The organism is Ensifer sp. D2-11 (assembly GCF_054161295.1).
Map to the genome: position 1 here is coordinate 3,420,686 of NZ_CP096433.1, position 55,243 is coordinate 3,475,928.

55 protein-coding genes, 1 tRNA gene and 1 riboswitch (2 of these 57 cut by a window edge) are annotated in these 55,243 nt (G+C 63.0%); of the genes, 32 read left to right on the top strand and 24 right to left on the bottom strand.

Translation table 11 applies throughout. From position 1 onward, the window contains the following. From rlmN to M1D34_RS16295, 4 genes are all read left to right on the top strand, one after another. Positions 1-314, top strand: the final stretch of a protein-coding gene (gene rlmN, locus M1D34_RS16280; RefSeq protein ID WP_003529689.1) for a dual-specificity RNA methyltransferase RlmN. 922 nt of this gene lie to the left of the window's left edge; the window shows 314 of its 1,236 coding nt (coding positions 923-1,236); the start codon falls outside the window, past its left edge; it ends in the stop codon at positions 312-314. Between the two features lie 205 nt (positions 315-519). Continuing rightward, entirely contained in the window at positions 520-1,473 is a 954-nt protein-coding gene (locus M1D34_RS16285) for an ABC transporter substrate-binding protein (RefSeq protein WP_088201917.1), read from the top strand. 170 nt (positions 1,474-1,643) lie between these two features. Then, positions 1,644-2,522 carry an ABC transporter permease gene (locus M1D34_RS16290; protein ID WP_498779917.1) on the top strand — a complete coding sequence of 293 codons (879 nt, stop codon included), beginning with the start codon at positions 1,644-1,646 and terminating at the stop codon, positions 2,520-2,522. Then, positions 2,519-3,313 carry an ABC transporter ATP-binding protein gene (locus M1D34_RS16295; protein ID WP_003529683.1) on the top strand — a complete coding sequence of 265 codons (795 nt, stop codon included), beginning with the start codon at positions 2,519-2,521 and terminating at the stop codon, positions 3,311-3,313. Before M1D34_RS16290 ends, M1D34_RS16295 begins: the two co-directional genes overlap by 4 nt. Before the next feature lie 133 nt (positions 3,314-3,446). Here M1D34_RS16295 and M1D34_RS16300 read toward each other — a convergent pair whose 3' ends face one another. Continuing rightward, the gene (locus M1D34_RS16300) at positions 3,447-4,088 is read right to left on the bottom strand and encodes a LysE family translocator (protein WP_003529682.1); all 642 of its coding nucleotides are present in this window, start codon (positions 4,086-4,088) and stop codon (positions 3,447-3,449) included. Between the two features lie 211 nt (positions 4,089-4,299). On the opposite strand from M1D34_RS16300, the gene M1D34_RS16305 reads away from it, so the two are divergent. Further along, a complete protein-coding gene (locus M1D34_RS16305) occupies positions 4,300-5,517 on the top strand; it encodes an argininosuccinate synthase (protein WP_003529681.1) in 1,218 nt (405 codons plus the stop codon). Positions 5,518-5,581: 64 nt separating this feature from the next. Here M1D34_RS16305 and M1D34_RS16310 read toward each other — a convergent pair whose 3' ends face one another. Together M1D34_RS16310 and M1D34_RS16315 are read right to left on the bottom strand one after the other, a co-directional pair. Continuing rightward, on the bottom strand, positions 5,582-6,820 hold the full coding sequence (locus M1D34_RS16310; RefSeq protein WP_003529680.1) for a multidrug effflux MFS transporter: 1,239 nt from the start codon (positions 6,818-6,820) through the stop codon (positions 5,582-5,584). Continuing rightward, a complete protein-coding gene (locus M1D34_RS16315; RefSeq protein WP_010970495.1) occupies positions 6,817-7,296 on the bottom strand; it encodes a MarR family winged helix-turn-helix transcriptional regulator in 480 nt (159 codons plus the stop codon). Before M1D34_RS16315 ends, M1D34_RS16310 begins: the two co-directional genes overlap by 4 nt. A gap of 334 nt (positions 7,297-7,630) precedes the next feature. On the opposite strand from M1D34_RS16315, the gene leuC reads away from it, so the two are divergent. Continuing rightward, positions 7,631-9,040, top strand: coding sequence for a 3-isopropylmalate dehydratase large subunit (gene leuC / locus M1D34_RS16320; RefSeq protein ID WP_498779921.1), 1,410 nt, complete (start codon positions 7,631-7,633; stop codon positions 9,038-9,040). Positions 9,041-9,152: 112 nt separating this feature from the next. Beyond that, on the top strand, positions 9,153-9,704 hold the full coding sequence (locus tag M1D34_RS16325; protein WP_498779923.1) for a SixA phosphatase family protein: 552 nt from the start codon (positions 9,153-9,155) through the stop codon (positions 9,702-9,704). A 37-nt stretch (positions 9,705-9,741) separates the two neighbouring features. Here the strand turns inward: M1D34_RS16325 and M1D34_RS16330 are convergent, their stop codons facing one another. Next, the gene (locus M1D34_RS16330; RefSeq protein WP_498781738.1) at positions 9,742-10,290 is read right to left on the bottom strand and encodes a L,D-transpeptidase family protein; all 549 of its coding nucleotides are present in this window, start codon (positions 10,288-10,290) and stop codon (positions 9,742-9,744) included. Positions 10,291-10,536: 246 nt separating this feature from the next. On the opposite strand from M1D34_RS16330, the gene M1D34_RS16335 reads away from it, so the two are divergent. Both M1D34_RS16335 and M1D34_RS16340 read left to right on the top strand, forming a co-directional pair. Then, positions 10,537-11,220: a response regulator transcription factor gene (locus tag M1D34_RS16335; protein ID WP_003529672.1), complete on the top strand. Its 684-nt coding sequence runs from the start codon at positions 10,537-10,539 to the stop codon at positions 11,218-11,220. Between the two features lie 32 nt (positions 11,221-11,252). Further along, positions 11,253-11,708 carry a cyclic nucleotide-binding domain-containing protein gene (locus M1D34_RS16340; RefSeq protein ID WP_003529671.1) on the top strand — a complete coding sequence of 152 codons (456 nt, stop codon included), beginning with the start codon at positions 11,253-11,255 and terminating at the stop codon, positions 11,706-11,708. Positions 11,709-11,721: 13 nt separating this feature from the next. Here M1D34_RS16340 and M1D34_RS16345 read toward each other — a convergent pair whose 3' ends face one another. The 3 genes from M1D34_RS16345 to M1D34_RS16355 form a co-directional block, all read right to left on the bottom strand. After that, complete coding sequence (locus tag M1D34_RS16345) at positions 11,722-12,528, bottom strand: exodeoxyribonuclease III (protein WP_498779925.1); 807 nt, start codon at positions 12,526-12,528, stop codon at positions 11,722-11,724. Positions 12,529-12,717: 189 nt separating this feature from the next. Beyond that, positions 12,718-13,620 (bottom strand): ROK family protein, encoded by a 903-nt coding sequence (locus tag M1D34_RS16350; protein WP_498779927.1) that lies wholly within the window; start codon positions 13,618-13,620, stop codon positions 12,718-12,720. A 15-nt stretch (positions 13,621-13,635) separates the two neighbouring features. After that, positions 13,636-14,922, bottom strand: a complete 1,287-nt coding sequence (locus M1D34_RS16355) for an ROK family transcriptional regulator (RefSeq protein WP_498779929.1) — start codon at positions 14,920-14,922, stop codon at positions 13,636-13,638. A gap of 80 nt (positions 14,923-15,002) precedes the next feature. Between M1D34_RS16355 and M1D34_RS16360 the strand changes: the two genes are divergently transcribed. The 6 genes from M1D34_RS16360 to M1D34_RS16385 all read left to right on the top strand — a co-directional run bounded on the left by M1D34_RS16360 (position 15,003) and on the right by M1D34_RS16385 (position 21,028). After that, positions 15,003-15,746 (top strand): ATP-binding cassette domain-containing protein, encoded by a 744-nt coding sequence (locus M1D34_RS16360; RefSeq protein ID WP_015007989.1) that lies wholly within the window; start codon positions 15,003-15,005, stop codon positions 15,744-15,746. A gap of 44 nt (positions 15,747-15,790) precedes the next feature. Beyond that, the gene (locus M1D34_RS16365) at positions 15,791-16,771 is read left to right on the top strand and encodes an ABC transporter permease (RefSeq protein WP_003529664.1); all 981 of its coding nucleotides are present in this window, start codon (positions 15,791-15,793) and stop codon (positions 16,769-16,771) included. Between the two features lie 38 nt (positions 16,772-16,809). Further along, positions 16,810-17,823 (top strand): sugar-binding protein, encoded by a 1,014-nt coding sequence (locus M1D34_RS16370; protein WP_010970486.1) that lies wholly within the window; start codon positions 16,810-16,812, stop codon positions 17,821-17,823. A 492-nt stretch (positions 17,824-18,315) separates the two neighbouring features. Then, a complete protein-coding gene (locus M1D34_RS16375; protein ID WP_003529657.1) occupies positions 18,316-19,392 on the top strand; it encodes a Gfo/Idh/MocA family protein in 1,077 nt (358 codons plus the stop codon). Then, positions 19,392-20,222 (top strand): sugar phosphate isomerase/epimerase family protein, encoded by an 831-nt coding sequence (locus M1D34_RS16380; RefSeq protein WP_498779932.1) that lies wholly within the window; start codon positions 19,392-19,394, stop codon positions 20,220-20,222. The genes M1D34_RS16375 and M1D34_RS16380 overlap by 1 nt, the downstream gene beginning before the upstream one ends. Further along, entirely contained in the window at positions 20,219-21,028 is an 810-nt protein-coding gene (locus M1D34_RS16385) for an alpha/beta fold hydrolase (protein ID WP_498779934.1), read from the top strand. Before M1D34_RS16380 ends, M1D34_RS16385 begins: the two co-directional genes overlap by 4 nt. Positions 21,029-21,239: 211 nt before the next feature. On the opposite strand, the gene M1D34_RS16390 is transcribed toward M1D34_RS16385, so the two are convergent. From M1D34_RS16390 to tesB, 5 genes are all read right to left on the bottom strand, one after another. Further along, positions 21,240-21,902 (bottom strand): outer membrane lipoprotein carrier protein LolA, encoded by a 663-nt coding sequence (locus M1D34_RS16390; protein ID WP_003529654.1) that lies wholly within the window; start codon positions 21,900-21,902, stop codon positions 21,240-21,242. A gap of 135 nt (positions 21,903-22,037) precedes the next feature. After that, entirely contained in the window at positions 22,038-24,689 is a 2,652-nt protein-coding gene (locus M1D34_RS16395) for an FtsK/SpoIIIE family DNA translocase (protein WP_498779936.1), read from the bottom strand. 328 nt (positions 24,690-25,017) lie between these two features. After that, positions 25,018-26,373, bottom strand: coding sequence for an ammonium transporter (locus tag M1D34_RS16400; protein WP_010970483.1), 1,356 nt, complete (start codon positions 26,371-26,373; stop codon positions 25,018-25,020). Positions 26,374-26,400: 27 nt separating this feature from the next. Then, positions 26,401-26,739 carry a P-II family nitrogen regulator gene (locus M1D34_RS16405; protein WP_003529649.1) on the bottom strand — a complete coding sequence of 113 codons (339 nt, stop codon included), beginning with the start codon at positions 26,737-26,739 and terminating at the stop codon, positions 26,401-26,403. 236 nt (positions 26,740-26,975) lie between these two features. After that, positions 26,976-27,860, bottom strand: a complete 885-nt coding sequence (tesB, locus tag M1D34_RS16410) for an acyl-CoA thioesterase II (RefSeq protein WP_003529647.1) — start codon at positions 27,858-27,860, stop codon at positions 26,976-26,978. Positions 27,861-27,948: 88 nt separating this feature from the next. Here tesB and M1D34_RS16415 point away from each other — a divergent pair, with 88 nt between their 5' ends. Next, entirely contained in the window at positions 27,949-29,175 is a 1,227-nt protein-coding gene (locus M1D34_RS16415) for a ubiquinone biosynthesis hydroxylase (RefSeq protein WP_248448765.1), read from the top strand. Between the two features lie 414 nt (positions 29,176-29,589). On the opposite strand, the gene M1D34_RS16420 is transcribed toward M1D34_RS16415, so the two are convergent. From M1D34_RS16420 to M1D34_RS16435, 4 genes are all read right to left on the bottom strand, one after another. Beyond that, positions 29,590-29,778 (bottom strand): Trm112 family protein, encoded by a 189-nt coding sequence (locus tag M1D34_RS16420; RefSeq protein WP_003537577.1) that lies wholly within the window; start codon positions 29,776-29,778, stop codon positions 29,590-29,592. An 8-nt stretch (positions 29,779-29,786) separates the two neighbouring features. Then, on the bottom strand, positions 29,787-30,467 hold the full coding sequence (locus M1D34_RS16425; protein ID WP_003537574.1) for an LON peptidase substrate-binding domain-containing protein: 681 nt from the start codon (positions 30,465-30,467) through the stop codon (positions 29,787-29,789). Positions 30,468-30,611: 144 nt separating this feature from the next. Continuing rightward, positions 30,612-31,604, bottom strand: coding sequence for a thioredoxin (trxA, locus tag M1D34_RS16430; RefSeq protein WP_153313652.1), 993 nt, complete (start codon positions 31,602-31,604; stop codon positions 30,612-30,614). A gap of 59 nt (positions 31,605-31,663) precedes the next feature. After that, positions 31,664-32,173 carry a prolyl-tRNA synthetase associated domain-containing protein gene (locus M1D34_RS16435; RefSeq protein ID WP_498779941.1) on the bottom strand — a complete coding sequence of 170 codons (510 nt, stop codon included), beginning with the start codon at positions 32,171-32,173 and terminating at the stop codon, positions 31,664-31,666. Between the two features lie 256 nt (positions 32,174-32,429). Here M1D34_RS16435 and M1D34_RS16440 point away from each other — a divergent pair. Then, positions 32,430-32,504, top strand: a tRNA-Gly gene (locus M1D34_RS16440). A 124-nt stretch (positions 32,505-32,628) separates the two neighbouring features. On the opposite strand, the gene M1D34_RS16445 is transcribed toward M1D34_RS16440, so the two are convergent. Further along, entirely contained in the window at positions 32,629-33,606 is a 978-nt protein-coding gene (locus M1D34_RS16445; protein ID WP_107608539.1) for a sugar-binding transcriptional regulator, read from the bottom strand. A 128-nt stretch (positions 33,607-33,734) separates the two neighbouring features. Between M1D34_RS16445 and M1D34_RS16450 the strand changes: the two genes are divergently transcribed. From M1D34_RS16450 to M1D34_RS16495, 10 genes are all read left to right on the top strand, one after another. Further along, a complete protein-coding gene (locus M1D34_RS16450; protein WP_027993230.1) occupies positions 33,735-34,682 on the top strand; it encodes a sugar ABC transporter substrate-binding protein in 948 nt (315 codons plus the stop codon). A 120-nt stretch (positions 34,683-34,802) separates the two neighbouring features. Next, positions 34,803-36,317 carry a sugar ABC transporter ATP-binding protein gene (locus M1D34_RS16455; RefSeq protein WP_498779944.1) on the top strand — a complete coding sequence of 505 codons (1,515 nt, stop codon included), beginning with the start codon at positions 34,803-34,805 and terminating at the stop codon, positions 36,315-36,317. Beyond that, entirely contained in the window at positions 36,314-37,306 is a 993-nt protein-coding gene (locus M1D34_RS16460; protein WP_498779946.1) for an ABC transporter permease, read from the top strand. Before M1D34_RS16455 ends, M1D34_RS16460 begins: the two co-directional genes overlap by 4 nt. A 40-nt stretch (positions 37,307-37,346) precedes the next feature. Further along, positions 37,347-38,375 carry a thiamine pyrophosphate-dependent dehydrogenase E1 component subunit alpha gene (locus tag M1D34_RS16465; protein WP_027993233.1) on the top strand — a complete coding sequence of 343 codons (1,029 nt, stop codon included), beginning with the start codon at positions 37,347-37,349 and terminating at the stop codon, positions 38,373-38,375. An 8-nt stretch (positions 38,376-38,383) separates the two neighbouring features. Then, a complete protein-coding gene (locus tag M1D34_RS16470) occupies positions 38,384-39,349 on the top strand; it encodes an alpha-ketoacid dehydrogenase subunit beta (RefSeq protein WP_234705320.1) in 966 nt (321 codons plus the stop codon). Further along, positions 39,346-40,665, top strand: a complete 1,320-nt coding sequence (locus M1D34_RS16475) for an acetoin dehydrogenase dihydrolipoyllysine-residue acetyltransferase subunit (RefSeq protein ID WP_107608535.1) — start codon at positions 39,346-39,348, stop codon at positions 40,663-40,665. The genes M1D34_RS16470 and M1D34_RS16475 overlap by 4 nt, the downstream gene beginning before the upstream one ends. After that, complete coding sequence (locus M1D34_RS16480; protein ID WP_107608534.1) at positions 40,662-40,997, top strand: carboxymuconolactone decarboxylase family protein; 336 nt, start codon at positions 40,662-40,664, stop codon at positions 40,995-40,997. The genes M1D34_RS16475 and M1D34_RS16480 overlap by 4 nt, the downstream gene beginning before the upstream one ends. 42 nt (positions 40,998-41,039) lie before the next feature. After that, a complete protein-coding gene (locus M1D34_RS16485) occupies positions 41,040-42,548 on the top strand; it encodes an FGGY-family carbohydrate kinase (protein WP_498779949.1) in 1,509 nt (502 codons plus the stop codon). Continuing rightward, positions 42,545-43,315: an SDR family NAD(P)-dependent oxidoreductase gene (locus M1D34_RS16490; protein WP_027993238.1), complete on the top strand. Its 771-nt coding sequence runs from the start codon at positions 42,545-42,547 to the stop codon at positions 43,313-43,315. Before M1D34_RS16485 ends, M1D34_RS16490 begins: the two co-directional genes overlap by 4 nt. Positions 43,316-43,329: 14 nt before the next feature. After that, entirely contained in the window at positions 43,330-44,085 is a 756-nt protein-coding gene (locus tag M1D34_RS16495; RefSeq protein WP_498779951.1) for an SDR family NAD(P)-dependent oxidoreductase, read from the top strand. Between the two features lie 3 nt (positions 44,086-44,088). On the opposite strand, the gene M1D34_RS16500 is transcribed toward M1D34_RS16495, so the two are convergent. From M1D34_RS16500 to M1D34_RS16525, 6 genes are all read right to left on the bottom strand, one after another. After that, the gene (locus tag M1D34_RS16500; RefSeq protein ID WP_498779953.1) at positions 44,089-45,078 is read right to left on the bottom strand and encodes a CobW family GTP-binding protein; all 990 of its coding nucleotides are present in this window, start codon (positions 45,076-45,078) and stop codon (positions 44,089-44,091) included. A 287-nt stretch (positions 45,079-45,365) separates the two neighbouring features. Further along, positions 45,366-46,382, bottom strand: a complete 1,017-nt coding sequence (locus M1D34_RS16505; protein ID WP_498779955.1) for an aldose epimerase family protein — start codon at positions 46,380-46,382, stop codon at positions 45,366-45,368. 80 nt (positions 46,383-46,462) lie between these two features. Beyond that, positions 46,463-47,458: a homoserine O-acetyltransferase MetA gene (gene metA / locus M1D34_RS16510; RefSeq protein WP_027993241.1), complete on the bottom strand. Its 996-nt coding sequence runs from the start codon at positions 47,456-47,458 to the stop codon at positions 46,463-46,465. Further along, positions 47,454-47,531: riboswitch (SAM riboswitch) on the bottom strand. Its footprint overlaps the gene before it by 5 nt. A 189-nt stretch (positions 47,532-47,720) precedes the next feature. Beyond that, a complete protein-coding gene (locus M1D34_RS16515) occupies positions 47,721-48,101 on the bottom strand; it encodes a RidA family protein (RefSeq protein ID WP_003531294.1) in 381 nt (126 codons plus the stop codon). Between the two features lie 8 nt (positions 48,102-48,109). Continuing rightward, entirely contained in the window at positions 48,110-48,715 is a 606-nt protein-coding gene (gene leuD, locus M1D34_RS16520) for a 3-isopropylmalate dehydratase small subunit (protein ID WP_003531292.1), read from the bottom strand. Between the two features lie 147 nt (positions 48,716-48,862). Continuing rightward, the gene (locus M1D34_RS16525) at positions 48,863-49,114 is read right to left on the bottom strand and encodes a hypothetical protein (RefSeq protein ID WP_027992471.1); all 252 of its coding nucleotides are present in this window, start codon (positions 49,112-49,114) and stop codon (positions 48,863-48,865) included. 121 nt (positions 49,115-49,235) lie between these two features. Here M1D34_RS16525 and M1D34_RS16530 point away from each other — a divergent pair, with 121 nt between their 5' ends. After that, complete coding sequence (locus M1D34_RS16530) at positions 49,236-50,138, top strand: HpcH/HpaI aldolase/citrate lyase family protein (protein ID WP_003531287.1); 903 nt, start codon at positions 49,236-49,238, stop codon at positions 50,136-50,138. Continuing rightward, complete coding sequence (locus tag M1D34_RS16535) at positions 50,135-50,341, top strand: DUF1737 domain-containing protein (protein WP_003531285.1); 207 nt, start codon at positions 50,135-50,137, stop codon at positions 50,339-50,341. Before M1D34_RS16530 ends, M1D34_RS16535 begins: the two co-directional genes overlap by 4 nt. 84 nt (positions 50,342-50,425) lie before the next feature. On the opposite strand, the gene M1D34_RS16540 is transcribed toward M1D34_RS16535, so the two are convergent. Then, positions 50,426-50,860 carry a metallopeptidase family protein gene (locus M1D34_RS16540; RefSeq protein ID WP_003531284.1) on the bottom strand — a complete coding sequence of 145 codons (435 nt, stop codon included), beginning with the start codon at positions 50,858-50,860 and terminating at the stop codon, positions 50,426-50,428. A 142-nt stretch (positions 50,861-51,002) separates the two neighbouring features. On the opposite strand from M1D34_RS16540, the gene M1D34_RS16545 reads away from it, so the two are divergent. The 3 genes in view from M1D34_RS16545 to M1D34_RS16555 are tightly spaced (each overlapping or abutting the next) and all read left to right on the top strand, a layout consistent with a single transcriptional unit that may run on beyond the window. Continuing rightward, positions 51,003-51,983: an ImuA family protein gene (locus M1D34_RS16545; protein WP_017266097.1), complete on the top strand. Its 981-nt coding sequence runs from the start codon at positions 51,003-51,005 to the stop codon at positions 51,981-51,983. Next, positions 51,883-53,439, top strand: a complete 1,557-nt coding sequence (locus M1D34_RS16550) for a DUF6504 family protein (protein ID WP_164819173.1) — start codon at positions 51,883-51,885, stop codon at positions 53,437-53,439. The genes M1D34_RS16545 and M1D34_RS16550 overlap by 101 nt, the downstream gene beginning before the upstream one ends. Next, positions 53,436-55,243, top strand: partial view of an error-prone DNA polymerase gene (locus tag M1D34_RS16555; protein ID WP_498779960.1) — the 5' portion only. Its footprint extends 1,546 nt past the window's final position; 1,808 of the gene's 3,354 nt are visible here — the first part of the coding sequence; the start codon lies at positions 53,436-53,438; its stop codon lies off the right edge, out of view. The genes M1D34_RS16550 and M1D34_RS16555 overlap by 4 nt, the downstream gene beginning before the upstream one ends.

Sequence of the window (55,243 nt, forward strand, 5' to 3'; positions counted from 1 at the left end):
TGCTGAAGGACGTCAACGACAGCCTGGAAGACGCCAAGGAGCTGGTGAAGCTTCTGAAGGGCATTCCGGCCAAGATCAACCTGATCCCCTTCAATCCCTGGCCGGGCACCAATTATCAGTGCTCGGACTGGGAACAGATCGAGAAGTTCGCCGACTTCATCAACCAGGCCGGCTACGCCTCGCCGATCCGCACCCCGCGCGGCCGCGACATTCTTGCCGCCTGCGGCCAGCTCAAGTCGGAATCGGAACGCATGCGCAAGGTCGACCGCCTCGCCTTCGAGGCGATGATGATCGCCAATCACGGCGAGGACTGAGGCGGCTCATCGCCCTTCCAGCCGTTCCTGGGGGGCGCACGATCACCGCGATCGATGAAGAAGTTTGATGGATGAAGCTGTTTGCGCCGATTGATTTCGGCCCCTCGCTTTCCTAAGAAAGCGGCGGAATTATTCTGAAGCGGGATGCGGGAGGGACGTTAGCCGGTCTTCCCGAAAATCGCTGACCAAAAACCGGAGGACACCCATGCGTTCGCTTCTCATCGCGCTTGCCGCCACGGTCGCGCTTTCTCTGCCGGCACGCGCCGACGAGGTCACGGTTGCCGTCACGGCAATCGTCGAACATCCCGCGCTCGATGCCGCGCGCGACGGCGTCAAGGATGCGCTGGCCGCCGCCGGCTACAAGGAAGGCGAGAACCTCAAGTTCATCTACGAGTCGGCGCAGGGCAACCCGGCGACCGCAGCTCAGATCGCCCGTCAGTTCGCGGGCGAAGCCCCGAGCGTGATCGTGCCGATCTCCACCCCGTCGGCCCAGGCCGTGGTTTCCTCTACCCGCGATATTCCCGTTGTCTTCACCGCCGTTTCCGATCCGCTGGGCGCGCAGCTCGTCAAGGACATGGAGAAGCCCGGCGGCAACGTCACCGGTCTTTCCGACCTTTCCCCGGTTGCCGAGCACGTGGCGCTGATCAAGGAGATCCTGCCGAACGTCAAGACCATAGGCTATCTCTACAATTCGGGCGAAGCGAACTCCGTCTCGCTGCTGGCGGTCCTCAAGGAAGAGGCTGAAAAGGCCGGCCTGAGCGTGATCGAATCCGCCGCGACGAAATCGGCCGAGGTCCAGGGTGCGGCTCGTGCGCTCGTCGGCCGCGCCGACGCGATCTATATCCCGACGGACAACACCATCATCTCCGCCCTCGAAGGCGCTGTCGCCGTCGCCGAGGAAAGCAAGCTGCCGCTCTTCACGGCCGATACCGATTCCGTCTCCCGCGGCGCGGTTGCGGCGCTCGGCTTCAATTACTATGACGTCGGCAAGCAGACGGGCGAGGTCGTCGTTCGCGTCCTCAAGGGCGAAAACCCCGGGGATATCGCCGTCAAGGTCGCCGCCGGAACCGATCTCGTGATCAACAAGGGCGCCGCCACCCGGATGGGCGTCACGCTGCCGGAGAGCGTCGTCGGCCGGGCGACCCGCGCGATCGAGTAGCGATCCGCCCTATCCGGACGATCATTGTCTTTTTGCCGCCCCCGTTTCATACGGGGGCGGTTCGCTTATCGAGCGGGATGCGGAAATGGTGTGCATCCTGCTTCAACTTCAGAATACGTGTTCCGCATGCACCTCAGCCTGCGGAACATCCGAGAAGAGGACTACCGGCGTTGAGTCAAATCGCTTTCTGGGGAGCCGTGGAACTGGGGCTTGTCTATGCCTTCGTCGCCGTCGGCGTCTTTCTCGCCTTCCGGGTGCTCGACTTTCCGGATCTGACCGTTGACGGCTCCTTTCCGCTTGGCGCCGCAGTCACCGCGGTCCTGATCATTGCCGGCGTCAATCCCTGGCTTGCCGCAGCGGTGGCGATGGTCGCCGGTGCCGCCGCAGGCATGGTGACGGCCCTTTTGAACGTGCGGTTCAAGATCCTGAACCTGCTCGCCTCGATCCTGACGATGATTGCGCTTTTCTCGGTCAATCTCCGCGTCATGGGCAAGCCGAACGTCGCATTGATCAATGCCGACACGATGCTTTCGCCCTTCTACGGTCTCGGTCTGCGGGACTTCTATGTGCGCCCGCTTTTCGTCGGCACCCTCGTCGCCTTTGCCGTCGTTCTCGTCTGGCGCTTTCTTGAAAGCGATGCGGGCCTCGCGATGCGGGCGACCGGCGCCAATGCCCGCATGGCGCGGGCACAAGGGGTCGACACCAGCAGGCAGATCTATCTCGGCATGGCGATCTCCAACGCGCTCGTCGCCCTCGGCGGTGCGCTCTTTGCCCAGACCAACGGTTTTGCCGACGTGACCTCGGGTGTCGGGACGATCGTCGTCGGGCTTGCCGCCGTGATCATCGGCGAGACGCTGCTCGGCGCCCGCGGCATTCTGATCGCGCTCATCGGCTGCGTGCTCGGGTCGATCCTCTACCGCATCGCCATCCAGGTGGCGCTTTCGACCGATACGCTCGGCCTGCAGGCTTCCGATCTCAATTTCGTGACCGCGCTGCTGGTGACTATAGCGCTCATCCTGCCCCGTCTGCGCCGCGGAGGTGCCGCATGATCAACGTCGAAAACATCCAGGTCGTCTTCGGCAAGGGCACGCCGCTCCAGAAGCAGGCGTTGAACGGCGTCAGCCTGACCATCGAGGAAGGCTCCTTCGTCACGGTCATCGGCTCGAACGGCGCCGGCAAGTCGACGCTTCTCGGGGTTCTTGCCGGCGACGTGCTGCCGAGCGGCGGCCGCGTCACGATCGGCACGACCGACGTGACGCGCAAGGGCACGGCGGCCCGCGCCGGGCTGGTGGCGCGCGTCTTCCAGGATCCGCTTGCCGGCAGTTGCGGCGCTCTCTCGATCGAGGAAAACCTGGCGCTGGCCGCAAGGCGCGGCGAAAGCCGCGGCCTGACGCCGGCGCTCGGCTCGAAGCGGCGCGAGCATTTCCGCGAGCGCATCGCCGAACTCAATCTGGGTCTCGAAAACCGCATGCGCGACCGCATGGACCTGCTTTCGGGCGGCCAGCGCCAGGCGGTCTCGCTGGTGATGGCGACGCTTGCCGGCTCCGAGGTGCTGCTGCTCGACGAGCACACGGCGGCACTCGACCCGGGCATGGCCGAGTTCATCATGAACCTCACCCAGAAGATCGTCTCGGAGCGCAAGCTGACGACGCTGATGGTGACGCATTCGATGCGCCAGGCGCTCGATTTCGGCCACCGCACCATCATGCTCCATGGCGGCGAGATCGTGCTCGACGTCGCGGGCGATAGCCGCAAGACGCTTCAGGTCGAGGACCTCATCGCCATGTTCCGCCGCATCCGCGGGCAGACGCTGGACGACGATGCGCTGCTGATCGGGTAGCGTTCCTTCCCGGACTTTGCCCCTCATCTGCCTGCCGGCATCTTCTCCCCGTTCGCGGGGAGAAGAGCGTATGCGGCAAGGCCGGAACAAGGCGGCAGCCGGATGAGGGGCCACGCTCCGGGAGCGACGAAACTCAGCGCGTCTGCGTGAAGAAGATCTTGACCGCGAATATGGAAAAGACGCCGGCGAAACCGTAGTCGATCGCCCGCATCACGCGCCTGTTGCGCTGCAGCCAGGCTGCGAGCCAGTCGGCAGCAAGAACGACCAATGCGTTCACCGGCATGCCTATCGCGATGAAGAAGAAACCGAGGAAGAGCAGCTTGCCCGTCACGGCGGGATCGTTCGCAGTGACGAACTGCGGCAGGAAGGTCATGAAGAAGATCACCACCTTCGGGTTCAGAATGTTGACCGAGAAGCCGGTCGCGATGTTCGAAAGGATTGTACCCTTCGCCTCCGTCACCTTCGTCACCGACAGGCTGGACCCGTAGCGGATCGCCTGGATCGCGAGCCATAGGAGATAGGCGGCGCCCCCGGTCTTCAGCACCAGGAAGGCGGTCGGGGATGCGGTGATCAGCGCCGAGATGCCGAAGGCGACGAGCAGCGTATGGACGACGATGCCGAGCCCGGTGCCGACCACGACGAAAAGGGCGGCCTTCTTTCCCTGCGCCAACGCCCGGCTGATCGAAAGCGTCATGTCGGGACCCGGCGTCGCGGCGAGCAGGAGGCTTGCAGCGGCGAATGCGATGAGCGTCGGCAGGCTGGGAACGAAGTCCATGGCGCATTCCTCGAGAGGCGGTTCTTTCTGATACCGCCGGCCCGGCGCTTTTGCCAGCGGATTCGCGGGAGCTGGCCTACAGATCGGCTACGATCAGAGGAAACTTGCAGTTCCGCTTGTATCCCCGCAAGTTCTGGCTAAAGTGCCGCAGATTTTCGATGCGGCAGCGCCGCACCCGAGAGCCTGACAAACGAGCAGACGGACAAAAACCATGGCATCGCATAAAGACGTGAAGAAGGTCGTTCTCGCCTATTCCGGCGGTCTCGACACCTCGATCATCCTCAAATGGCTGCAGACGGAACTGGGTGCCGAAGTGGTGACCTTCACCGCGGACCTCGGCCAGGGCGAAGAACTGGAGCCGGCGCGCAAGAAGGCGGAGATGCTCGGCATCAAGGAGATCTATATCGAGGACGTCCGCGAGGAATTCGTGAGGGACTTCGTGTTCCCGATGTTCCGCGCCAATGCCGTCTATGAAGGCGTCTACCTGCTCGGCACCTCCATCGCCCGTCCGCTGATCTCCAAACACCTCATCGATATCGCCAGGAAGACCGGCGCCGACGCGATCGCCCATGGCGCGACCGGCAAGGGCAACGACCAGGTCCGCTTCGAACTTTCGGCTTACGCGCTCAATCCGGACATCAAGATCATCGCCCCCTGGCGCGACTGGTCGTTCAAGAGCCGCACCGATCTGCTCGAATTCGCCGAGAAGCACCAGATTCCGGTCGCCAAGGACAAGAAGGGCGAGGCGCCTTTCTCCGTCGACGCCAACCTCCTGCACTCCTCCTCGGAAGGAAAAGTGCTGGAGGACCCGGCCCGGGAAGCTCCCGAATACGTGCACATGCGCACCATTTCGCCGGAAGCGGCACCCGACAAGGCAACCGTCATCAAGGTCGGCTTCGAACGTGGCGATGCCGTGTCGATCGACGGCGTACGCATGTCGCCGGCAACGCTTCTTGCGAAGCTCAACGAATACGGCCGCGACAACGGCATCGGCCGCCTCGACCTTGTCGAGAACCGTTTCGTCGGCATGAAGTCGCGCGGCGTCTACGAAACCCCCGGCGGCACGATCCTGCTTGCGGCCCATCGTGCGATCGAGAGCATCACGCTCGACCGCGGCGCGGCGCATCTGAAGGACGAGCTGATGCCGCGCTATGCCGAGCTCATCTATTACGGCTTCTGGTTCTCTCCGGAGCGCGAAATGCTGCAGGCGGCGATCGACAGGAGCCAGGAGCATGTGGAAGGCGAAGTGACGCTGAAGCTCTACAAGGGCAATGTCATGGTCATCGGCCGCGAAAGCGGCAAGTCGCTCTATTCCGACAAGCTCGTCACCTTCGAGGACGATCAGGGCGCCTACGACCAGAAGGATGCCGCCGGCTTCATCAAGCTCAACGCGCTGCGCCTGCGCACGCTGGCAGCGCGCAACCGGTAAGCTCCGAGGGCGTTACAAGTCGGGAGCCGCGGTGGATCACTCCGCCGCGGTTTTTTTATCTTGCTCACTCCGCCGCTTCGCTCAGCGGCGTCTCCGCAGCCGCCGGCGCGACCAGCGGTCTCAGGCGAACCGTCCTGCGGTACCAGAAATAGCTTGCAAGCGAGAGAAGGCCGAAGCTCGGAATGATCGTTCCGAGCGCCATGGCCGGTACGCCGACGAGAGCGGCAAGCGCGCCGCCGAGAAGCCCGGCGCTCATCTGGATGAAGCCCATCATCGCCGAAGCCGTGCCGGCGATATGCGGGAAGGGGGCCATCGCCGCCGTCATCATGTAGGGCATGACGAAGGCGATGCCGAAGGCATAGATCCCGATCGGCGTCATCACCGAGAGGAAGGTCGGTTCCAGCGCATGCATGGTGAAGGCGAGGGCGAGGCTCGCCGCGCCGATGAAGAAGAGACCGGCCGGCACGAGCGCCTGCGGCGTGAAGCGACGCATCATGAGGCGCATCGTGACCGTGCCCGAAAAGAACAGGCCCGATTGCATGAGCATGCCGATGCCGAACTCGGTCGGGGTGAGCCCGACCTGGCTGATCAGCACGAAGGGCAGCATGGTCGCCCATGCGTAGAGCGCGCCGACCGCGCCGGCGATCACCAATGTCGAGGACACGAAGCGGCCGTCCCTCATAAGCTCGCCATAGGCTGCGAGAATGGGCCTGAAATGCCCCTTGCTGCGGTCCGGCGTCGTCGTTTCCGCCATGAAGAGCTGCACGATGAAGCACGCCATCAGCGCGAAGCCGACCATCAGCAGGAAGATCGACTGCCAGCCGAAGAGGCCGAGCGCGATACCGCCGAGGGTGGGCGACACCGCCGGCCCGAGCGCCAGCATCATGCCGATCATGTTCATGATGCGCGCCGCCGTCGTGCCGGTGAACTGGTCGCGAACGATGGCGCGCGCCACGGTCATTCCGACGGAGGCGCCGATTCCCTGCACGAGGCGGCCCGCGAGCAGCACCGGGATGGAGGGCGCGAAGGCCGCCATCAGGCTGCCCGCGAGATAGATCGCCATGAAGATCAGCGTTGTCCGCCGCCGGCCGATGACGTCGGAAAGCGTTCCCGAGACGAGCTGGGCAAAGGCGAAGCCGCCGAAATAGAGCGACAGCGTCATCTTGATCGCTGCTTCGCTGGAGGCGAAGGCACGCACGAGCTCCGGCATCGCCGGCGTGTAGAGCGCCATCGAGATGGGGCCGAGCGCCACCAGGAAGGCGCCGATGATGCTCGTGCGCCGCTCGCTCATCCGGAGCGTCATTCGGCCGCCCCCTTCTCCCTGCCGGCGAGGCACGGGTCGAGGCGGCGGAGACTGTCCCGGAGGATTCTCAGGTTTGCGCGCAGGACCTCCCGTCCGTCGTCGCCCAGGTCCTCGGTGTAAGCATTCATCATTTCACGCAGGCCCGACATCAGCTCGGTGATGAGCGGGTCGGCCTTGTCGGTCACGATGACGTTCTTGGCGCGCCGGTCCGCCGGATCCGGCACGCGCGCCACGAGGCCCATCGCTTCCAGGCGGTCGAGATAGGCGGAGAGGGTCATGGGCTCGATCCCCATGCGGGTCGCGATCTCCGCCTGCTTGATGCCCTCGGTGACGGCCACCTGGACCAATGTGCGCGCCTCGCCGGGCGTGATCCCGAGGTCCATCGCATTGACCTTGCGATCGAAGGCACCGCGCAACAGGCGGGAGACATCGGTGAGAAGCATCCCGATCGTATCGGATTCGAGTTTCCTGGGCATTTGATCGATCGCGTTGGAAATAATAAGCTTTGCTTATCATATCCGTTCCGGCCATTCAACGCGAGCACGCCCGTCATCGGGCGGCACTCCTCGTGCCGCCGGATTGCCGAACTGTCAAAAAATTGATATGAGCACGGTCATGGAATCCAAATTCGGATGTCGCGAGCAGAAGATCGTCGTGCTGCAGGATCACAAGCGCCTGCCGGCACGCTTTTTTGCGCGCGTTTCAGGGGCGCTCACCAGCCGCCTATCCTGATCGCACGATCAGCTGTTACCGGCCGCATTGGCGCCGGCCCCATTCCACATTCTTGAAAATACGATGGATACATAAGCCATGAGCGCACCGCGTACTCTCTACGACAAGATCTGGGACGATCACCTGGTGGACAGCCAGGACGACGGAACCTGTCTTCTCTACATCGACCGTCACCTCGTTCACGAGGTGACGAGCCCGCAGGCCTTCGAGGGACTGCGCATGGCTGGGCGCAAGGTTCGCGCCCCGGAAAAGACGCTCGCCGTCGTCGATCACAACGTCCCGACTTCGCCGGACCGCCATCTCGGCATCAAGAACGAGGAAAGCCGCATCCAGGTCGAGGCGCTCGCCAGGAACGCCGCGGATTTCGGCGTCGAATATTATTCGGAAAATGACAAGCGCCAGGGGATCGTCCACATCGTCGGTCCGGAGCAGGGCTTCACGCTGCCGGGCATGACGATCGTCTGCGGCGACAGCCACACTTCGACGCACGGCGCTTTCGGTGCGCTGGCGCACGGCATCGGCACGTCCGAGGTCGAGCATGTCCTGGCGACGCAGACGCTGATCCAGAAAAAGGCGAAGAACATGCTGGTGCGCGTCGACGGCCAATTGCCGCCGGGCGTCACCGCAAAGGACATCATCCTTGCGATCATCGGCGAGATCGGCACCGCGGGCGGCACCGGCCACGTCATCGAATTCGCCGGTGAAGCGATCCGGTCGCTGTCTATGGAAGGCCGCATGACCGTCTGCAACATGACGATCGAAGGCGGCGCGCGCGCCGGGCTGATCGCACCGGACGAAACCACTTTCGAGTACATCAAGGACAAGCCGCGCGCTCCCAAAGGCGAGGCCTGGGACAGGGCGGTCGAATACTGGAAGACGCTGCACACGGACGAAGGCGCCCATTACGACCGCGTCGTCGTGCTCGATGCCGCCAATCTGCCGCCGATCGTTTCCTGGGGCTCCTCGCCGGAAGACGTCGTCTCCGTACAGGGCGTGGTTCCCAACCCTGACGACATCCAGGACGAGACGAAGCGGACCTCCAAGTGGCGTGCGCTCGACTATATGGGCCTGAAGCCCGGCACGAAGATCACCGATATCGCCATCGACCGGGTGTTCATCGGCTCCTGCACCAATGGCCGCATCGAGGACCTGCGCGCCGTCGCCGAGGTGGTCGAAGGCCGCAAGGTCGCCCCGTCCGTTTCGGCGATGATCGTTCCGGGCTCCGGCCTCGTCAAGGAACAGGCGGAAGCGGAAGGCCTGGACAAGATCTTCAAGGAAGCGGGCTTCGACTGGCGCGAGCCCGGCTGCTCCATGTGCCTGGCGATGAACGACGACCGGCTGAAGCCTGGCGAACGTTGTGCCTCCACATCGAACCGCAACTTCGAAGGCCGTCAGGGCTTCAAGGGGCGCACGCATCTGCTTTCTCCGGCAATGGCGGCGGCGGCGGCGGTCGCCGGTCATTTTGTCGACATTCGGGAGTGGAAATAGCCGGTTCTGAGCTTTTCCGGCGTTTGAGCCGCCCTTCGGGGCGGCTTTTTTTATACTTGTGATGATGCGACAATGCGCTGCCGCCCCCAATTCGCTGCCCTGAGGAGTTCTCATGCCCGATGACGCCCGGCCCTCGACACGCCGACTCATGCTGCTCCGCCATGCGAAGTCCGCCTGGCCGGACGGCGTTGCCGACCATCGCCGGCCGCTTTCGGAGCGCGGACGGAAAGCGGCGCCCGTCGTCGGCGCCTTCATTGCCCGGCAGGGGCTTGCTCCGGACCTGGCGCTCGTTTCGACCGCGCGGCGCGCAAAGGAGACCTGGGAGCTCGTCGCCGAGGCATTGCCGCACAAGATCCCCGAGCGCGATGCGGTCGGCATCTACGAGGTCGCCGCAACGGCCATTCTCGACGCCATCCGCAGGATCGAGCCGACGGTGGAGAAACTGCTCCTCGTCGGCCACAATCCGGGAATGGCCGAGCTCGCGCTCCTGCTTGCCGGGCGCGGCGATGAAGCTGCGCTGGAGCGGCTGAGGGAGAAGTTTCCGACAGCCGGGCTCGCGGTCATGGATTTCGACATCGAGCGCTGGTCGGACATAGCGCCCGGCACCGGCCGCCTGGTACGCTTCGTGACGCCGCGTATGCTTGAGGAGGAACGGTCGGGCTGATTCGCAGTGCCCGTTCGGCTTTGTCGCGGGGCCGAAGCTACACGACCTTCACGACCGTCCCGTGGTGCATTTGCCGGATCAGTCGCCGCATTGCCGAAAGGCTGACGGCCACGCAGCCCTCGGTCGGCTCGTAACCCGGACGGATGAGGTGGAAGAAGATCGCCGAGCCGGCATTGCGCCTGCGGGAGGAAATGTTCCAATCCATGACGAGGCAGATGTCGTAGAGCCCGTCGTCGCGCATCATGCGTTCATGTCCGGCACGAAACGGCGCCCTGACGGGGCGATTGTAGCACGGGTGCTGCGGGGCATCGCACCAGAGCATGTCGCCGCGGACGGCCCGCATCGGCAGGCGCGTCGGGGGCAACGGGACACGATCGAGCCTGACAAAGCCGCCGATGAGCCGCATCGCCGCGCGGGGCGTCGCCCCGTCGCCTTCTCGCTTGATGGCAGTGACGCCGCTTCGCCCGATCGCAGCCTGCTCGACCCGTCCGTCGAAAAGCACGAGGGCGCGCTTCCGGTCGCGCGGAGCGGTTCTGACGAGGATGGTCCTTTTTCTCGATCCTGTTGTTGACGCCTTCTTGCGCATCAGTCTCACAAATTCTTGCTTTGCCGTGATCTCGCCGCGACCTTAAGCCGGTTTTCATATATGACGATGCCTGCAGCGCCGCGCGTCTCATCAGACGCGCAGACGTCGCTGCGGCCACTTTCAGTTGCGGCCTGTCTCTATCCTAAATAGGTTAGGATTTAAGGAAACATGCGGCAGCGACCGCCGCGCTTGCCAAGATCGGCATTTGAGTTAGTTTTGAATCAGGAAGCAAACAGGAACTGTCCCATGGCGACTCGCACCATCCTCCTTGTCGACGACGACGATGATCTGCGTGAGACGTTGATAGAACAGCTCTCCCTTTACGAAGAGTTCGACCTACTGCAGGAATCGACCGCCGGGAAGGGCATTCAGATGGCGCGTGGCCGGCAGGTCGACCTCCTGATCATGGATGTAGGTCTGCCGGACATGGACGGGCGCGAGGCGGTGAAGCTCTTGCGCAAGGGCGGCTTCAAGGCCCCGATCATCATGCTGACCGGCCACGACACCGACTCCGATACGATCCTCGGCCTCGAAGCCGGCGCCAACGATTATGTGACGAAGCCGTTCCGCTTCGCCGTGCTGCTTGCCCGCATTCGCGCCCAGCTTCGCCAGCACGAGCAGAGCGAGGACGCGACCTTCAATGTCGGCCCCTACACATTCAAGCCGAGCCAGAAGCTGCTTACCATGGAGAACGGCCAGAAGATCCGCCTGACGGAAAAGGAAGCCGCAATCATCCGCTATCTCTACCGCGCCGACCAGAAAGTGGTCACCCGCGACGTGCTGCTCGAGGAGGTCTGGGGCTATAATTCCGGCGTCACGACCCATACGCTCGAGACGCATGTCTACCGGCTGCGCCAGAAAATCGAGCGCGACCCTTCCAATGCCGAGATATTGGTGACAGAAAACGGCGGCTACAAGATCGTTCCCTAAGCCGGACGACATGACCGGGGGAGATTTGCCGCTTGGCGCTCAATGACGACATCGCACTCTTGTCCAACGTGTCGCTCTTCGCCGACATCGGCGAGGACAAGCTGAGGCTGATCGCCTTCGGCGCCGAGCGCCGCCGGGTGGCCAAGGGTCACGAACTCTTCCGGGAAGGCGCTCCGGCCGATTGCGCCTATGCGGTTGCGGCCGGCAGCTTCGCGCTTTCGAATGCGAACGCGCAGGGCCGCCAGCAGCAGGTGATGACCGTCGGCCGCGGCGCGCTCCTGTCCGAGCTCGCGCTCATCTCGATGGTCGAACGCAAGTTCACCGCGACGGCGCAAGAGGACAGCGAGGTGATCCGGATCAACCGGCCGCTCTTCCGCCGGATGCTCGAGGAATATCCCGAGGTGACCGCCATGGTGGAAGCCCGCATCCGGGAAAACATTCAGGCGATGATCCGCCGCGTGGAGGCGCTTGCCGGGCGGTTTGCGTAAGCGGACGGCGTCGTCAAAGCTCGAAATGCGCTATGACAGGCACATGGTCGGACGGGCGCTCCCAGCCGCGCGCTTCCTTGAGGATATCGACGCGGACGAGCTGGCTTGCGAGATCGGCGGAGGACCAGATGTGGTCGAGGCGGCGTCCGCGGTCGGCGGCGGTCCAGTCCTTCGCCCGATAGCTCCACCAGGTGTAGAGCTTTTCCGGCGGCGGCGCGTGGCGGCGCATCAGGTCGACCCAGGCGCCTCCGGTCATCACCGAAACCAGGCCTTCGGTCTCGATCGGTGTATGGCTGACGATCTTGAGAAGCTGCTTGTGCGACCAGACGTCGTGCTCGAGCGGCGCGATGTTGAGATCGCCGACGAGGATCGACGAGACGCCGGCCTCGGCCTCCGCGTGCAGGAGCTTCATCTCGTCGACGAAGTCGAGCTTGTGTCCGAACTTCGGATTGACCGTGCGGTCCGGCTCGTCGCCGCCGGCCGGTACATAGAAATTATGGAGGCGGATCGTCTTTCCACCGGCCGCGAAGACGACGGAGAGATGACGTGCATCGCCGACGCCGCAGTAGTCGCGGCGGTCGGACAGCTCATGAAGCGGCAGGCGAGAGATGGTGGCGACGCCGTGATAGCCCTTCTGCCCGTGCATCTCGATATATTCGTAGCCGAGCTTCCTCAGCGGCGCGGAGGGGAACTGGTCGTTCCGGCACTTGATTTCCTGCAGGCAGAGGATGTCCGGCTGCCATTTCTTGAGGAAATGTTCGACCAGCGGCATGCGCAGGCGAACGGAGTTGATGTTCCATGTGGCAATGGAAAGAGGCATTCCTCGTTCTCCCGGGAAATTGCCGGAAAAGGATCACGCGTCCGGCAACGGGAGCGTTTAAACAGGTTCGGCACCGATCGACAAGCTTGAAAAAGCCGCCGGTACGCAGATCGCGCAAGGCTTTCTTCGGGCGCTGCTTTCGCAGCCGGCAGTCAAGACGCATTGGAGCGCGGATCATGCCCGGCGGAATTAAGCCACCATGTCGCCAAGACGAACGGCACCGAAAATGGCTGCCTGCCACCCCAGTGTGGCCCAGCGTATGTCGATGGAATGAATCGAGCCGGCATGCGGTAATGCGCCAAAAACGCGCTGCGAGAGCGTGTCGCGTGGATAGCCGTCCATGTCGATGACGCCACCCCCCAGCAGAATGATGCGTGGCGAAAACAACACCGTCGCTCTGGCAACGGTTATCGCCTGCTGCCACAATATGTCATCAAGAGCGTCGTTTAATTTCGGCGACTGGGCAGCGGCCTGGAAGAGGTCCTTCACGGCGACGCCATGTGCAGATGCGAGGTCCACCAGAGTCGCACCAGAGGCGTACGCCTCGATCCGCTTGGGGGATTCCTGGCGGTCACCCGGCTCGAGCACCGGCATGTGGCCGATTTCAAGCGCCCACCCGCCGCCGCGAAAAATGCCGTTCTCGCCCAAGTAAGCTGCACCGATACCGGTGCCGAAGTAGACAGCCAACACCTCGCATTCGTTGGCAATTGCGCCGGAGGCGCTTTCCCCGAGCAACTGCAGAACCACGTCCCGCTCCAACTGGACGGGTACCGAAAGCGTGGAAGCCAGTTCGGAGGCCAGGCGAATCCCGTTTAGTTCGGGGATGTTTGCGGCATGGATGATTGTATCGCAGTCGCGTCCGATGAACCCTGGGACAGTTGCCACTACCCGCTCGATGGTCAGGCCGGCATCGACTGACGCACATTGCAGGAGCCCGGCGAGTTGCGTCGCAGGAGCGCCTCGCCGAAGATGACTCGTCGAAAAGGTGCGCGTGACTTCGAGCGGCACACCATGATCCGCAAAACCGATCTTGACCGAAGTTCCCCCGATTTCGGCAACGGCGATCGTTTCGGAGGCGGCTTTGAGCGTCATTAAAGCTCCTGACTGTCAAAGAACGGCGACATCGCGCATATGCGGGCGCGTATTGCCTGCAAGCATCGCCTGATGCAGAAGATAGGCAGCACCCAGGGCGGGCCCGTCATTGCCGGTGCTTGACGTTTCAACGCGCGGCGTCGGATAGCCTTCAATGAGAGACGCGGCCAACAAAGCCTCCGTTTGTTCGGCCACGAAGGGATAGATCGCGCTGACCGATCCGGCGAGGATGATGCGGCCCGGCTGCAGGACGCAGGCAAGGGTCGCCAGTCCCCGAACCAGCCAGCGAGCCCAGTCGCGGGCGCAGGCAAGCGCGGTAGGGTCGCCCGAGGCCAGCACTGCGATAAACGCGTCAAGCGAACCGATGACCCCGCTGATATGTGCATACCGGGCAAGGAGGGCGTCCTTGCCAATGAATGTTTCCCAACGACCAGGACGCACAGCGTCATAAACGAATCCGGCCTCTCCGATCGGCATGTGGCCGATCTCGCCAGCGCCGCCCAACTGACCGCGATGCAGCTTGCCATGGCTGACGATGCCGCCCCCAACGCCATTTTCGATGAGAACCACGAGGCTGTCATCGCCCTTGCCGTCCGGGGGAGCCGAACGATAGGTCTCGGCCACTGCCACCGCATTGGCATCGTTTTCGAGGAGGACCGGGACGTCGAGGTCGATGGACTCGGAAATCGGTTGCGCGAGGCTGACCCCGTGCCAGCCCAATATGGCGGCATGAAAGGTTTCGCCGTCCCCATCCAGGAAGCCCGGCAGTGCTACGTTGAGACCATGGGGCCGTGCGCCGGGAGGCAACGTTCTACGCACCTCGTCAACCAGTGCTACAATGAGTTCCATCGCTTGAGCGGGCCTGCTTGCCGCACCCGAGAATGGGCGAGTGGCCTTGGCGCGGACCGTTCCCGACAGGTCGATGGCGATGACGTCGATCCGGTTCACGCCGATGTAGGCGCCGAGAAAGAAGACACCGCTGCCGGCGATTTCAACGACGATCCCGGGGCGCCCGACCTTGGGTTCTGCTTCGTTGCCCGTTGTCGACTCACGTTCCCGCGCCAAACCAGCATCGACAAGGTTTTGTACCAGAGTCCCCGTTGTCGAGCGGGTCAGATCGAGTTCACGGGCCAAGGATGCGCGAGTTAGCCCACCCGTGCGAAACAGTGCCGAAAGCGCGCGCGCCTCGTTCGGACGAAAAAGCAGTGTGTTTGACAATTTGAAGCCTATTTGTTCGATGAGATTACTAATATCCTCATACGGTCCTGTCAATCGGGTGAGTTCTTTGATGCAATGCAGCATAGAAAGGGGATGCGGCGCTATTGACGGCCAAAGGAAACGGTGTTTTGTTCGGGAACACTACAAAAGTCCCGGTAGGTGCGATGACGGTTTTGGCGCGACTCGAAAATATCGTGAAGGATTTCGGTGCCGTCCGCGCACTCGATGGTGTCACTCTCGAGATCAACCAGGGTGAGATTCTTGGCCTGATGGGGGACAACGGAGCCGGCAAGTCGACATTGGTGAAAACCATTGCCGGAAACTTCCAGCCGTCTTCCGGTTCCTACATCCTGGAAGGCAAGCCCGTGGTCTTTTCCGGACCGGCAGAAGCTCGTCGCCATGGAATAGAGGTCGTTTATCAGGATTTGGCGATCTGCGACAACCTGACCGCTTCGGCGAACGTATTCCTCGGCCGCGAATTGATGCGGCAGGTCGGGCCGTTCAAGGTGCTCGACCACAAGCGCATGAACGCCCGCTCGGCCGAGATATTCAAGGAACTCAAATCCGAGACCCGACCGGCCGATCTCGTGGTGCGCATGTCCGGCGGCCAGCGTCAAGCGGTGGCAATTGCTCGTACCCGGCTCGCCAGGTCGAAAATCGTCCTTATGGACGAACCTACGGCGGCAATCAGTGTCCGGCAGGTTGCGGAGGTGCTGGCCCTGATCCGTCGCATGAAGGCACAAGGCCTTTCCGTGATCCTGATCAGCCATCGCATGCCCGACGTCTTCGAGGTCTGCGACAGGGTCGTGGTGATGCGTCGGGGTCGCAAGGTGGCCGACAAGATGATCGGGCAATCGAGCCCCGAAGAAGTGACCGGCCTGATAACTGGCGCGATCCAGACAGCTTGATCCCGGAGAAACAACGCATGAGTGCTCCCGAGGAAGTTCCCCACATGGACGTCGATCTCCTGAAGGGCTCCGACCGCCCCCTCTGGAGCCGCGTATTCCTTGCGCAGGAAACGTGGATAGCACTGGCTATCCTGGTGATCGGCCTCGTCGTATCGGTCATCTCGGCGAAGTTCGCGACTTCCGGAAACCTCCTCAACATTTTCCAGAATGCCTGCTTCATCGGGATTATGGCGCTCGGCATGACGCCGGTGCTCATCAGCGGCGGCATCGATATCTCTGTCGGATCGATCCTTGGCATGTGCGGAGTGACGCTTGGCATCGTGCTCAATTCGGACATGCCGCTCGCCGTCGGCATCCTCGCGACTCTCGCGATGGGTGTCGCCTGCGGTATGGTCAACGGAATCATCATCTCCTACGTCAAGCTCCCGCCATTCATCGTCACTCTTGCCACCTTGTCCATCGGGCGCAGCCTCGCTTTGGTGCTCACGAACAATGAGGTGTTCTACGAATTCGGACGGGCCACCAACGGTATCATCGCGCTCGGCGGTGGCTATAGTTTCGGATTGCCTAACGTGGTCTATGCTCTCGTCGCGGGCGTGATCATCCTGCATTTCCTGCTGACCATGACGCGGTGGGGCCGCTACCTGTTCGCGATCGGCGGCAACGAGGCTGCGGCGCGACTGGCCGGTATCCCTGTGGACCTCATCAAGGTCTCGGCCTACGCCTTCAACGGCCTGATGGTTGCCATAACGGCCGTGTTCCTGGTCGGCTGGCTTGGCGCCGTCACCAACGCGATCGGAACCGGATACGAGTTGCAGGTCATCGCGTCGACGGTAATCGGCGGAGCGTCGCTGACAGGCGGGTTCGGCACGGCGCTCGGCGCAGCCATCGGCGCGATCCTCGTAGAGGTTATCCGCAACGCCCTGCTCATCGCAGGGGTCAACCCGTTCTGGCAGGGAATGTTCGTGGGAAGTTTCATTCTAGCCGCGGTCCTGCTCGAAAGAATCCGCTCGCTGCGTCGGTGAGCGCAATCCGCGTCAACAAGGAAAAGGGAGGAACTTCAATGCAACCAGTACGCACTCTCACGGCAGCCCTTTCGGTGGCCTGCCTGGCCGCCGGCTTGACTGCGCCCCAGGCCAACGCTGCCGATCGCGAATTCGCCCTCGTCTTCAAGGTGCTCAACAACGCCTTCAGCCCGCCGATCCAGCAGGGGTGCGAGGCCGCCGCGAAGAAGCTGGGCGACGTTACCTGCACCTATCTTGGCCCGACTGAGTATGACGAAGCCAAGCAGGTCCAGCTTGCCCAGGACATGGTCACCCGCGGTGTGGCCGGCCTCGGCGTTTCGGCCGGCAACCCGAAGGCCATGGCTCGCATCATGAAAATGGCCCAGGATAAAGGCATTCCGGTCGTGACTTTCGACACGGACGTACTGCCCGAAGATGCAGGCCTGCGCTCGACCTACATCGGAACCGACAATTATGAGTTCGGCATCGCGTTGGCGCAGAAGGTGCTCGAGAGCAAGAAGGACGGCGGTACCGTCTGCATCCAGTCGGGTGCGCCTGCATCCGAGAACCTGAAAGCCCGCGTCCAAGGCATCCGCGACACTCTTGCCGGCGTCACGAAGGACAAGGGTGCGGAAAAGCTGACAGGCCAGAACGGCTGGACCGAGCCGGCAGGCTGCCCTGTCTACAACAATGACGACATCACGCTTGCCGCCCAGCAGGTGCGCGACGTCATGACGAACAACCCCGAGCTTAGCGCTTTCGTCGCGGTCGGCGGCTGGGCCCAGTATGCTCCGCAGGCTTATAAGCAGGCCATGGAGCCGCTCAAGGCACGCCTCGACAGCAAGGACCTGGTTGTGGTGTTCGGCGACAATTTCGGCCCGCAGTTGCCGCTGCTGGCCGAAGGACTAAGCCACTACAACATCGGCCAGCGTCCCTATGACATGGGCTATGAAACCATCATGGCGCTGGACAAGCTGACCAAGGGCGAAAAGGTGGAGCCGTTCATCAAGACCGGTACCGAGGTTTGCACCCCCGAGGATGCGCTGACGACCTGCGGCAAGACTGCGAACTAGGCCTTCTCCATTCCCCATCCCGCCCTTGTTTCGGCCGGGATGGGGACTTGTACTCAGCAGACCGCCGGCCGGGCGCAGGCCCTCCATCATTCAAGGGCCGATGGCCTCGACGGATTTTTGCATGGCTTCTCGACGTTTCAGACGACTGCATGTTTCCTTTAATCCTATCCGATTAAAGGACAAAAACATGCAGCAGATCGAAGTGCTACAGCGACCTTTGCGCGTCTGATAAGACGCGCGGCGCTGTAGTGCATGTTTCCTTTAATCCTATCCGATTAAAGGACAAAACATGCAGCAGATCGAAGTGCTACAGCGACCTTTGCGCGGCTGATAAGACGCGCGGCGCTGTAGGTATGGTGGGTGGCGGTCGGGGCGCCTTCTTCGGTGCGGTCCACTGCCGCGCGGCGGCGATGCCGCACCGTTTCGAGTTCGTCGCCGGTGCGCTGTCCGACGGGTTGCCGCTCTATGAACAAACCCTTGGGGAACTCTAGAATGCCAGCAAAACAGGAACGCCGCCTTCGAGTGGGTGTGCTCGGTGCCGGGCAGATCGCCCAGGCCGCTCATTTCGAGGCCTGCACGAAGGCTGCCAATGCCGATCTCCATGCTATCTGCGATGTCGCCGATGACCTGCGCGAACGCATGGCGATCACCCACGGTGCGGCGAAGACCTACGACGACTACGACAGGATGCTCGCCGATCCCGATCTCGAAGCCGTGATCATCGCGACCGCCGACGCCTTCCACGTCCCGGCCTCGCTGCGCGCACTCGAAGCCGGCAAGCATGTGCTCTGCGAAAAACCCGTCGGCGTGACGGTCGAGGAATGCATTGATCTCAAGGAGGCCGTCGAAAAGTCCGGCAAGATCTTTCAGGTCGGCCACATGAAGCGCTTTGATGCCGGCCTCCAGGCGGCAAAGGCCTTCATTGCCGACGAGATGGGCGAGATGATCGCCCTCAAGGCTTGGTATTGCGACAGCACGCACCGCTATGCGATGACGGATGCCGTCCAGCCGCTGATCGTCACCAGTGCCAAGGCGAAAAAGCCCTCGGCCAATCCGAAGGCGGATCTGCGCCGCTACTACATGCTGGCCCATGGCTGCCACCTGATCGACACCGCGCGTTACTTCGGCGGCGATATCGTCTCGGTGCAGGCGCGGCTTTCCGAGCGGGCCGGCATCTGGTGCTGGTTCGTCGACGCCGAGTTCGCTTCCGGCACGCTCGGCCACCTCGACCTCACCGTGCAAGTCCGCATGGACTGGCACGAGGGTTTCCAGATTTACGGCGAGAAGGGCAGCGTTCTCGGCAAGACCTATAACCCCTGGTACTACAAGACGAGCGAGGTGGACATTTTCCGCGAGGCCGATGGCGCGACGCATCGGGTGCTCGGTGCCGACGGTCACTTCTATCGCCGCCAGGTCGAAGGTTTTGCACGCACCATCCTCGATGGTGCGCCGATGGAAGGCGCCGGCATCGACGACGGCCTCGCCTCGGTCCGCGCCATGGTCGCCATCGCGCGCTCGGTGGAGAGCGGCAAGGCGGTTGCACTTTCTGATGTCGAGGGTGGCGTCTGATGAAGCTCGGGGTCTTCGCCAAGACCTTTGAAGGTACGCAACCGGGTGCGGTGCTCGATGCCGTCGCGGCTGCCGGGTTTGCCGCCGCGCAGTACAACATGGCCTGCTCGGGCCTCGCCTCCATGCCTGAAGCCATCGACGAGGGGCAGGCGTGCGCGGTTGCCGACGCGGCGAAGAAGGCCGGCATCGAAATCGCGGCGGTCTCCGGCACCTACAACATGATCCATCCCGACCAGGCGATGCGCGAGGCCGGCCACCGCCGGTTAGCCGTTCTGGCGGAACGCAGCCACGCGATGTCCACCCGCCTCGTCACGCTTTGCACCGGCACGCGCGATCCACTCGACCAGTGGAGGGAGCACCCCGAAAACCACACGCCGGAAGCCTGGCGCGATCTGCTCCAGGCCATGGAAACGGCGATCGGCATTGCAGACCGCTGCGACGTCGATCTCGGCATCGAGCCGGAGCTTGCCAATGTCGTCAACTCGGCGCAAAAGGCCCGCCGGCTGATCGACGAGATGCGGAGCCCGCGTATAAAAATCGTGCTCGACCCCGCCAATCTCTTTGAAACGACAACGCTTGATGAGCAGCGGACGACCGTGTCCGCGGCAATCGATCTTCTCGCCGACCGCATCGTCATGGCGCATGCGAAGGACCGGAACCCGGACGGCAGCTTTGCGACCGCTGGAAAGGGTGTGCTCGACTACGCACACTATCTCGGTCGCCTGAAGGCCATCGGCTTTACCGGCAGCCTGATCACTCATGGGCTTGCAGCAAGCGAGGCCAAGGACGTTGCCCGCTTCCTCTCCGAAAAGCTTGAGGCGGGGCGATGAGCATCAACTTCGAGACAAGCGACGGCACGCGGCTGAATGTCGACACGGCGGGCGAGGGCATGCCGGTTGTCTTCCTGCACGGACTTTGCGGCGACGCGGGCCAGACCTCCGAAGCGTTTCCCACCGAACCCGGCTACCGCCGCGTCACGATCGAGGCTCGCGGTCATGGCCGATCGCAGTCCGGCGGACTCGACAGGCTTTCGATCGAAACCTTCGCGAATGACGTCGCTGCCTATGTCGAGGCCAATCTGGACGTGCCTGTCATCATCGGCGGCATTTCCATGGGGGCGGCGATTTCGCTTCGCCTTTCCGTAAGGCGTCCCGATCTCGTCCGCGCGCTTGTCCTTGCCCGGCCCGCCTGGCTGACGGCATCGGCGCCGGAAAATATGATCCCGAATGCCGAAGTCGGCCACCTTTTGACCCATCTGCCGCCGCCAGCGGCAAAGGCCGCTTTCCTGGCAGGTCCCCTCGGGCAGCGTCTTGCGGCGGCCGCGCCGGACAATCTGGCCTCGCTCACCGGCTTTTTCGCGCGGGAACCCATCGAGGTCACCGCCGCGCTCCTCACCGCCGTTTCCAAGGACGGCCCGGGAGTCACGGAGGCCGATCTCGCCCGCATCGCCGTCCCGACGCTCGTCATCGGCCATGAACGCGATCTCGTTCATCCCATCGCCCACGCGCGTGCGCTGGCGGAGAAAATCCCCGCTGCACGCTTCGTCCAGATCACCCCCAAGGCGGAGGACAAGGCGCGATACGTCGCCGATTTCCACCGCGCCCTGCGCACGTTCCTGAAGGATGTTCAGAGATGACCGTCGCGGCAAGCGGGCAAGGTTGTCGAGCGCGTCGGTCAGCGCGAGATTTGGGTCGCCATGCCGCGTCTGCGGCGCGGGAAGCGTTCTCAGCCCAAGGACTTGGTCTGGCGGGATCCCGAACCTCAACAGGCTTAAGGCACTTCCAGGAAAAATGCGTAACGGTTTTCCGTTCGGAAGTGCCTCGCTTCAAAGTCGGAGCATTTCGCGATCAGCCGCCGCGGCGCTTGTTGCGCACCTCGTCATAGGGGATGCGGAAGACCTTGTCGTCGAGCGCGATGCCGGTCCGGACGTTGAAGATCATCACCGACGTGTCTTTCTTCTGCGCGTCGGTGATCGTCCACTGCCGCAGATTGTAGCTCTTCGGGTCGAACATCATCGTGATGGTCGAATCTCCGAAGATGGAGCGGTCGCCGAGTACGATGGTGATGAGGTCCGCTTCCACCCTCACGTCGCGTACCATCCTGCTTCTCAAGTCGATCCTTTCGCTGAGCAACAGATTGAGCGGGGTCTTCGAGAGCGGATAGATATCCCAGGTCTTGAGCTTCATATTGCCGATGACGACGGACTTGCCGTCGGCGATGACCCGCATCGGCGAGGGTGCTTCGTAATTGAAGCGGATGCGTCCCGGCCGGCGGATATAGAACTTGCCGCCCGTCTGTTCGCCGCGCGGGCCGAACTGGACGAATTCGCCGGCCATCGTCTTCACGGACGAGAAATGATCGGCGATCCTCTGGGCAACGGCGGACGCCTGAGCCGAAGCGTCGCCCGCGCCGAACGTCGTGGCGCCGAAGCCGGCGAGGGCCGCCAGGCCGCCAACGAAGACGCGCCGCGAGATTGCCCCGTTGCGGCCGTCGGTTTTGGTCTCCATCATCGCAGTCTCCTTCATTCGTGATCATTTGAAGGGCAAGTGGGGCGCCTTCAAGGCGTTGGAAAACCCCGAAAACACGACGCCTTCAAATGACCGTTACCGCCTGCCGCGCGCTGATCACGCCGCTGTGGCGCTGTCTTACCGGCCGGTGATCTCAGCCTCGGTCGGCACCAGTATCTCGCGCTTTCCGGCGTGGTTCGCGGGGCTGATGATGCCTTCCTGCTCCATCCGCTCGATCAGCGAGGCGGCCCTATTATAGCCGATACCGAGGCGCCGCTGCACGTAGGAGGTCGAAGCCTTGCCGTCGCGCAGCACGATCGCCACCGCCTGATCGTACGGGTCCTCGGAATCGGCGAGGTTGGAGGTGCCGGCCGGACCGCCGCCATCATTCTCGTCCTCGTCGTCCTCGGTGATCGCGTCGAGATATTGCGGCACGCCTTGCGTCTTCAGATAGGCAACGACCTCTTCGACCTCGGTGTCAGAGACGAAGGGTCCGTGCACGCGCTGGATACGGCCGCCGCCGGCCATGTAGAGCATGTCGCCCATGCCCAGGAGCTGTTCGGCTCCCTGTTCGCCGAGGATGGTGCGGCTGTCGATCTTGGAGGTCACCTGGAAGGAGATGCGGGTCGGGAAGTTCGCCTTGATCGTACCGGTGATGACGTCGACCGAGGGACGCTGTGTCGCCATGATGACGTGGATGCCGGCGGCGCGCGCCATCTGGGCGAGCCGCTGGACGGCGCCTTCGATATCCTTGCCGGCGACCATCATCAGGTCGGCCATCTCATCGATGATGACGACGATATAGGGCATCGGCGAAAGGTCGAATTCCTCCGTCTCGTAGACGGCCTCGCCGGTCTGGCGGTCGAAGCCGGTCTGAACGGTGCGCGTGATCGCCTCGCCCTTGGCCAGCGCCTGCTCGACGCGGCTGTTGAAGCCGTCGATGTTGCGCACGCCGATCTTCGACATCTTCTTGTAGCGCTCTTCCATCTCGCGCACGGTCCATTTCAGCGCCACGACCGCCTTCTTGGGGTCGGTCACGACCGGCGAGAGAAGGTGCGGGATGCCGTCATAGACGGAAAGCTCGAGCATCTTCGGATCGATCATGATGAGGCGGCACTGATCGGGTCTCAGCCGGTAGAGCAGCGACAGGATCATGGTGTTGATCGCCACAGACTTGCCCGATCCGGTGGTGCCGGCGACGAGCAGATGCGGCATCTTGGCGAGATCGGCAACGACGGATTCGCCGCCGATCGTCTTGCCGAGCGCCATGGCGAGCTTCGTCTTGGTCGTCTCGAAGTCGCGGGAGCCGATCAATTCGCGCAGATAGACCATCTCGCGCCGCTGGTTCGGCAGCTCGATGCCGATGGCGTTGCGGCCGGGAACGACGGCGACGCGTGCGGCGATCGCGCTCATGGAACGGGCGATGTCGTCGGCGAGGCCGATGACCCGCGACGATTTGATCCCGGGCGCCGGTTCCAGCTCATAGAGGGTGACGACGGGGCCGGGACGGACATGGATGATCTCGCCCTTGACGCCGAAATCCTCGAGAACGCCTTCGAGCATGCGGGCGTTCTGCTCGAGCGCATCGGCCGAAAGCGAGGCATCGCGCGCGACATTCTTCGGCTCGGCAAGGAAGTGGATCGGCGGAAGCGTGAAATCGCCGTCTTCATCGACGAACGAGCGCTGCGCCTCGCGCTCGACGCGCTGCCCGGCTTTCGGCCGCGGCGGCGGCGGGGCCACGCGCGAACCCGCCATTGCCAGAGCCGGCTTCGGCGGTGCAGGCCGCGGAGCCCAGTCTGCGGCCACGTCGTCTTCGTCGTCGTCCGGCAGGATGCCGGCAGGCCGTCGCTCGTCGATATCGAAGGGCGGGTCGTCTTCGTCGCCCATGATCGGCGGCGGCGTGACGGTGCGGCGCTCGGAACGATCGAGCGAGGGCTCGATACGGCCGGCCTGCGCCTTCGGCCGGACCGGCTCGTTCAATGTGCCGAATTCGTCGTTGTTGAAGTCGTAGGGCTCGTCATACTGACGCTTCGCCGGCTTTGCTCCCATGCCGAAGGCGCGGCGCAGCCTCGCCTGCGCCGTGTAGCGCATATGGGCGAGCGACCCCATCAGCACAGTAAGAGGGCCTTCTTCGTCTTCCTCTTCGAGTTCGTCGCGTATGGTGCGCGCCTTGCTGGGTGCGGGCTCCGGCGCCGGTTCCGCCTCTTCATCCTCGCTGACGCCGATGAGGCCGGCGCTGTAGACGAGGCACCAGGCGGCTGGTGCGGTGAAGAGGCAGGCGAGGACGGTCGCGAAGGTGCCCGTCGGGAAGGTTCCGGTGAAGAGCGCCGGAAAACGCAGGATCATGTCGCCGAAGACGCCTCCGAGGCCGTTCGGCAACGGCCAGGTGATCGGCGCCGGAACGCAGCTCAAGGCCGCGCTCGCCAGCACCGAGCCGGCGAACCACAGGCCGAGCCGCTTGAGCACCTTGTCGAAATGCGTGCCCCGGATGAGAACGAGAGCCCAGGCGACGGCCGGGAGCAGCGCCACGACGCTCGCAAGGCCGAAGAACTGCATGAAGATATCCGCGAAGACGGCGCCGCCATAGCCGAGCAGGTTGGTCGGCTCGTTCGAAGTTGCATAGGAAAAGCTCGGATCCGCGACGTTCCATGTCGAAAGGGCAGCAATGGCGAGTGCCAGCGCACCGACGAGAACGAACCCCGCCAGCGAGGCGATCTGCCGCCAGACGAAGTGGGTCAGCACGAACCGGTTGGAACGGCTGTCAAGCGTTGCGGTATTGCTTCTGCTCATGTTGCCTGCTTTGCCCGTTTCGATCCGCCGGAACGAGAGCGCGCGAGAAGGCCGCCCATGAATATTCCAGCTCTTTTGGTGAGGAGCAGCCTTCTCACCCTCAATCCGGGCGAAAAGCGGGATGCTCCGGGCACATTGCGTGCCCATGGAATCAACCTAAGCGAAGTAGGGTTAATGTGACATTAACCATGCGCGTGTGCCGGCAAAATTGCGGTTGGGAACGCGTATGCAGCGCAAAAAAGGCCCGGATCGCGAGATCCGGGCCAAGGGCGATCCGCAGGATGCGGACCGCGACGGGACTGTTGGCGGCGCCGTTTGACGACGCTGCTCAGCTCGCGTGATAGGCGGCTTCGCCATGCGAGGAGAGGTCGAGCCCTTCCCGCTCCGCTTCCATCGATACGCGAAGGCCGACAAGCGCATCGACTACCTTGTAGAGGATGGCGGAAACGACACCGCACCAGACGATCGTGATGGCGACGGCGGTGATCTGGGTCATCAGCTGGCTTCCCATGGTCACGCCGTCGGCATAGCCGATGCCGCCGAGCGAGGAGGAGGCGAAGACGCCGGTCGCGATCGCGCCGAAGAAGCCGCCGACGCCGTGCACGCCGAAGACGTCTGCCGTGTCGTCATAGTGGAACTTGTTCTTGATCACCGAGACGAAGAAGTAGCAGAGCGGCGAGACGATCAGGCCCATGATGATCGCGCCCATCGGACCGGCGATACCGGCCGCCGGCGTGACGGCGACGAGCCCGGCGATCATGCCCGAAGCGGCGCCGAGCATCGACGCCTTGCCGCGCGTCAGCGTCTCGACGAGCGACCACGAAAGGACTGCGGCAGCCGTTGCGAGGAAGGTGTTGACGGTGGCGAGAACCGCACCGCCGGAGGCTTCGAGATTGGAGCCGGCATTGAAGCCGAACCATCCGAACCACAGCATGGCAGCGCCGACGAGCGTCAGGGTCATGGAATGCGGGGCCATCATGTCACGGCCGTAGCCGGTGCGCTTGCCGACCATGAATGCACCGACGAGGCCGGCGACGCCGGCATTGATGTGGACCACGGTGCCGCCGGCGAAATCGAGCGCGCCCATGCCGAAGAGCAGGCCGTTTGCGTCCCAGACCATGTGCGCGATCGGGAAATAGACGAATGTCGCCCAGAGGATGGCGAAGAGGATCGCGGCCGAGAACTTGATGCGCTCGGCAAAGGCGCCGACGATGAGTGCCGGGGTGATCGCGGCGAAGGTCATCTGGAACAGCATGAACAGATATTCCGGAATGACGACGCCATCGGAGAAGGTCGCCGCGGTGCTGTCGACGGTCACGCCCGCGAGGAAGAGCTTGGCGAAGCCGCCGAAATAGGCGCTCGTCGAGCCGCCGAAGGCGAAGGAATAACCGTAGACGACCCAGACGATCATCATGGCGGCGCCGATCACCGTGCACTGCATCAGCACCGACAGCATGTTCTTGGCGCGCACGAGACCGCCGTAGAATAGGGCGAGGCCCGGGATCAGCATGAACAGGACGAGAAGCGTCGAAAGGAACATGAAGGTGGTGTCGGCCTTGTCCGGCACCGGTGTTGCGGCCGCGGCGGGCGCCGCTTCCTGGGCAAATGCAACGACCGGCGCGAGCATCGCGGCAGCGGTCGCTCCCACGCGTCGAAGAGAGGTGGAAAGGGTGAATGACGACATCGAAAATAGCTCCCTGAACGGCGTGGTTTACAACGCTTCTGAGTCGGTCTCGCCGGTGCGGATGCGCACGGCATGGTCAATCGAGTAGACGAAGATCTTGCCGTCGCCGATCTGGCCGGTCTTGGCGGCCGAAGCGATGGCTTCGACGGCCCTGTCGACGATCTCCGTCGCGACCGCGATCTCGACCTTCAGCTTAGGCAGAAAGCTCACGGCATATTCGGTGCCGCGGTAAATCTCGGTGTGCCCCTTTTGGCGGCCGTAGCCCTTCACTTCGGTCACGGTCAAACCCTGGATGCCAACGGCAGTGAGGGCTTCGCGAACCTCATCGAGCTTGAACGGCTTGATAATGGCCATCACAATTTTCATCGAGTTCCCATCCTTGTCTGCCTCCAGCGGAGGCCGTCTCTCCTTGCTGCTTGAGCGCCTGACGCGCTGGCAACCGGAAAGCTACATTCAAGGGGCGTGCCAGATTCGATGAGGCAGAACAAACCACTGAAAACTAATGGAAAAAACACGTCCGGCGAGGGGGCTACCGCGGAACGCTAAAAATACGCCAGTCGGAATGATTAAAATATAAGCAGAATCCGAAAAATGGCAAAAATTTACGCAATTGCCTTTTTGCGGATCAATCCTTCCTGCGCTACAGAGGCGATCAGAACGCCCGAGCGGTCGAAAAGGCTGCCGCGGGTCATTCCGCGGGCACCGTGCGCGCTGGGGCTGTCCTGGGTATAGAGCAGCCAATCGTCCATTTTCGAGGGCCGGTGGAACCACATGGCGTGGTCGAGGCTGGCCACCTGGAGGCTGCGGTCGAAGACCGATGTGCCGTGTGCGTAAAGCGACGTGTCGAGGAGCGTCATGTCGGAGAGATAGGCGAGGACCGCGGCCTGGAGATGGCGCTCGTCCGGTACCGTCCCGACCGCTTTCACCCATACGTCCTGCTTGGGGGATGCCTTCGCGCGCGAGAAATAGTGCTCGAGCGAGACGGGCCGGATTTCGATCGGCCGCGGCCGCTCCCAATAGCGGCGGATCGCCTCCGGTGCGTGGACGAGAAACTTCTCCTTGAGTTCCTGCTCTCCCGGCAGCGTCTCCGGCATAGGCACGTCCGGCATGTCGAACTGGTGCTCGAATCCATCCTCGTCGTACTGGAAGGAGGCAGACATGGCGAAGATGGCCTTGCCGTGCTGGATCGCCACCACGCGCCGCGTCGCGAAGCTCGAGCCGTCGCGGATCCGGTCGACCTCGTAGATGATCGGAACGGAAGGGTCGCCCGGACGCATGAAATAGGCGTGCAGCGAGTGAACGTAGCGGCCCCCGTCGACCGTGCGCTGGGCGGCGACCAGCGCCTGGCCGATCACCTGGCCGCCGAAGACCCGCTGCCAGCCGACCTGCGGGCTCAAGCCCCGGAAGAGGTTTTCCTCGAGCTTCTCGAGGTCGAGTATCGCAAGGAGCGCATCCATGGGCGTGGCGGTCTCGGTAGGGCGCGACATTTCGGCGGTCTCCGATGGTAGGAACGGCGTTGGCATTGATCTATATAGGCACGAGATGATGCTTCAAGTGCGACGGGAGACGAGGCGGATGATCGACGTTCTGATTGCCGGGGGCGGCTATGTCGGCCTCTCGCTTGCCGTATCGCTGAAAAAGGCGGCCCCCCATCTCGATGTCATGGTCGTCGATGCCGCGCCGGAAGGCGTGTGGACGAAGGACGAACGGGCATCGGCCGTCGCCGCCGCTGCCGAGCGGATGCTCGACGTCCTCGGCGTCTGGCAGGCGATCGCGCCCGAGGCCGAGCCGATCCTCAGAATGGTGATCACCGATTCGAAGACGGCCGATCCGGTCCGACCGGTCTTCCTTACATTCGAGGGCGGGGGCGAGGATAATGGCGGCGACGGCCGCCCCTTCGCCCATATGGTGCCGAATACGGCGCTCGTCGGTGCGCTGCGCCGCGCCTGCGACGAACTCGGCGTTTCGATCCGGCAGTCGACCGTGGTGGAGAGCTTCAAGAGCGGAGATCATTCCGTCGCCGTCACTCTGGCGGGCGGCGAGACAATCGAGGCGCGGCTGCTGGTCGCCTGCGACGGCGTTCGTTCGAGGCTGCGCGAGGCGGCGGGCATCAAGGTCGTCGAGTTCGATTACGGCCAGTCGGGCATCGTCACCACCGTCGAGCACGAGCGTCCGCATGGCGGGACGGCGGAGGAGCATTTCCTGCCTGCCGGTCCCTTCGCGACGCTGCCGCTCAAGAACAACCGTTCCTCGCTCGTCTGGACCGAGAGCACCTATGATGCCGAGCGTCTGGTCAAGGAGGACGATTTCATCTTCGAGGAGGAACTGGAGCGCCGTTTCGGCCATAAGCTCGGCCGTCTCAAGGTGGTCGGCGGCCGGCGTGCCTTCCCGCTCGGCCTCACGCTTGCCCGCGACTTCGTCGCACCGCGTTTCGCGCTCGCCGGGGATGCCGCGCACGGCATCCACCCGATTTCCGGCCAGGGACTCAATCTCGGCTTCAAGGATGTCGCGGCCCTCGCCGAAACGATCGTCGAGGCGGACCGCCTCGGCCTCGATATCGGCTCGCTCGCGGTTCTGGAGCGCTACCAGACGTGGCGGCGCTTCGATACCTTCCGGATGGGCGTTACGACGGACGTCCTCAACCGGCTCTTCTCCAACGACATCATGCCCGTGCGGGTCGTGCGCGACCTCGGCCTCGGCCTCGTCGATCGCCTGCCGTCGCTCAAGAAGTTCTTCATCCGCCAGGCGGCGGGCACTCCCGGCAGAACCGATCCGCGGCTGCTCGCCGGCGAGCCGATTTGAACGCACCCGTTCGTGCCTCTGTCCGCCCCTCATCCGCCTGCCGGCACCTTCTCCCCGCAGGCGGGGAGAAGGGACAAGCGGCGCCAACTGAACCCCGCATTCACCGCCCGCCCGAGGGAGCGAGCGGGCGCGGCATATCCCTTCTCCCCGCCTGCGGGGAGAAGGTGGCGGCAGCCGGTTGAGGGGCAATCCCGACCGAGCGGGGTTGAGGCGGTTGGGTCCCCGAGGGATCCCTTTCATGAGCAGTATCCGCCGCACCGGCGCGACAAGCGGCAAACGCATCAATCCCCTCTCCCCGCTTGCGGGGAGAGGGTTAGTCCTCGGGTTGAACCCGAGGAGAAGGGCAAATCCCCGCGTGGGGGTTAACCCAAATCACGAAGCTCAGGCAGCCTGACCGCACCGAAACGTCGACCCTCAATCCTCGATCTTGCGCGCCTCGGAGACCAGCATGATCGGCACGCCGTCGCGGATCGGATAGGCGAGGCGGGCCTTTTCGGACACCAGTTCGTTGGCTTCCGGATCGTAGCTGAGGCGGCCCTTGGTCAGAGGGCAGACGAGCAGTTCCAGGAGTTTCGGATCGACCTTGCTGGCGTTGATGTCCATCGCTCTTTTCATTGCAGAATATTGTCGAGGTCGCCGAAGTTGCGGGCGAGCACGATCTCGGTGATGGCGATCAGCGTTTCGGCCCGCGTCTTCAGGTCGGGAGCCTCCAGCAACGCCTGTTTCTCCGCCGGTCCATAGGGCGACATCATTGCCATGGAGTTGACGAGGGTACGATTGCTGGCGCGTTCCACGCTTTCCCAGTCGGCTTCGAGCTTGTTGGCGTCGAGATAGGCCCGGAAGGCTGCGAGGAGCGCCTCCCGGTCGACGAGGCTCTCATCGTCCGGATTTTCGAGATCGCTCCCGAACGGGCCGATGCGGAAACGGCGATAGCCGCGGCAGCCGGCCACCTCTGCGAAAAGCCGGAAGCGGCACACGCCGGTGAGAGAGGTGATGTAGCGGCCGTCGCCGGTCTCGGCGAAAGAGGTGATCCGGCCGATGCAGCCTACCTGGCAAAGCGCCGGCACAGACGAAGCGTCGATGTCGTTGCGGCCTTCCGCGAAGGAGGGCTGAACGATGCCGATCAGGCGGTTGCCGGCGAGCGCATCGTCGAACATGGCGAGATAGCGCGGTTCGAAGATGTTGAGCGGGAGCTGTGCGCCGGGAAGCAGGAGCGCGCCCGTCAAGGGAAACACCGGAAGAATCTCCGGTAAGTCCTTCGGACCGAGATAGCGCGCATTTCCGACATGCATTCCGACAGATCCTGCAGATAGCGGCCGCGCCTTATCGAGGCGCGGTGCCGTAGGACCAAAAAATGGTGCGGCCCTTCGAAATCTCAAGGGAGAAATACACCGGAATCGATCGGGCGGGGCTGAAAAATTCGACGCGAAGGCCGCTTACGAAAAGAGAATCGACGACAGCTTGCGCCGCGCGGCGATCGTTGCCGGGTCCTTCGGGCCCCATACCTCGAAGAACGACAGCAGTTCGCGCCGGGCGCCGTCGTCCTCGAAGCTGCGGTCGCGCTTCATGATCGTCAGGAGATGTTCGGCGGCGGCGGTGCGGTCGCCCTCGACATTGCGGAGCTTGGCGAGCTTGAGCCGTGCCGCGTGGTCGTCCGGATCGAGCGCGAGTTGGCGCTCCAGCGCGGCCGGGTCGCCGAGCTTGCGGGCCTCCTCGATCTGGTCGAGCTTTTTCGAGACGGCGGCGACGGCCGCTTCCCCGGCTAGCGCTTCCGGCAGACCGGAAAGCGCCTGGCGCGCCTCGGCGACCTGCCCGAGCGCAATCATGCATTCGATCATGCCGGCGACAGCCGCGGCGTTTTCCGGGTCGGCCTGGAGAACGGCACCGTAGAGACCGGCGGCGTTCTGCGCGTCGCCTGCATCGATCAGCGCCTTGGCGTCGGCAAGCACGCTCTCGATCTCGGCCTTGCCGTCGTCTGCGGCCGGACCGGCGATTCGATCGATGAACTCCTTGATCTGGCTCTCGGGCACGGCGCCCATGAAGCCATCGACCGGACGCCCGTCGATGAAGGCGATCACCGCGGGAATGGACTGGATGCCGAGCTGGCCGGCGATCGATGGATGGTCGTCGATGTTCATCTTGACGAGCTTCACCCGGCCGGCGGCTTCCCTCACAACCTTCTCGATGACGGGCGTCAGTTGTTTGCAGGGCCCGCACCAGGGCGCCCAGAAATCGACGAGCACCGGCTGCTGGCGCGATGCCTCGAGCACGTCGCGGGTAAAGGCGGCGGTTGTCGTCTCCCTGATCAGGTCGTCCGGGATCAGGTCGTTCGGGCCGCTCGCGGTGCTTGCCGGCTGTCCGCCGAACGAGGCCGAGCCCGTCATCTGTGTGCCGAAGGAACCTTGATAGGGATTGTCGCTACCGCTCATTCTTCTCTCCTCGCGGACTTGGGCGTCCGGCTTCATGCATTCGCGCCAAAGATCGTATGTCAGGCCGTCACTTTCAAGACAAGCGGCTCGTGCCCGGTTGCCTCCATGAAGCGCAGCATGTCCTTCGACGCGATCGAGGTCGTCTGGTCGTTCGAGAGCGGATGGCAGTTGATCGTCTCGAACGCCATCAGCGTCTCGTCGAGAATGATCTTCACCTTGCCCTCGGTGTCGTTGATCGCGCCGAAGGCGGTGACGGCGCCCGGTATCACGCCCAGATATTCCATCAGCTTGTCCGGCTTGCCGAAGGAGACCTTGCTTGCCGCGCCGATGGTCTGATGAACGGTCTTCAGGTCCACCGTCGCGTGTTCCTCGACGGTCAGAAGGAAATAATTGTCCTTTTTGTCCTTCAGGAACAGGTTTTTTGTATGTCCGCCGGGGATTTCATCGCGCAGCGCCATCGATTCGGCGACCGTGAAGACCGGCGCGTGCCGCTTCGTCCTGTGTTCGATCCCGAGTTCGTCGAGAAAACGGAAGAGATCTTCCGCAGTCTTCGGCTCAGCCTTGTTCATGGTCATCCTTTCCGCAGTCGCGATCTTCTCTCGGCCTGCTTTAAGGAGGAGCGAGACGTTCCGCAATCTCATGCGCGGCGCAGCGCAACCGGAAACGCGGCATTCCCGGCCTTCGAATGCACTCGCGAAAAAATTCTTGGCGTTCGCGTCATTTCCCTGTTGCATTTGAAAAGGGCTTGGGCCATATAGCGCCCGTCGCCGCAACACGGGGCGACACCCCTGGTCCATCGACTACCCCCGGGCCTGGGTCTTATGAGCGGGTGTAGCTCAGGGGTAGAGCACAACCTTGCCAAGGTTGGGGTCGGGCGTTCGAATCGCCTCACCCGCTCCAAATTCTTCGGACAATTCAGCAGGTTGATGAGCCCTTCGGGCGTTTTTGTTCGCGCCGTGTAGCGGGAGCGAAGCGGCGTTTTTCCGTGACGTGGCGGAAATGAGCCGCTGCCGCCCCGGCGCTGCTACTCGCCGATCGCGGCCAGCGCTTCCGCCGCATCGCCGTCGATGATCAGACCGTTGATCACGCCGCTGCGAAGCAGGGCTCGGGCTGCCTGGACTTTTTCTCCCCCGGCAATCAGCAGGAGCACCGGCAAAGCCTTCAACTCTTCGAAACCCAGCGCGATGGTCCGTTCATTGAGCTCGTGGTCGACTTGTCTCCCCTCGCTGTCGAAGAAAATGCCGTTGGTGTCGCCGACGGCGCCGGCCTGCCGCAGGCTTTCGAGTTCGGCGCTGCTGATCATGCCCTGCCGCCGCAAGAGCGAATCCTCGGTGAGTTCGCCCGCGCTGATGAAACAGACGGACGCGCTGCGGGCGATTTCCAGAGCCTTGACTACCGAGCGTTGGGAGATGAGCACCTTTTTGTCGTCGATCGAGTCGGCGATGAAGGGCACGGGGAGAAAATAGCCTTCGCCGCCGGTGCGTCTTGCGAGGCTGTGCACGACCTCGAACGGATTATAGGCATTGTTCGCCGTCAGGGACCCCATGACGGAAATGAAGCGCGCATGCGGCGCCCGAACTCCGGCCAGATGCAATGTCATCTGTTCGATCGTTCGGCCCCAGCCGGTGCCGACGGTCAGGGAATCGTTTTCCGAAAGCAACGTCTTCAGGTGGTTGGCCGCAGCCACTCCCACGGCGCGGAAGGCGATTTGCTTGCGCACTTCACTGTCTTCCTTCGACGTGTCGTGAAAGCCGAAGGCGGGCGTGGAGATGCAGAAATCAAGCCCGAAGCGCACGCGCAGCTTGTCTTCGAGCGGCAGGACGCCGACCCGTTGATGGTCGATGGAAATACTGACGAGGCCGCTCTCTCGCGCCTCGGCCAGCATTTTATTGACCCTGGCGCGGGTCAGGCCCAGCCGGGCAGCGGTCATTTCCTGGTTGAGGCCGCCGACATAGTAGAACCAGGCGGCCCGCACCATCAGCGCATCATCATCTTCCGACATGCCATTCCTTCTCCTTACAAATGTATTATATGTTGACAAATGTAACGATGTCAATTTACATACTGCCATTCGCCTACTGAGCGCGAATGAGGAAGCGGGTCAACGCGGCCCGCGGTGGAGGAGAACAAATGTCAGCTATGTGGAGGAAGGCGGCGGCCCTCGCCGTCGCAGGATTTCTGTTGAATGTGACCAGCGCAAATGCGCTGAATCTCGCCTGGGTACACGCAAATGCCGCCGCTCAGTCCGAGCAGCGGGTCAAGGCCGGCTTCGATGCCTGGTTGAAGGAAACCGGCAAGGACTGGAATGTGAGCCTCCTCGACAGCGGCGGCTCCGGCGAACGCACAGCATCCAACCTTCAGGACGCGGCTTCCCGCGGCGTTGACGCAATCATCATCACCATGGCGGATCTGCGCGCATCCCGCGCCGCAATCGATGCCGCGATCGATGCGAAGATACCGATCATCACCGTCGACAGTGGTTACATTCCGGGCGTGCTTGTCGACGTCACCACCAATAATTGGGCCATGTCTTCCGACGTTTCGCCCTATCTGCTGAACGAACTGGGCGGCAAGGGCAGCATCATATTTCTTCGCATGGCCGAACATCACGGCACCCGCAAGCGCGGCGACGTTATGGAGACCATCCTCAAGGAATACCCCGACGTGAAGGTTCTGGCCGAGCACAATATCGACTACACCGCCTTCTTCGAGGACACGACATCGACGATGCAGGATTACGCATCGCGCTTCGGAGACGAGATCAACGCGGTCTGGGCTCCCTGGGACGAGCCTGCACAAGCGGCGATCAACGTCCTGCAAGCGGCGGGTCTCAAGACCGTGAAGGTCATCGGAATCGACGGCCATCCCAATGCAATAGCCGAAGTCTGCAAGCCTGACGGTCTGATGATTGCCACAGTCAGTCAGCCCTTCGAGAAGATGGGGGCTCAGGCCGGCGAGTGGATCGAGGAGATCGTCGTCAAGAAAGAAGACCCGGCCAAGGTCATACCGTCGAAGACGGTCTACATGGATGCCCCGTTGGTCACGAAGCAGAACTGCAAGGACTTCCTCCCGAAGTGACCTGAAAGGGCCGGCTCCGTCTTGCGGAGCCGGCTCCCACCCGAGTTGGGTTCCGCAGCGTCGCTCCCGATGCGCGGAGTCAGGCAATGGAAGCGAGAACCAGGGGAAGCGAGTACCAGGATGACAGTCAGTCTTTCCGGCATCGTCATGCAATATCCGGGCACGCGCGCGCTCGACGATGTAAGCGTCGCCTTCCGCTTCGACGAGGTCCACGGCCTTATCGGCGAAAACGGGGCGGGCAAGACCACGCTTGTCAGCATTCTGGCCGGCAGCAAACAGCCGACTGCCGGCAAGGTCACGATAGACGGCAAGGAGACCGTGCTGCACAGTGCCGGCGACGCGCTACGCAAAGGCATTGCCCATGTATCGCAGGAGGGCTGTCTGGTTCCCGGGCTTAGCGCAGCGCAGAATATCCTGCTTGGAGACGAGCCGAGAAATGCACTCGGCATCATCAACAAGCGTGAACTCGGCCGTCGCGCCGCAGCTCTCCTCGACAAATGGTTTCCTGAAGTTTCCATCGACCTCGACCTGACCATCGACAGCTTGCCCATGGCCGACCAGAAGGTCATCGAGATCGTGCGCGCATTGCGCGGCGATATACGGCTGCTCATCCTCGACGAGCCGACGGCAACCTTGCCGGCGCGCGAGAAGGAGAACCTCTGGCGCATCATCAGGACATTGCCCGCCCGCGGGGTCGGTATCGTGTTGATCAGCCACTTCCTGTCGGAGATAAAGGCGCTGAGCGACCGGGTCACGGTGCTGCGCGACGGCCGCCATATCTCCACCCTTGCCGCAGCCGAGGCGACCGAAGCGCAGCTCGTCGATCTCATGCTGCAACGCTCCGGCAAGACGGGCGCATCGGGCGCCGCAGAGCGGTTGGCCCGCACGATCGGCGACACGGTACTCGAACTCGAAGAGTGGAAGGTGGGCGCAATCGAAGTCGATCGCTTCGCGATACGGTCCGGCGAGATCATCGGCCTGATCGGACTTACCGGTGCCGGCCATTTCGGTTTCGCCAGATCGATCTATACCGGGGAGGGCATGGTCCGCGGCACGACCAGGTTCAAAGGCCAGTCACTGAAGAGTATCAGCGCCCGCGGCATGCAGAAGCGCGGCGTCGCCTTCATTCCCGATCAGCGCATGGAAAACTCGCTCGTCGCCGATTGGGATGTGCGCGAGAACCTCGCCATGGTGCATCCGAAGCACGGGACCTCCGGGTCCACGGGCGTGCTCTCACCGCGCAAGGAAGTGCGCGGGGCCAACGAGATCATGTCGCTCCTCAACATCAAGGCGCATTCCTCGGCGCAGATGATCAAGGATCTCAGCGGAGGCAACAAGCAGAAGGTCTCGATCGGCAAGTGGCTCTACGGTGCCGACGAGCGCTACAGCCTGATGATCTTCATCGAGCCCACCGAGGGCGTGGACATCGGCGCCAAGCGCGAAATCCACGGTCACCTGAAGCGGCTGGCGGCGCAGGGGGCGGCCATCATCGTCACTTCGTCGGATCTCATGGAGATCGCCGATATCTCCGACCGGGTCATTCCCTTTGTCGGCGGACGGGCCCATCCCATCATCGAGCGAGCCGATTTTTCCGAAGTCAGATTCATCTCTGCCATGGCAGGAGTAATTCAATGAATGCAACGTTACAAACCCTGGCAGGTGCCAAAGACGTGACCGCGAGCCGAAGCCGCAAGGACTGGCTCCTCAGGTACAGCACGCTCTTCGCGCTCATTGTTTTGTTCCTCGGCTTCGCAATCGCCGTCGACAGATTCCTCACGGCTTCCAACCTGCTCAACATCGTCCAGCAAATTTCGATGCTGACGATCGTCGGCGCCGGATTGACCTTCGGCTTTGCCGCCCGTGAAATGGATTTGTCGGTCGGTTATATGGTCGGTCTTTCCGGTATCCTCGTGCCGCTGCTGCTGATTTCGGGGACACCGCTGCCGCTGGCGCTTCTTGCCGGCGTCGGCGCCGGCTTCGTGGTCGGCGCAGTCAATTCCGCATTGGTCACGCTTGTCGGCGTGCCCTCGCTGATCGCGACACTGGCGACCGGTTCGATCCTTTACGGCATCAACTTTCTCACGACCGGCGGTCGCGCCATCTATGGCGGCCTGCCGGATGCCTATCTCTGGCTGGGGCAGGGGCGGTTGCTCGGCATCCCGGTGCTGGCCTATGCCATGGTGCTTTTCGTGTTGCTCGCATGGTTCCTGATGGAGCGCACGGTCTTCGGCCGCTACATCTACGCAGCCGGTGGCAATCTCAAAGCGGCGGAGCTCTCGGGCGTCAACGGCCGCTTCTACCGGGCCGCTGCGCTCGTCGTCTGCAGCCTCTTTGCCGCTGTGGCCGGCGCATTGCTGGCCGCGCGCCTCGGCTCCGGTCAGCCGAATGCCGGCGAGCGCTACCTGCTCGACGGCCTGGCGACTGTGTTCATCGGCATGACGATGATCCGTCCGGGTACGGCAACCGTCACCGGCACGTTCTTCGGGGCACTCTTCATCGGCGTCATCAACAACGGGCTCAACCTTGTCGGCATGGATACGTACATCCAGAGCATCGTCAAGGGTCTGATCATCCTGGTCGCCGTGGCGATCGTCTCGCGGACGACGAAGCTCAAGCTTCTCTGACCGGCATCCAAAATCATGAACAATACCCAAGGAGGGACGCGTGGACGCTCCTGTGAATACCAATCTGCTTGAGCTCTATCGGACGATGCGGCGCATCCGCACCTTCGAGGAACGGGTCGGCGAACTCTTCATCCGAGGACAATCCGCAGGTTCAATGCTCCATCTTTCGATAGGGGAGGAGTCTAGCGCTGCGGGTGTCTGCGCCGCAATGAAACCGCAGGACACGTTCACAACCCATCATCGCGGCCACGGCATCTTCCTTGCGCGCGGCGCCGACCCTAAACGGATGATGGCCGAAATAGGCGGCAAGGAAACCGGTTACTGCCGTGGCAAGGGCGGTTCGATGCACATCGCGGACATGGCACTTGGTCATCTTGGTGCCAACGCCATCGTCGGCGGCGGCATACCGGCCGTGATCGGTGCCGGTCTGTCGAGCAGGCATCTCAAGCAGGATTCGGTCTCGATCGCCTTCTTCGGTGACGGGGCCATGCAGCAGGGAATCCTGTACGAGAGCATGAACATGGCATCGCTTTGGAGCCTGCCGGTGCTCTTCGTCTGCATCAACAATCAGTACGGAATGGGCACGCGCATCGACCAGGCGACCCGCAACACAGCATTCGATCAGCGAGCCAAGGCCTTCGGGCTGAACGGCGCGGTTGTCGACGGCCTCGACGTCGAGGAAGTTCAAGCGGCGGCGCGCTGGCTCGTGGACGAAGCGCGCGCCGGAAAGCCCGGTTTCCTGTCCGTGGAGGTCTACCGCTTCTTCGGTCACGCGCGCATGGACAAAAGCCCCTATCGCGAGGAGGCGGAGGAACTGGAAGGCCGCAAGAAGGATCCGGTGCTTTTCGCGCGCAACAAGCTGGTCAGCACGGGTATCGAGAAGGAGCCGACGCTCGACGAACTGGACAAAGCAATCGCTGCGGAAATGGATGCAACGATCGACTTCGCCGTTGAATCCAAAGCCCCGCCGCTCGGTTCGATGTTCAAGGATGTCTACGCCCTTGGCGAGCCCGAGCCCGAATCCGTCAGCACCCGTATCGACCGTGTTCTTGCCAGGGATGACGCATGATGATTTCGATGACGTATAGAGACGCGCTCCGCAAGGCGCTGGACGATGCGATGACGGAAGACAGTTCCATCGTCGTGATCGGCGAGGAAGTGGGCCGCTATGGCGGCGCGTACGGGGTAACCAAGGATCTCATCAAGATACATGGGCCGGATCGCTTGATCGACACGCCGATCTCCGAGCCCGCCATCGTCGGCGCCGCCGTCGGCGCGGCGATGACGGGCCTGCGCCCGGTCGCGGAGCTGATGTATATCGACTTTCTGGGCATGACCATGGATCAGCTCGCCAATCAGGCGGCTAAGATCCGGTACATGTTCGGTGGCCAGATCGGCGTACCCATGGTGCTCAGAACCCAGGGCGGTACCGGTCGCTCCGCCGGCGCACAGCACTCGCAGAGCCTCGAAGCCTGGGTGATGCACACGCCCGGTCTTCGGCTCGCCATGCCGGCAACGGTCGCCGACGCCTATCATCTGCTGCGCCAGAGCCTGACCAAGCCCGATCCGGTGGTCTTCATCGAGCATAAGGCTCTCTATACCCGCAAGGAAGAAGTCGATCTCGACGCGGATTCGTTGCCTTGGGGTAAGGCGGCCGTTCGCCGCAAGGGTGACGATCTCGTCATTGTCACCTATTCCCGACAGGTGTTCTACGCATTGGAAGCGGCTGACGCACTCGCCAGGAAAGGGATCGAAGCGACAGTCATCGATCTTCGGACGCTGAACCCGCTGGATTTCGATACGGTGCGCGAACATGTCGAGCGCGTAGGCAAGGCGATGGTGGTGAGCGAAGGCGTGATGACCTCCGGCGTTGCTGCCGAGCTTGCCGCCCGCATCTCCGAGGAGTGTTTCGATTTTCTGGAACAGCCCGTCGTGCGCGTGGCCGGCGAAGATATCCCGATCTCCGTCTCGCAGGAACTCGAGTCCGGCAGCGTGCCTTCCGCAAGAACGATTGCCGATGTTGCGGCGAGAATGACGGCATGAGCGAACGCATCCTCAAAATGCCCCGCCTCGGCGAGACGATGGAAGAGGGCAAGATTGTCGGCTGGCTGATCAAGCCGGGGGACAGCTTCAGCCGCGGAGACCCGATCATCGAGATCGAGACCGACAAGACAATCGCCGAATTCCCGGCGCTTGGCGACGGCAGGCTCAAGGAGGTCCTTGTTGAAATCGGGGACATGATCGAGGTCGGCAAGGCGCTTGCGCGCATCGATATCGGCTCAGGTCCCGACTGGACCGCCGAGGACGGTTCCGATGCGGAACTGGAGACCGAAGCCGCAACGGCATCCGAAGTGCCGGCCGGATCGACCGCGAATACCGCGAAAGAGCCGCGCGTGGATGGTATCTCGCGCCCGGCTGACCGCGTTCGCGCGACCCCCCTCGCACGCAGGATTGCGCGCCGCCACGGACTCGACATAGGCTTCATAAGCGGCACCGGCCGGCGCGGCCGCATCGAGAAGGATGACGTACTGGTCGCCGTTGCCGGTAAATCCGTTCCATCCGCGATGCCGGTTGCTGCGGACGTCAGCTATGCGTCGCTTCGGCGCGGTCGCATGGCTTATCTGGACAGTGGCAAGGCTGCCGGCGACGCCGTGCTGCTCCTTCATGGCTTTTCGGGTGACCGGACGACCTGGGCCGTAGTCCTTGCGGGCCTCAAGCGAGCGGGCAAGCGCGTCATCGCGCCGGATCTTCCCGGCCATGGGTTGACGGCTATCGAAGCTACGTCGCCTTCCGATTTGTCCGCCGATCTTGTCGAATTCCTTGACGCGCTCGATGTCGCCGAGGTGGACATCGTCGCGCATTCGCTTGGGGCGGTCGCTGCCCTTGGGCTTGCAGGTTCTGAACCGCGCCGCGTCAGGTCGCTGTCGCTGATTGCTCCTGCCGGCATCGGTTCCGAAATCGATACCGGCTTCGTTCATGGCATGGCTGGCGCCCGGGCGAGCGGCGAAGTGGCCCATCTCCTGCGCCGGTTGTCCGTCAACGGCATCGAGCTTTCGGAAGCTGCACTGGAAGCGATCGCCGCTGACCTCGCCAGAGGCAGGCTTACCGCGCTTGCCGATTCCGTGGCAGGACCCTCCGGTCAGAGGGTGGACAGCCTTATGGCTCTTCAGAAACTCGTTGCTTCGACGCCCGTCCGGGTGCTCTTCGGCCTCGAAGACAGGATCATTCCGTGGCGGCATGTCCTGGCCTTGCCGCCGCGGGTCGCGATCCATCTCCTGTCCCGGTCCGGCCATATGCCGCAATGGGACCAGCCGAAGGACGTCCTTGAAATCCTGCTTTCCAAGGGAGAAGTGCCGTGAGCGAAGTATCGGAGAAACTGAAGGAGGCGCAGCGCCGGATCGGTGCGCTGGCAAAAGCAAGCCCTGAACTCTTCGGCGGCTTTGCACGGGTGAGCAAGGTTGCGGCTGCGTCCGGCAGTTTCACCTCGGCGCAAAAGGAGCTGATGGCGGTGGCAATCGCAGTGTCGAAAGGGTGCGAGGAGTGCATTCTCTACCATGTGGATGCCGCACTCAGGCACGGTGCCAAGGAGGCTGAACTGGTCGAGGCCCTGGAGATCGCCGTGGAGATGGGCGGTGGTCCGGCCGTGATGTATGGCGCAAAGGCTCTGGAGATCATGCGGGCGCTTCAGTGATGGATGTGGCTGCCCCGTAAGGGTGCGTGGGAGGAGAATGAAATGGCCTATTTCCTGACCGCAGACGGCGGCACCGAGAGCCTTCGGGCGCGCCTCTACGATCTCACCGGCAATTGCCTCGGCAGCGCTGCCGTCCCTTACGAGACGAAGTTTTCGGCTGGCGCGCGCGCCGAACAGAATCCCGAGGACTGGTGGAGCGCTTTCGTCGAAGCATCGCACCGGACAATTTCGGAGGCAGGCGTTGATCTGGCCGCAATCGAGGCGATCACGCTTGCGACGACGAGCTGCACCGTGGTCGCGCTCGACCGGGACGGCAGGGCGCTCAGGCCGGCGATCATCTGGATGGATGTGCGCGCCAGCGACGAGGCGGATGCGGTGCTCGCAACGGGCGACGGGGCCCTCATCTCCAACGGCGGCGGTCGTGGGCCGGTTTCGGCTGAATGGATGATCCCGAAGGCATTGTGGATCGCGCGCAACGAGCCCGAGACATTCGAGAAAGCGCATACGATCTGCGAGTATCAGGATTTCATGACTCTGAGGCTGACCGGGGAGCGGGCGGCAAGCCTCAACAATGTGACGCTGCGCTGGCACTATCAGACGGATCGCGGCGGCTGGGCCAAGACGCTCGTCGGCAAGCTCGGCCTTTCGGCGTTGCTCGACAAATGGCCCCAGCGCGTCGTCGCGCCCGGTGGCGTCGTCGGAACCCTCTCGCCGGCCGCCGCACAGGAGCTCGGTCTCTCCACCAAGGTCAAACTGGTCCAGGGCGGAGCGGATGCCCTGATCGGCATGATCGGGCTGGGGGTCGCCAGGCCCGGGCAGCTCGCGTTGATTACCGGCTCCTCACATCTGCAGTTCGGCGTCACGGAAACGGCCATTCATGCACCCGGTGTGTGGGGCACTTATCGTGATTGCGTTTATCCGGACCGCTACATCGTCGAAGGCGGACAGACCTCCACCGGTTCGATTATCGCCTGGCTCGGCAGGCTGATGAACGGGACGATGGACCTCGACGAACTGAACCGCAAGGCGGCCGAGCTCGAGCCCGGTTGCGACGGGCTCCTGGTACAGGACCATTTCCAGGGAAACCGCACCCCCTATACCGATGCGTTCTCGCGCGGCGCGATCGTCGGGCTCACCCTTGCCCACGAGCCGCATCATATTTTCCGCGGCATCATGGAAGGCATCGGCTTCGGCACGCGTGCGATCCTCGACGCCATGGCCGACGCCGGCTATCGCGGCACCGAGATAACGGTCGGCGGCGGCGCCGGCGCATCCGATCTATGGCTTCAGATCCATGCCGACACTGCGGGTCTCCCGGTCTGCGTGCCGGCATCGCGCGATGCGCCCTCCGTAGGTGCCGCCGTGCTTGCGGCGCACGGAGCCGGTTATTTCTCCAGTATCGACGAGGGCATTTCGGCGATGGTGCGGCCCGGCAAGCGCATCGAGCCGCGCCCGCGCGAAGCAGCACTCTACGACGACATCTATCAGCAGTACCGCGCGCTCTATCCTGCGCTGAAGTCGGTGCGGGAGCAGGGGGGCAATGCCCGATGAGTGACGCTGACTTCAGGCTGGACGGCCGGCGTGCCGTCGTAACGGGCGCTGCTCGGGGCATTGGACGGGCGATCGCCGAACGGCTGGCTTTGGCCGGCGCGCATGTCGTCATTGCCGATCGCGACGAAGCAGAGGGCAAGATGGCTGTGGCGGCCATCGAGGCGGCCGGAGGTAAAGGCGCTTTCGTGTCGCTGGACGTGACCGACCCGGTAGCCGTCGCTCAGGCCGTCGACAGCATCTATCAGGTGCATGGCGCCGTCGACGTTCTGGTCAACAATGCCGGAATCGTTCGCAACGCGCCCGCCGCGGAGATGAGTCTCGACGACTGGAAATCGGTGATCGACATCGATCTCGGCGGCGTCTTCCATTGCGCCCAGACTTTCGGCAAGCGCATGGTGGCGGCCGGCCGCGGTTCGATGGTCAACATCTCTTCCATCTGCGGCGAGGTGACCGTCTATCCGCAGCCCCAGGTTTCCTACAATGCCGCCAAGGCGGGCGTGAACCTGCTGACGAAATCGCTTGCGGTCGAATGGGCGAAGAGCGGTGTGCGCGTCAATGCGGTCGCTCCAGGCTATGTCGCTACCGAACTGACGCTGCGGGGCCGCAGCAATCCCGAATGGTTCGACACCTGGATGCGGATGACGCCCATGGGACGCCTAGGTGAGCCGTACGAGATCGCCAATGCCGTGCTTTTTCTTGCCACCGACGCGTCAAGCTACATCACCGGTACGGTGTTGACGATCGACGGCGGCTACACCGCTCTTTAAGACTGGAGGATCCAATGACTGCTTCCAACCGTACCGCGCTCGTAACAGGCGCAAGCCGCGGTATCGGCCGCGCCATTGCCATCGGCCTCGCGCAGCGCGGCTATGAAGTCGTCATCAACGATATCGAGCGGCAGAAGGATGCGCTCGCCGGTGTGGCGAAAGAGATTGAGACGCTGGGCCGGCGCGTGCTGACGGTCTGCGCCGATGTCAGCAGCAAAGCCGATGTGACGGCGATGGCGAAAGCCGTCGGTGACGCCTTCGGCCATCTCGATGCCGTGGTCAACAATGCCGGAATATTGATTGCGGGAGATGTCGAAGGCCTCAAGGAGGAATACTGGGACAGTGTCATGGACGTGAATGCCAAGGGAACTTTCCTGGTCGTCCAGGCCGTTCTGCCTATGATGAAGGCGCGCAGATATGGGCGCATTGTCAACATCGCCTCGATCGGAGGCAAGCATGGCGCACCGGAACAGGCCCACTATTCCGCATCCAAGGCTGCGGTGATGGGCTTCACGCGCGTACTGGCCCAGGAAGTGGGCGCTGACGGGATCACCGCCAACTGCGTGTGCCCCGGGATCATTCTCACCGATATGGGGCGGGTCAATCTCGACGATCCCGCGGTCAGGAAGAATTGGCAGGACAAAACCGCCATGCGTCGCATCGGCGATCCCGAGGATGTTGTCGGTGCGGTGGCCTTCTTTGCTTCGGACGATGCGGCTTTCGTGACCGGCCAGACGCTGAATGTCGACGGCGGCATCGTGCTAAGCTGACGACTATCCCACGACGGCCGGGTTCGCGCAGCATGCCATGAAGCCGTCGGTGATGACGTCCTTCGGAAGGTTGCGGCCGATGAAGACGAGGCGCGAGACGCGCTCTTCGCCCTCCTTCCAGGGGCGCTGGTGGTCGCCTTCCACCAGCATGTGGACGCCTTGGACGACATAGCGGTCGGTGTCGCCGGCAAAGGCGATGATGCCCTTCATCCGCAGCATGTCCGTGCCGAAGGCCCGGGCGGTCGTCTGGAGCCAGCGGAAGAATTTTTCCGGGTCTACGGGTCGGCGTTCGACCAGTGAAAAACTGGCGACATGGTCGTCATGCTCGTGATCGTGGTCCGCTTCGAGAAAGTCGGGCTCGACCTCGAGAATGCGGTCGAGATCGAAGGCATTGCGATCGAGCAGGCTGGCGATCTCGAGATTGCAGCGCTGCGTCTTGAGGATGCCGGCGGTCGGATTGATGCGGCGGATGCGATCCTCCACGGCCTGCAGGCCTTCGGGCGATACGAGATCGGTCTTGTTGAGGATGATCGTGTCGGCGAAGGCCAATTGCTCCTGCGCTTCATGTGCGCGGTCGATCTCGCCGAGAAGGTGCTGGGCATCGACAACGGTAATGATGGAGTCGAGCCGTGTCTTGGAGCGGACATTCTCGTCGACGAAGAAAGTCTGGGCGACCGGCGCGGGGTCGGCGAGGCCCGTCGTCTCTATCAGGATGCCGTCGAACCGCTCGCGCCTGCGCATCAGCGCTTCGATGATGCGGATCAGGTCTCCGCGCACCGTGCAGCAGATGCAGCCATTGTTCATTTCGAACACCTCCTCGTCGGCATCGACGATGAGGTCGTTATCGATGCCGACCTCGCCGAACTCGTTGACGATGACCGCGAATTTCTTGCCATGCGGCTCGGAGAGGATGCGGTTGAGAAGCGTGGTCTTTCCTGCTCCGAGATAGCCGGTAAGGACGGTGACGGGGGTAGGGGCAAGCTGATCGGGCATTGGCGAGAACCTCACTGTCGCATGGACGGCCGGGGGCTATGTTCCGGCTTCATGGATACGTTATTACATTTCACTTTATAAACGTAATAACGTAACATAGGCGGGGTTTGTCAAGTCCGATCCAGGCGCTGAAACGCTGAGATTCTCTTTCTTTCCTCGCCCGCAGCCGAATTCGTCACCTGTATCGCGCTGCCGGTGGAAGGCGGCGTCGATTAGCGGCGGGATGGAGCGTTTCACTGTTCGATGAAACGGTGAACTGAACGTGCTCCAACGGCCTCTGCCTTGCTTCAGTTCTTCGTGAAAACGTAGTCCGTTTCCTGCCGGAGCGTTTCGCCCGGTCTCAGCACCGCATTCGGGAAACCTTTGTGGTTCACCGCATCGGGCCATATCTGCGTTTCGAGGCAGAAGCCGGCGAAGGGGCCGTAACGGCGGCTTTCGAGGCCGGGGACCGGTACGTCGAGCTTTTCTCCGGTATAGAGCTGCACGCCGGGCTCCGTCGTCAGCACTTCCAGCGACACACCGGAATTGATGCTGCGTACGAGCGCCACGGAGCGCTTCTGCACGCGCTCCGGCGAGAGGCAGAAATTGTGGTCGTAGGCGATTCCGCCGCCGTCCAGCTGCCTTCCAAGCGAGGTCATTTCGCGCAGATCGAAGGCGGTGCCGGCGACGGGGCGGATCTCGCCCGTCGGAATCTGCCGCTCGTCGGTGGGCAGGTAGTGGTCTGCCGCAATCATGATGTCGTGGCCGAATGCGTCCGAGCCGCCGTCGAGGTTGAAATAGCTGTGCTGGCAGACATTGGCGAGGGTCGGCGCGTCGGTCTCAGTTTCGTAGACGACGTTGAGCGTGCCGCCCGGTTTCAGCGTATAGGTGCAGGTGATCGTGCAATTGCCCGGGTAGCCGGCACGGCCGTCCGGATCGGTGATCTCGAGCGTTACGCTGTCTTCGACCTGCCTGCGGATCGACCAGTTGCGCTTGCCGATATTGTCGCTGCCGCCGTGGAGATGCGTGGCGCCGTTCTCGTTGAGCTCGAGTTGATAGGCCTTGCCTTCGAGCGCGAAGCGGCCACCGCCGATACGGTTGGCGTTGCGGCCGGGCGTGGCGCCGAAATAGGAGGAATGGGCCGGATAGCTTTCGAAATCCTCGAAGCCGAGCACGAGCGGGGCTGCATGTCCTTCGAGCCGCAAATCCTGTATGACCGAGCCCCAGGTGATCACCGACGCCGTCAGCCCGCCGCCCTTAAGCGTCAGGCGCTGTACGGGCTCGCCGGAGGGCAGGTGGCCGAAGATTTCCGTGTCTGTTCCCATGCATCTCCCCATTTCCGCGAGTCGGCGTCAACCTGCTGCATTTCCGCCCAGGCGGCAACCGGAAAGTCATACTTTTTGCTTCAACGCTCTCCGGTTCCGATCTTCGCCAGCTCGTAGGGCGTCGTCTGGTAGATCTCGTTGATCCAGTTGCCGAAGAAGAGATGTGCATGGCTGCGCCAGCGGTTCTGCGGCGGAAGTGCGGAGTCATTGTGGGGGAAATAGTCGTGCGGCAGCTTGATCGGCACGCCGGCATCGACGTCGCGGAAATATTCCTCCGACAGGGACGTCGAATCATATTCGACGTGATTGAACATGTAGAGCCGGTTGCCTTTCTTCTCGTGTACGAGGCAGACGCCCACTTCCTTGGATTCCATCAGGATTTCGAGATCCGGCACCCGGTCGATATCGGCGCGGCGCACCTCGGTCCAGCGCGAAACGGGAACGGCGAAATCGTCGGAAAAGCCGTTCAGATAGACCGAAGAGGGCTGCAAGTTCTGATGGCGGTAGACGCCGAAGGCCTTTTCCTTCAACGGATATTTCGGAACCCCGTGGAAATGGTAGATCGCAGCCATCCCGCCCCAGCAGACGTTCAGCGTCGAATGGACGTTGGTCGTCGTCCAGTCGAAGATGCGCTGCAACTCCTTCCAGTAGGTGACCTCTTCGTATTCGAGCGTCTCGATCGGCGCGCCGGTGATGATGAAGCCGTCGAACTTGCGGGCCTCCACCTCCTCGAAGGTCTCGTAGAAGGCGAGCAGATGCTCTTCGGGCGTATTCTTCGGCCGGTGGCCATTGACGCGGACCAGCGTCAATTCGACCTGAAGCGGCGTGGCGCCGATCAGCCGCGCCATCTGGATCTCGGTCTTGATCTTGTTGGGCATGAGGTTCAAAAGCCCGATCTGCAGCGGCCGGATGTCCTGGCGGATCGCCTCGGTCTCGGTCATCAGCCGCACACCCTCGTGAACGAGAGTTTCGAAGGCGGGCAGCGTATCGGGTATCTTGATGGGCATGGGCGTCCACTCGATCGAATACAAAAAAACCGGCGGCGAAACGATCGCGACCGGTCCTCGGAAATCCATTGTTCCCTCGGCCCTTTAGCGACTTCTTTAACGTGGCTGCAAGCCGGCCGGCCAAATCACCACGGATCATTTGATAGCGCGAGGAGGACCGCGCGGTCAATGAAAAAGGATTCGACGGCGTCTAGGCGGCCCCTCATCCCGCTGCCGCGACCTTCTCCCCGCAAGCGGGGCGAAGGGATGGGCGGCACTCTTCCAGTCCCCGCGCCCCGCTTGCGGGAGATTGGGTCATGGTGAGGGGGCAGCCCTTGTCCGTCGTTCTGCCTTATCCCCGAAACGCCGTGACCTCGATCTCGATCAGCATTTCCGGGCGGATGAGGTCGCAGACGATCATCGTTGCGGCCGGGCGGATCTCGCCGAAGGTCTCGCCGAAGATCGGGAAGACGCGGTCGGCAAAGCTCGCATCGGTGACGTAGTAGTGGTTGCGCACGACGTCCGACAGCGAGAAGCCGGCTTCCTTCAGGGCGCCTTCGATCGTCTTCAGGCAGTTGCGCGCCTGCTCCTCCACCGTTTCCGGCATGGTCATGGTCGCATAGTCGTAGCCGGTCGTGCCGGAGACGAAGCACCAGTCGCCTTTCGCGACGGCACGCGAATAGCCTGCCGTCTTTTCGAAAGGCGAGCCGGACGAGATGAGCTTGCGGGTCATCCGGCAGCTCAGGCCCAGGGGCGGGAAGCGGCGGTCGCCTTCTCGTAATTGTCGATGGAACCGCCCTTTTCGAGCGTGAGGCCGATATCGTCGAGGCCGTTCAGCAGGCAGTGGCGCTTGAAGGCATCGACCTCGAACTTGATCGAGCCGCCGTCCGGACCGGTGATCTCCTGCGCTTCGAGATCGACCGTGAGAATGGCATTGGAGCCGCGGCTGGCGTCATCCATCAGCTTGTCGAGGTCTTCCTGGCTGACGACGATGGGCAGGATGCCGTTCTTGAAACAGTTGTTGTAGAAGATGTCGGCGAACGAGGTCGAAATGACGCAGCGGATGCCGAAATCGAGAAGCGCCCAGGGCGCATGCTCGCGCGAGGAGCCGCAGCCGAAATTGTCGCCTGCGACGAGAATCTTGGCGTTCTGGTAGGCAGGCTTGTTGAGGACGAAGTCCGGATTGGGGGTGCCGTCCTCGTTGTAGCGCGCCTCGGCGAAAAGCCCCGTGCCGAGGCCGGTGCGCTTGATCGTCTTCAGGTAATCCTTCGGAATGATCATGTCCGTGTCGATGTTGACGACGGGCAGGGGAGCGGCAACGCCGGTGAGCTTGACGAACTTGTCCATGACTTGGCCTTCGATTTCAGCGGAAATGTTCGAGAAGCGTTTAGATCAGTTTTGCGCCGAAATGAAGGGGAATCTGCTTTCATGGAGCGGGAGGCGGGCGGAAAACCGCTTCACAACTTGCCTCATCCCGCTTCCGGCAATCCCATTCTAAAGATCGATGATCGTCCCGCGCCCGTCGTTCCATACCCGCATCTCGCGCGGAGTGCTTCCCGGATTGGCGCGTGCGCGCGCACGCGCCTGCACGGGCCGTCCGTTGAGCTTGGCGGCGATCGCGCTGCCGACGGCAATGATGGCGGCGATCCCGGCGAGCGCCAAGGCCAGCGAGGCGGTGAACACGAAGGCCACGAGCGTGATGGTGATGGCGGCGGCCGTGAAGAGAACAGAGCGGATGCTTTGCATGATTGTCACCTTTCTGTTCGGCATGTGGGTGCTGGCCACGCCGCTTGCAAGAGGGTCCGCTCGTCTCGGCTTGCGCAAAGGTTGAAAGGCAGGCACAACGAACGGCATGACAGGGAACGGCATGAGAGCGATCGACCATCATCCCGTGCGGCTGCGCCGCTCGGTGCTTTCGGTTCCGGCCGACAATCAGCGCGCACTCGCCAAGGTCCGTGAACTGGCGGCGGACGCCGTGATCTTCGACCTCGAGGATTCCGTCTCGCCGGACCGCAAGGCTGCGGCGCGCGATGCGCTCGTCCGGCATCTTGCCGGCAACCGGCCGCAGGGCGAAACGGTCATCCGCGTCAATGCGGCGGGCTCAGGCTTCGGCGAGGCCGATCTCGCAGCGGCTCTTGCCGCGCGGCCCGATGCCATCCTCCTGCCCAAGGTCGAAAGCCCCGCCGATATTCAAGGCGCGCTCGACTGGCTTTCGGAAAGGGACGCGCCGGATGAGCTGAGGCTCTGGGCGATGATCGAGACGCCGCGCGGGGTCGTGAACGGGCCGGCGATCGCCGAGACCGGCCGCACCTCCGGCGGACGGCTGGACTGCTTCGTCGTCGGGCTGAACGATCTTCGCAAGGAGACGGGCGTGCCCGCCCTTCCGGGCCGGACCTATCTCGTTCCGTGGCTGATGCAGATCCTTCTTGCCGCGCGCGGCAGCGGGCTCGACGCCATCGACGCGGTCTTCAACGATTTCCGCGATCCGGAAGGGTTCGAGGCGGAGTGCCGGCAGGGACGCGACATGGGCTTTGACGGCAAGATGCTGATCCACCCGGCGCAGATCGATGCGGCCAATCGACATTTCGCCGCGGACGAGGCTGCGGTCGAGGAGGCGCGCGCGATCATCGAGGCCTTTGCCTTGCCGGACAATGCCGGAAAGGGTGTCATCAACCTTCATGGGCGGATGGTCGAGCGCCTCCATCTCGAGCAGGCGATGAAGATCGCCGCCAAGGCGGACATCATCGAAAAACGAAAGGCAAAATCTTGAAGCTCTATCGCTTTCTCACCGGCCCCGACGATGCCTCCTTCTGCCACAAGGTGACGGCGGCATTGAACCAGGGGTGGACGCTGCACGGTCCGCCGACCTACGCCTTCAATGCCGACACCCAGCACATGCAGTGCGGCCAGGCGGTGGTGAAGGAAGTGGAGGGCAAGGATTATCATCCCGACATGAAGCTGTCGGAGCAGTAGGGATCGTTTCGGGTCGGACTTGCCCCCGCGCGCAGGGATGAGGAAATCAGGCAGGCGCGGCGGGTATCCGAATCTCAACAGGCCTCAGCCGCCCACGTGTTCCACGCTTTCCTCGATCCGCTCCATGTCGTCGTCCGACAGGCCGAAATGGTGGCCGATCTCGTGGATCAGCACATGGGTGATGATATCGCCGAGCGTTTCCTCGTTTTCGGCCCAGTAGTCGATGATCGGGCGGCGGTAGAGGGTGATGCGGTTCGGGAACTCCCCGGTTTCCATGGTGAAGCGTTCACCGAGGCCGCGGCCTTCGAACAGGCCCAGCAGGTCGAACGGCGTTTCGAGCGCCATGTCTTCGAAGACATCGTCGCTTGGAAAGTCGGCGATTTCGATCGTGAGATCCGTCGTCAGCTTGCGGAATTCCTCAGGCAGGTGGCTGTAGGCTTCAAACGCGAGCTGTTCGAATACGGTAAGCGACGGTGCGTGGCGTTCCCGCCAATCATCGGTTTGGTCAATGCGGGCCATGGGCACTCCTTGTTGCCCCTCATATAGCGATTTTGCCTTTGTTTTTCGAGTGATGAATTCTATCCCGAGAAGAAAGAGGAATATATTCTCAACATTGGTTGTTGACTCTTGAGGGCAGCTCTGGAATCCATAAGAACATAACATGAACATGCAGATGGAGCTGACCGTCATGGCCGGAAACGCCGTGCAACGGCAAACCGTTCTTTCCCTTCGCGAGACCATTGCGCGGATTGAAGATCGCGGGGTGCCGGGATGCGTCCGGTCGGCCAAGACGGCCGACCCTGCCGGCTTTCGCCGCGGCAAGGAGGAGGCCACGCGCCGCAAGATCCTGCCGCTCGGCGTCCCGCAATTCGATGAGGTCCTCCAGGGCGGGTTGCCGCTCGAGGGCATGATGGAAATCCGCAATGCCGAAACCCGGGATGCGGGCGCGGCCGCCGGCTTCGTGGCGGCGCTTGCGGTGCTCTATCAACGGCAGAAGAAGGAGAATGGCCGTCTGGCCCCGGTCCTTTGGATCAGCCAGACGCTTGCTGCCTGTGAGGCGGGTCAGCCTTATGCGCCGGGCCTCAAGGCCTATGGACTCGATGCCGAGCGCTTCCTCTTCGTTTCGGCGCGCACGGTGAAGGATGCGCTGTGGATCGCAGAGACGGCGCTTTCGGTACCGGTCTTCGCCGTGGTCGTTCTGGAAATCCGCGGCAACCCTGCCTGTCTCGCCCTGAGCGAGAGCCGGCGTCTGCATGTGAGGGCCCGGGCGGGCGGCGTGCCTCTTCTCGTCTTGCGTCAGGCGGGCGAGGAGGAGGCGAGCAGCGCCTTCTTCCGGCTCCAGGTCAAGCCGGCACCGGCCGGCGAACGTCCTCTTCCCGATGGTTCGGTGCTTTGCGGCAGCATCGGCCATCCCGCCTTTCACCTCCTTGTCGAAAAAAGCAGGCGCCAAGCCTCCGACGACATCTTTCTCGAATGGAACGCCCATGACCGCCGCTTCTACTCACTCGATGAGCGCCGGAGCGCCGCTCTTCAGACAAACGATGAGCCAACGGATCCTGTCGATCCACTTTCCGCATCTGCCGACCGACCGCGTCGCGCGCAGCCGATGGGGCGCCTCCTGGCTTTCGCGCGGGCGTCCTGACCATCCGCCCGTCGTCTTCGCCGCCAAGATCGACAATGCCATGCGGCTCGTTGCGCTCGATACTTTTGCAGAGCGTATCGGCCTGAAGCGCGGCCAGGGGGCGGCGGAGGCCCGCGCCATGTGTCCCTCGCTCGACGTGATCGCCGCCGATCCGGCCGCCGACCAGGCCTTCCTGGAGGCGCTTGCCGACTGGTGCGACCGCTATACGCCGCTCGTGGCACTCGACGGCACGGATGGCCTGTTCCTCGACATCACCGGCTGCGCCCATCTTCATGGCGGCGAAAAGGCGCTCGTCAGCGATGTCCTGTCGCGTCTTTTCTCTCTCGGCGTCGAGGCGCGGGCGACCGTCTCCTCCGCAGCCGGGCTTTCCTGGGCTGTCACCCGTTACGGCGATGCCGACGTCATTGCGCCCGGGGATGGAGACCCGGTGCTGGCACCCTTGCCGGTCGCCGCGCTGCGATTGCCGGCGGACACCGCGGCCGCACTCGAACGGGTCGGGCTGAAACAGATCGGCGACCTTCTCGAAGCGCCGCGGGCGCCGCTCGCCCGCCGCTTCGGCTCCTCCCTTCTCCTCAGGCTCGATCAGGCGAGGGGCTTCGAGGACGAGCCGCTTTCGCCCCGGCTGCCCGTGCCGAGCTTCTCCGCCGAACGCCGGCTCGCCGAGCCGCTGCAGGACGAGGAACACATTCTCGAACTGACCCGTCACCTCGCCAGGGATGTCCGCTCCTCGCTGGAGCGACATGGCGAAGGCGGGCGGCTCTTCGAGCTCCTCCTGTTCCGCGTCGACGGCCGGGTATTCCGCGTTCGAGCCCATGCGGCCGTGCCCTTGAACGATGCCGTCCGCATCGCCGCCCTCTTTCGCGAGCGGCTGCAGGCGGTTCATGACGATCTCGATGCCGGATATGGTTTCGAAATCGTCCGGCTCTCGGTCCTCAGAAGCGAAAGGCTCGATCCGGCGCAGCAGGATTTTTCCGGCGCCCCCGACGAAAGCCAGCCGCTCGCGGCCTTCGTCGACAAGGTCTCCGCCCGTTTCGGGCCCGGTTGCCTGATGCAGGCGACCCTTGCCGAAAGCCATCTGCCGGAACGGGCGGGCGGATTTGCCGCCGTGACGGACGTGGCCGCGGTCCTGAGGACGCCTGCCCTTGAAGAGAAGGCTTTCCCCGAGAACCGTCCGCTTCGGATTTTCGCGCATCCCGAACCGGTGGAGGCGACGGCGGAAGTGCCCGAGGGTGCGCCGCGCAGCTTCAACTGGCGCAAGACCCGCTACCGCGTCGCCCGTGCCGAAGGGCCGGAGCGCATCGCCGCCGAATGGTGGATCGACGGGGAGGATCATCCGACGCGGGATTATTTCCGGATAGAGGATCAGGAGGGCCGCCGCTTCTGGCTGTTTCGCGAAGGTCTCTACGGAAGGGAGACCGCCTCGCCCCGCTGGTTCATGCACGGAGTTTTCGCATGAGCGCGGATGCTGTCTTCTGCGAGCTCGGTGCGCGCACGAATTTCTCCTTTCTCGAAGGGGCGGCGCCGGCCGAGGAGATGGTCGTATTCGCCAAGAAGGCGGGGCTTGCCGGTCTCGGCATTGCCGACCGCAACAGCGTCGCCGGCGTCGTCAGGGCTCATGCCAAGGCGAAGGTGGAGGGCTATCCCTTCCAGCCGGGCGCCCGCCTGGTTTTTGCCGACGGCACGCCGGACATTCTCGCTTATCCGAAGAACAGGCGGGGCTGGGGGCATCTCTGCCGCCTGCTCAGCGCCGGTAACCTGCGCTCGAAGAAGGGCGACTGCACGCTCCATCTCGCCGACCTGCTCGAATGGCAGGAGGAGCTTCTTCTGATCGTCATGCAAGGCGAAGGGCGGCCGGAACCGGAGAGCCTGGAAGTGCTGCTCGGGACATTGAAGGAGCATGCGGGCAACCGGCTCTATCTCGGACTGGCGCCGCATTATGACGGTTTCGACCGGCATGATTTTGCCGTTCTGGCCGCAATTGCCCGAAAGGCCGGCATCGGGTTGCTCGCCACCAATGACGCGCTCTATCACGACCCGCATTACAGGCCGCTCGCGGATGTCGTCACCTCCATCCGGGAGCATGTGCCGATCGCCGGCGCCGGTTTCCTTCTGCAGAAGAATGCCGAAAGGCATCTGAAGGGCCCAAGGGAAATGGCCAGGCTTTTCAGCGACTATCCCGAGGCGATCGCCAATACCCGGAAATTTTTCCGCGAGCTCGCCTTCAGCCTCGACGAGCTCAGCCACCAATATCCGGATGAAAACGCCGATGGCGAGACGCCCGCCGAAAGCTTGCGGCGGCTCGTCGCGGAAGGTGCGGCGGAGCGCTATCCCGAAGGCGTGCCGGAAAAGGTGATGCGCCAGATCGACTATGAGCTCGAGCTCATCCACGACAAGAAATACGAGCCTTATTTCCTGACCGTCCACAAGCTCGTGAAATTTGCCCGCAGCGTGAATATTCTCTGTCAGGGGCGGGGATCGGCGGCCAATTCCTCGGTCTGCTTCTGCCTCGGCATCACCGACGTCGATCCGCAGAAATTCACCCTGCTGTTCGACCGATTCCTGTCGAAGGATCGCGACGAGCCGCCCGATATCGATGTCGACTTCGAGCACGAGCGGCGCGAAGAGGTGATCCAGTATATCTACAGGACTTACGGCAAGGAGCATGCGGGCCTGACCGCCGCGGTGATCAGCTATCGCTCGCGCTCCGCCGGGCGCGAGGTCGCCAAGGCCTTCGGCCTTTCGGAAGACGTTCAATCGGCTCTCGTCAGTTCGATCTGGGGCTGGGGCACTTCGCCTTTCACCGAGGAGCAGGCGAAAGGGGCGGGGCTCGACGCGGCGGACCCTCTCACCAGGCGCGTGCTTGCCTATGCCAGTCTGCTCATGAATTTTCCGCGCCACCTCTCGCAGCATGTGGGCGGCTTCGTGATTACCCGCGACAGGCTCGACGAGGTCGTGCCGATCATGAACACGGCCATGCCCGACCGCTACATGATCGAATGGGACAAGGACGATCTCGACGAGCTGAAGATACTGAAGGTCGACGTGCTGGCGCTCGGCATGCTGACCTGCCTTGCCAAGGGTTTCAAGCTTCTGGAAGCGCATTACGGCGAGCCGATAACGCTGGCCGAAATCTACCAGGATCATCGGGACGCGGTTTACGACATGATCTGCCGCGCCGATACGGTCGGCGTCTTCCAGATCGAAAGCCGGGCGCAGATGAGCATGCTGCCGCGCCTGCAGCCGCGCGAAATGTACGATCT

Bases quoted from the DNA above. Each gene is read 5' to 3' on its own strand.
- M1D34_RS16285 (WP_088201917.1), top strand. From the start codon at position 520: ATGCGTTCGCTTCTCATCGCGCTTGCCGCCACGGTCGCGCTTTCTCTG.
- M1D34_RS16295 (WP_003529683.1), top strand. From the start codon at position 2,519: ATGATCAACGTCGAAAACATCCAGGTCGTCTTCGGCAAGGGCACGCCG.
- M1D34_RS16300 (WP_003529682.1), bottom strand. From the start codon at position 4,088: ATGGACTTCGTTCCCAGCCTGCCGACGCTCATCGCATTCGCCGCTGCA.
- M1D34_RS16305 (WP_003529681.1), top strand. From the start codon at position 4,300: ATGGCATCGCATAAAGACGTGAAGAAGGTCGTTCTCGCCTATTCCGGC.
- M1D34_RS16310 (WP_003529680.1), bottom strand. From the start codon at position 6,820: ATGACGCTCCGGATGAGCGAGCGGCGCACGAGCATCATCGGCGCCTTC.
- M1D34_RS16315 (WP_010970495.1), bottom strand. From the start codon at position 7,296: ATGCCCAGGAAACTCGAATCCGATACGATCGGGATGCTTCTCACCGAT.
- leuC (WP_498779921.1), top strand. From the start codon at position 7,631: ATGAGCGCACCGCGTACTCTCTACGACAAGATCTGGGACGATCACCTG.
- M1D34_RS16325 (WP_498779923.1), top strand. From the start codon at position 9,153: ATGCCCGATGACGCCCGGCCCTCGACACGCCGACTCATGCTGCTCCGC.
- M1D34_RS16330 (WP_498781738.1), bottom strand. From the start codon at position 10,290: ATGCGCAAGAAGGCGTCAACAACAGGATCGAGAAAAAGGACCATCCTC.
- M1D34_RS16335 (WP_003529672.1), top strand. From the start codon at position 10,537: ATGGCGACTCGCACCATCCTCCTTGTCGACGACGACGATGATCTGCGT.
- M1D34_RS16345 (WP_498779925.1), bottom strand. From the start codon at position 12,528: ATGCCTCTTTCCATTGCCACATGGAACATCAACTCCGTTCGCCTGCGC.
- M1D34_RS16350 (WP_498779927.1), bottom strand. From the start codon at position 13,620: ATGACGCTCAAAGCCGCCTCCGAAACGATCGCCGTTGCCGAAATCGGG.
- M1D34_RS16355 (WP_498779929.1), bottom strand. From the start codon at position 14,922: ATGCTGCATTGCATCAAAGAACTCACCCGATTGACAGGACCGTATGAG.
- M1D34_RS16360 (WP_015007989.1), top strand. From the start codon at position 15,003: ATGACGGTTTTGGCGCGACTCGAAAATATCGTGAAGGATTTCGGTGCC.
- M1D34_RS16365 (WP_003529664.1), top strand. From the start codon at position 15,791: ATGGACGTCGATCTCCTGAAGGGCTCCGACCGCCCCCTCTGGAGCCGC.
- M1D34_RS16370 (WP_010970486.1), top strand. From the start codon at position 16,810: ATGCAACCAGTACGCACTCTCACGGCAGCCCTTTCGGTGGCCTGCCTG.
- M1D34_RS16375 (WP_003529657.1), top strand. From the start codon at position 18,316: ATGCCAGCAAAACAGGAACGCCGCCTTCGAGTGGGTGTGCTCGGTGCC.
- M1D34_RS16380 (WP_498779932.1), top strand. From the start codon at position 19,392: ATGAAGCTCGGGGTCTTCGCCAAGACCTTTGAAGGTACGCAACCGGGT.
- M1D34_RS16385 (WP_498779934.1), top strand. From the start codon at position 20,219: ATGAGCATCAACTTCGAGACAAGCGACGGCACGCGGCTGAATGTCGAC.
- M1D34_RS16390 (WP_003529654.1), bottom strand. From the start codon at position 21,902: ATGATGGAGACCAAAACCGACGGCCGCAACGGGGCAATCTCGCGGCGC.
- M1D34_RS16395 (WP_498779936.1), bottom strand. From the start codon at position 24,689: ATGAGCAGAAGCAATACCGCAACGCTTGACAGCCGTTCCAACCGGTTC.
- M1D34_RS16400 (WP_010970483.1), bottom strand. From the start codon at position 26,373: ATGTCGTCATTCACCCTTTCCACCTCTCTTCGACGCGTGGGAGCGACC.
- M1D34_RS16405 (WP_003529649.1), bottom strand. From the start codon at position 26,739: ATGAAAATTGTGATGGCCATTATCAAGCCGTTCAAGCTCGATGAGGTT.
- tesB (WP_003529647.1), bottom strand. From the start codon at position 27,860: ATGTCGCGCCCTACCGAGACCGCCACGCCCATGGATGCGCTCCTTGCG.
- M1D34_RS16415 (WP_248448765.1), top strand. From the start codon at position 27,949: ATGATCGACGTTCTGATTGCCGGGGGCGGCTATGTCGGCCTCTCGCTT.
- M1D34_RS16420 (WP_003537577.1), bottom strand. From the start codon at position 29,778: ATGGACATCAACGCCAGCAAGGTCGATCCGAAACTCCTGGAACTGCTC.
- M1D34_RS16425 (WP_003537574.1), bottom strand. From the start codon at position 30,467: ATGCATGTCGGAAATGCGCGCTATCTCGGTCCGAAGGACTTACCGGAG.
- trxA (WP_153313652.1), bottom strand. From the start codon at position 31,604: ATGAGCGGTAGCGACAATCCCTATCAAGGTTCCTTCGGCACACAGATG.
- M1D34_RS16435 (WP_498779941.1), bottom strand. From the start codon at position 32,173: ATGAACAAGGCTGAGCCGAAGACTGCGGAAGATCTCTTCCGTTTTCTC.
- M1D34_RS16445 (WP_107608539.1), bottom strand. From the start codon at position 33,606: ATGTCGGAAGATGATGATGCGCTGATGGTGCGGGCCGCCTGGTTCTAC.
- M1D34_RS16450 (WP_027993230.1), top strand. From the start codon at position 33,735: ATGTCAGCTATGTGGAGGAAGGCGGCGGCCCTCGCCGTCGCAGGATTT.
- M1D34_RS16455 (WP_498779944.1), top strand. From the start codon at position 34,803: ATGACAGTCAGTCTTTCCGGCATCGTCATGCAATATCCGGGCACGCGC.
- M1D34_RS16460 (WP_498779946.1), top strand. From the start codon at position 36,314: ATGAATGCAACGTTACAAACCCTGGCAGGTGCCAAAGACGTGACCGCG.
- M1D34_RS16470 (WP_234705320.1), top strand. From the start codon at position 38,384: ATGACGTATAGAGACGCGCTCCGCAAGGCGCTGGACGATGCGATGACG.
- M1D34_RS16475 (WP_107608535.1), top strand. From the start codon at position 39,346: ATGAGCGAACGCATCCTCAAAATGCCCCGCCTCGGCGAGACGATGGAA.
- M1D34_RS16485 (WP_498779949.1), top strand. From the start codon at position 41,040: ATGGCCTATTTCCTGACCGCAGACGGCGGCACCGAGAGCCTTCGGGCG.
- M1D34_RS16490 (WP_027993238.1), top strand. From the start codon at position 42,545: ATGAGTGACGCTGACTTCAGGCTGGACGGCCGGCGTGCCGTCGTAACG.
- M1D34_RS16495 (WP_498779951.1), top strand. From the start codon at position 43,330: ATGACTGCTTCCAACCGTACCGCGCTCGTAACAGGCGCAAGCCGCGGT.
- M1D34_RS16500 (WP_498779953.1), bottom strand. From the start codon at position 45,078: ATGCCCGATCAGCTTGCCCCTACCCCCGTCACCGTCCTTACCGGCTAT.
- M1D34_RS16505 (WP_498779955.1), bottom strand. From the start codon at position 46,382: ATGGGAACAGACACGGAAATCTTCGGCCACCTGCCCTCCGGCGAGCCC.
- metA (WP_027993241.1), bottom strand. From the start codon at position 47,458: ATGGATTTCCGAGGACCGGTCGCGATCGTTTCGCCGCCGGTTTTTTTG.
- M1D34_RS16515 (WP_003531294.1), bottom strand. From the start codon at position 48,101: ATGACCCGCAAGCTCATCTCGTCCGGCTCGCCTTTCGAAAAGACGGCA.
- leuD (WP_003531292.1), bottom strand. From the start codon at position 48,715: ATGGACAAGTTCGTCAAGCTCACCGGCGTTGCCGCTCCCCTGCCCGTC.
- M1D34_RS16525 (WP_027992471.1), bottom strand. From the start codon at position 49,114: ATGCAAAGCATCCGCTCTGTTCTCTTCACGGCCGCCGCCATCACCATC.
- M1D34_RS16530 (WP_003531287.1), top strand. From the start codon at position 49,236: ATGAGAGCGATCGACCATCATCCCGTGCGGCTGCGCCGCTCGGTGCTT.
- M1D34_RS16540 (WP_003531284.1), bottom strand. From the start codon at position 50,860: ATGGCCCGCATTGACCAAACCGATGATTGGCGGGAACGCCACGCACCG.
- M1D34_RS16545 (WP_017266097.1), top strand. From the start codon at position 51,003: ATGAACATGCAGATGGAGCTGACCGTCATGGCCGGAAACGCCGTGCAA.
- M1D34_RS16550 (WP_164819173.1), top strand. From the start codon at position 51,883: ATGAGCCAACGGATCCTGTCGATCCACTTTCCGCATCTGCCGACCGAC.